Origin of the sequence: Hubeiibacter jixunmingi (genome assembly GCF_041928215.1) — a bacterium.
Classification (GTDB): Bacteria; Pseudomonadota; Gammaproteobacteria; order Pseudomonadales; family Moraxellaceae; genus Acinetobacter.
The window spans coordinates 1-57,671 of record NZ_JBHFHK010000008.1; the positions used below are offsets into that span (position 1 = coordinate 1).

The window sequence follows — 57,671 nt, forward strand, 5'->3', positions numbered from 1 at the left end:
AAAATGTTGAAAATGTTGAAAATGTTGAAAATGTTGAAAATGTTGAAAATGTTGAAAATGTTGAAAATGTTGAAAATAAGCATTTTACCGCAGAACACACAGCGTCAATTGATAACAGTAGCGAGCTAAACCAAAACTATATTGATGATCTAACGGAAAACCATTTAGCAGCGCCGATTATTGAAAATGATCACATCGATATCCCAAGTATGGATTTTGATGACCCACGACAAATTTTAGTTTTGGCTGAGCAAGATCTGACAGGGCAGTGGACGGTAGAAAAATGGGCGTACTGGCTTAAAAATAGTTCTCTGTCCAATGCAACCAAAGAAGTCTTGCAAAATGTTGCCATGACTGGCGATATTGCAGGCGAGAGCCAAGCTTGGGTTGCACCGCAATATCAGCGTTTGTTTGAACGTTGGCAAGACGATATCGTGAAGGCTTTGCAACAATTAAATAGTCATAACACGCTGAGTGTAAATTATAGCGTTTCCAAATTGCCAACGCCTTATCTATTGCAACAACATAAACAGCAACAAGCATTGCAAGCAGCACAGCAAAAGGTCTTGCAGCACCCAAGTGTGCAAGGTTTGAAGCAGCGATTTGAGCTTCAGATAGATGACATCCAACTTAAAGCTTTTGAAGATAAGGTAGAGTAGTTTTTGGAAATTCAATCTTCTAGCAGTTAATTATGACAGTTTGATGACATTTTTATGAATAAATGATGAATTTAGCTTAAAATATCATCAATTAGTGCGTTTTTATGAATTATTTTGCAATATTTACTTGTGAAATGCTAAAAAAACGTGCAATATGCAAAAACCTAGTTATTAGGTTGGTTTAAACAAGATTTGAGTTGCAACAAACCTATTTAAATTGACCATTTAACCTTTCTGTAATCTTGGACATGGAGGTAGTGATGATGAAACATCAACAGCACCAAGCACAACAGACCGTTGGCGAAAAAGCAAAAGTCGGTTTTTACATGTTTTGTTCGATTGCCACAGTTGCTGTGTACCATACGGCGGTAAGTACCCTATTTTCTTAAGTGCTATCTAGCTTAAGTCTATTGCGTATCAAAAACTGCACGAAATAAAAGCACCAACTTGTTCTCACCAAGTGGTGCTTTTATTCATTATGCGATGTGGATTTTGAATAAGTTCTAATAATGATTATTTAAGGCATACATTTCTATAAAAAATAGTCATCATTATACGAAATGCTAATATGCATAGTTACTTTTTTATCATAAATTTAGTAAAATCGAATGGATTGTCAAACGTTCATCGTGAACCTTTGGTCATGTTATAAATTCACCTATAATGAGGAACACTATCGTGCTACAAGCTTACCGCCAACACGTGCAAGAACGTGCCGCACTCGGAGTCCCACCGAAACCACTTGACGAAACACAAACTGCTGCTTTGGTTGAGTTATTAAAAAATCCACCTCAAGGCGAAGAAAGCTTTTTGGTTGATTTGTTAGAAAACCGTGTTCCAGCTGGCGTTGACCAAGCTGCTTATGTAAAAGCTGCTTTCTTGGCTGCTGTAGCAAAAGGTCAAGCGACTTCTCCATTAGTAAGCAAACAACGTGCTGTAGAATTATTGGGTACAATGCTTGGTGGTTATAACGTTGCACCATTGGTTGAGTTGTTGGAAGATGCAGAATTGGGTGCAATCGCTGCTGACGCTTTGAAAAAGACTTTACTTGTATTTGACGCGTTCCATGATGTTGTGGACAAATCTAAAGCAGGCAACAAAAATGCTGAAGCTGTATTGAAATCTTGGGCAGAAGCAGAATGGTTTACTAGCCGTCCAGAAGTGCCAGAAGAAATCAAAATCGTGGTATTTAAAGTCACTGGCGAAACCAACACGGATGACTTATCACCTGCACAAGATGCGTGGAGTCGTCCAGATATTCCATTACACGCCAATGCTATGTTGAAAAACGAGCGTGACGGTATTCGCCCAGAGAAAAATGGCGAAGTCGGTCCATTAAGCCAAATCAAAGAACTTGTTGCTAAAGGTACACAAGTAGCTTATGTGGGTGACGTTGTGGGTACAGGTTCAAGCCGTAAATCTGCAACCAACTCTGTATTATGGTTCTTCGGTGAAGACATTCCACACATTCCAAACAAAAAAGATGGTGGTGTGTGTTTAGGTGGGAAAATCGCACCGATTTTCTTCAATACTATGGAAGATGCGGGTGCATTACCAATCGAGATTGACGTTGAAAACATGAACATGGGTGACGAAGTTACCCTAAAAATTGATCATGCAACAGCACAAGTGACTGCATTCAAAAATGGCGAACAAATCGCTGCATCTGAATTGAAAACACCAGTGATTTTGGATGAAGTACGTGCAGGTGGTCGTATTAACTTGATCATCGGTCGTGACTTAACATCAAAAGCACGTGATGCATTAGGTTTGGGTCGTTCTGAACTGTTCCGTTTACCACAACAACCAGCTGACAGCGGTAAAGGCTTTACTTTGGCACAAAAAATGGTTGGTCGTGCGTGTGGCTTAGCAGAAGGTCAAGGTATCCGTCCAGGTACTTATTGTGAACCAAAAATGACGACTGTAGGTTCGCAAGATACTACGGGTCCAATGACACGTGATGAATTGAAAGATTTGGCTTGCTTAGGCTTCTCAGCTGACTTAGTGATGCAATCTTTCTGTCACACTGCTGCCTATCCAAAGCCAGTTGATGTGGAAATGCAACATACGCTACCAGACTTCATCATGACACGTGGTGGTGTGAGTTTACGTCCAGGTGATGGTATTATCCACTCTTGGTTAAACCGTATGTTGTTGCCTGATACCGTAGGTACTGGTGGTGACTCGCATACACGTTTCCCAATTGGTATTTCTTTCCCTGCAGGTTCTGGTTTGGTGGCGTTCGCTGCTGCAACAGGTGTAATGCCATTGGATATGCCAGAATCAGTATTGGTGAAATTCAAAGGTAAAATGCAACCGGGTATCACTTTACGTGACCTAGTGCATGCGATCCCTTACTATGCAATTAAAGCAGGCGATTTGACTGTAGAGAAACAAGGCAAGAAAAACATTTTCTCTGGTCGTATCTTAGAGATTGACTTGAGTGAAATGGAAAATGACTTGACTGTAGAGCAAGCATTTGAATTGTCTGATGCCTCTGCTGAGCGTTCTGCTGCGGGCTGTGCAATCACTTTATCTGAAGAAAAAGTGGCTGAATACTTGCGTTCAAATATCACTATGTTGAAATGGATGATTTCTGAAGGTTATGGCGATGCACGTACTATGGCACGCCGTATCGAAAACATGGAAAAATGGTTGGCAAATCCAAGCTTGATGAAAGCCGATGCAGATGCTGAATATACCAAAGTCTATGAAATCGACCTAAGCGAAATCAAAGAACCAATCCTTTGCTGTCCAAATGACCCAGATGATGCAAAATTATTGTCTGACGTCCAAGGCGACAAGATTGACGAAGTATTTATCGGTTCATGTATGACTAACATTGGTCATTTCCGTGCAGCAGGTAAATTGTTGGATAAAATCCCAGGTGGTTCTTTATCTACACAACTTTGGATTGCACCGCCTACACGTATGGACGAGCAACAATTGATGGATGAAGGTTTCTACAACATCTATGGTCGTTCTGGCGCACGTACAGAGATGCCAGGCTGCTCATTGTGTATGGGTAACCAAGCACGTGTGAAACCAAATACTACTGTCGTATCAACATCTACACGTAACTTCCCGAACCGTTTAGGTCAAGGCTCAAATGTGTATTTAGCTTCTGCTGAACTTGCATCAGTAGCAGCAGTGATGGGTAAATTACCAACTGTAGAAGAATATCAACAATATGCGTCACAAATCGATAGCATGGCGAGCGATATTTATAAATACATGAACTTCGACCAAATGGCAGCTTATAGCAAAGCAGCTGAAGGCGTAGATATTAAAGATATCAAAGTTGTACAATTGACTTAATTGTTAATCGTACAATTTAAAAATAAAGACCACTTCGGTGGTCTTTATTTTTTTGTAAATTTTAATTATATTTATTAGGTAAATTTTAAATCCTAATAGGCATTAATTAAATAGCTGATTTTTTTTGAATATTTTTCTTAACCTATGCAAGTCATTGATATATTTAAATTATATAAATTAAGGTTGGCTCCAATATTAAAATTTTTTTTGTATTGGTACATAGTTTTTGCTAAGTTCAGAAGATAAATTTAAGCACTGATAAAAATTATGAATATATATAATTGTTCTATAAAACATGCGTTACATTAAATGAATATTCGCTGAATATAAGATATATTATGAGGCTATATTTGATATAACAATATTATTCTCCAAAACACATGAAAATTTACTCACCAAAAAAAATTCAGTACAATACAACAATCTAAATTGCTGAGTTATTTTATGACTGAACAAAAACAAGTGCTACTTGAACCACCAGTTCCCCCTGAAGACTGGGAATGTTGTGGCAGTGAATGTGGCGATTATTGCGTATATGAAGTGTACCAGCGTGAAAAATCTGCTTATGAACAGCAACAAAAACTATTGGCACAACAAGATCAAGAGTAATAAAAAAGCAGCACAATCTAAATATTGTGCTGCTTTTTTATGTGATCTGTTTAGCGTATAGGTGCATTGATGCCAGCAGTCGGATCTGCTACACGTGGCGGTAATGCCATACGCTCACCTTTATTGACTGGAGCATTAGGTGGTAACGCAACGGCTGGTAGATCTGATCGTGTTGGCTCGGCAGCAGGTGTAGTTGTGATACTCTCAGGCGTTGCTGTAGTGTTGTTTTCAGGTGCAGGTGTGGCGACAGAAGGTCGGTAATTTGTACCACTCGGCGTATCATTGATTGTATTCACCACGCCCTGTTTTCTTGCATTTTTTGGTGGTGGTGTAGTTGTATAGTGTGTTGAACCACTTGCATCAACCCATTTGTAAAAGCTTTGTGCTTGGATTGAAGTGCTTGCCAAGGTAAATATCACCATAGAACAGCTTAATAGATGTTTTTTAGGCGTCCAATTTTTCATGAATAAATACTCAACTGATTAGTCAGTAAAAAGGTATGTGTACTGGTAGCTATTTTAAACTGTATAGCGATGCACGTCAAAAATTAAAAGTGCAAAAAAAATGAGCAAAACATAAATTTTTTTTATAAAAAAACGTTAAAAGCAGAAAATAAGCTTGACTTTATATGCTATCAAGATTAAAAATAAACTTAATCGATTAAGCCATTGCAAGTGCTGAAATTTGCTTCAAGCGTATTCTTTTTTGCTGAGGTATTGAGCTATTTGATGAATAGATAAACCATTCAAATAGATAAGTAATTCCTTATCATTTCTTAGCAAAATATTGGCAATATTATTGTATTTCGATAATGTTGTGCTAAGCTGATAAATGAAGCAATTTTAAGTATTTTTTGCATAGCCATTCAAAGCAAATGCAAAAATGGAAATTGATGATCTAATTTAAATAAGCAATGATTATTATATCGTTGTGCATAGACAGGGTGAGTACAGTGGAACTTTTATCTGGCGGAGAAATGTTAATCCGTGCTTTAGCTGATGAAGGCGTAGAGCAGGTTTTTGGTTATCCAGGTGGAGCGGTGCTACATATTTATGATGCACTTTACCAGCAGGACAAAGTCAAACATTATCTTGTTCGTCACGAACAAGCAGCAGGACACATGGCAGATGCCTATTCACGTGTCACAGGTAAAGTCGGCGTAGTACTGGTTACTTCAGGCCCTGGTGCGACCAATACAGTAACACCAATCGCAACTGCTTATATGGATTCTATTCCGATGGTGATTATCTCGGGACAGGTTGCATCGCATTTGATTGGTGAAGACGCATTCCAAGAAACAGATATGGTTGGTGTATCGCGTCCAATCGTAAAACATAGTTTCCAAGTGCGTCATGCCAGTGAAATTCCAACAATTATCAAAAAAGCATTTTATATCGCATCATCAGGTCGTCCCGGTCCTGTAGTCATTGACGTGCCAAAAGATGCCACCAATCCAGCTGAAAAGTTTGCTTATAGCTATCCTGAGTCAGTCAAGATTCGCTCTTATCAGCCATCTTATCGTGGACATAGCGGTCAAATCCGTAAAGCAGTAGATGAGCTTTTAACTGCAAAACGTCCTGTGATTTATACTGGTGGTGGTGTAGTACAAGGTAATGCGTCAGCACAATTAACCGAATTGGCACATTTACTTGGTTTCCCAGTAACCAGTACCTTGATGGGCTTGGGTGCATTCCCAGGTGAAGACCCACAATTCGTAGGTATGCTTGGCATGCACGGCTTTTATGAAGCCAATATGGCGATGCACAATGCTGATGTGATTTTTGCGGTTGGTGCACGTTTTGATGACCGTGTGACCAATAGCCCTGCACGTTTTTGTCCAAATGCACGCGTGATCCATATCGATATTGATCCTGCGACGATTTCAAAAACCATTAATGCACACATTCCAATTGTAGGTGCGGTATTGCCTGTACTAGAAGAAATGTTGGCATTGATGCATAAAATGAATGTTTCTAAACCAAACGCCGATGCTTTGGCTGCGTGGTGGAAACAAATCGATGGCTGGCGTGAGCGTCAATGCTTGACATATGTGCCTGCAAACAATAATGAAATGAAGCCACAACAAGTGGTACAAGCGTTATATAAAGTCACCAATGGCGATGCAATCATTACTTCAGATGTGGGGCAGCATCAAATGTTTGCTGCGTTGTATTATAAATACAAAGAACCACGTCAATGGATTAACTCAGGTGGTTTAGGCACGATGGGCGTGGGCTTGCCGTATGCCATGGCGGCAAAATTGGCTTGCCCTGAGCGTGAAGTGGTATGTATTACTGGTGAAGCATCAATCCAAATGTGTATCCAAGAACTATCAACTTGTAAACAGTATGGTTTGAATGTCAAAATCTTATGTTTAAATAACCGTCAATTGGGTATGGTAAAACAGTGGCAAGACATGAACTATGAAGGTCGTCATTCAAATTCTTATATTGATTCATTGCCAGATTTTACCAAATTGATGGAAGCTTATGGTCATGCTGGTATTACCATTGACCGTGCTGATGAGCTTGAATCGAAGCTCGCTGAAGCCATGGCAATAGACAAATGCGTATTTATCAATGTGATGGTCGATCGCAGTGAACACGTTTATCCAATGCAAATCGCAGGGCAGGCAATGTGTGATATGTGGTTGGCAAAAGGGGAGCGTACCTGATGCGACATATTATTTCTGTTTTAATTGAAAATGAATCAGGTTCATTATCTCGTTTGATTGGTTTATTTAGTCAGCGTGGCTATAACATCGAAACGCTTAACGTTGCACCGACTGAAGATGGCACTATTTCTCGTATTACCATCAGCACTTATGGCGATGATCAGAAAATTGAACAGATTACCAAGCAGTTGAATAAACTGATCGAAGTGATCAAAGTGGTGAATTTATCCGAAAGTGCCCATATCGAACGTGAATTAATGTTGATTAAGGTTAAAGCACCGAGTGAAGCACGTGATGAAATTAAACGTACAGCAGATATTTTCCGTGCACAAATCGTGGATGTGACTGCGACCAGTTATGTGATTCAGATTGCAGGAACGACTGAAAAGTTGGATGCATTTATTGATGCACTTGCTGAAACCAAGATTTTGGAAGTGGTGCGTTCGGGTATCTCGGGCATTTCTCGTGGTGAAAAAGTTTTAAGTCTGTAATTGATGCAGATAGGTTATTTTAAACAAATATTGAGTTCGGACAAATTTTAAGCTTAATATTTCATATCAATCGCTTGTTGGGAGTAAAACAACGTGCAAATTTTTTATGACAAAGACTGTGATTTATCAATTATCCAAGGTAAAAAAGTCGCAATTATTGGTTATGGTTCACAAGGTCATGCACATGCATTGAACCTAAAAGACAGCGGTGTAGATGTGACAGTTGGTTTGCGTGCTGATTCTGCATCATGGAAAAAAGCAGAAAATGCAGGTCTAAAAGTTGCTGAAGTACCAGCTGCTGTTGCTCAAGCAGACTTAGTGATGATCTTGACCCCTGATGAGTTCCAATCTCAGCTTTATCGTGATGTGATTGAACCGAATATCAAGCAAGGTGCAACATTGGCATTTGCTCACGGTTTTTCTGTATTGTATAACCAAGTTGTTCCACGTAAAGACCTTGACGTGATCATGGTTGCACCAAAAGCACCAGGTCACACTGTACGTTCAGAATTTCAACGTGGTTCTGGTGTACCAGACTTAATTGCGATTCATCAAGATGCGTCTGGTAATGCACGTAACGTGGCATTGTCTTATGCGTCTGGCGTAGGCGGTGGTCGTACAGGTATCATCGAAACATCATTCCGCGAAGAAACTGAAACTGACTTGTTCGGTGAGCAAGCGGTACTTTGTGGTGGTGCGGTAGAGTTGGTGAAAATGGGTTATGAAACTTTGGTTGAAGCAGGTTATTCACCAGAGATGGCTTATTTTGAATGTTTGCACGAATTGAAACTCATCGTTGATTTGATGTTTGAAGGCGGTATCGCAGACATGAACTATTCAGTATCGAACAATGCTGAATATGGTGAATATGTGACAGGTCCTGAAGTCATCAATGAGCAATCTCGTGAAGCAATGCGTAATGCATTAAAACGTATCCAATCTGGTGAATATGCAAAAATGTTTATCAATGAAGGTGCGTTGAACTACCCATCAATGACTGCACGTCGTCGTCAAAATGCTGCACACGGTATTGAAGTGACTGGTGCGAAGTTGCGTGCAATGATGCCATGGATCAAAGCAAACAAGATCATCGATAAAGACAAGAACTAATCTTTTTATTGATTTAAAAATGGGTTATCTGTAAAGATAGCCTATTTTTTTGATTTCAAGAAAAATAAATTTTCACAGCACTTGCATCTTAAATTTATTTTTGCTAATTTAAAGCTTGTGAAATGTTCAGGCATTTTGCTTATCGTGGGTTTAATCCTTGGTTGTAATAAATCATTTTACAATCACACTCAACTTCCAGCACGATATAAAACTAACTGGTAAAGCGAAATTCTTGATGGCTCTCAGAGAAATTTGCATTTTTAGAGAAAAGTAAGAGCCACAGGAAATAAACATGTCTTCTCTTTCTATTACACACCTTACTCGACCACTTGGTCTAACGCCAATCGTTGCCAATCCTCATTGCGATGTTGCACTTGGTTTTCAACCAAAATTAAATTGGGCAAAAGCACTGTTGGAATACATTCAACAAAATCAGATTGATATTTTAGACATTGTCCAAAAATTAGGTTATCAATCTAACCATTATTTGCATGCCAAAAAACGTTTTATTGCAGTGATGAACAGTGATAGTCTTGGGTTATACGATGCACCTTATGATTTAAAATACAATCGAGCAGAGTATCTAAATTGCTTATTACGCGCTTTAAATTTACAAAATACAGCTTTTCAAAATCAATTAGATGAAATCATTTCTCGCGCGAATCAGCAACGTTCAAAACAACATTATCAGCTTAAAGCAAAATTAACTTTAAGGCATCAGCCATCAATCATGACTCGCTTTGCGATTGCCAAGCAATTTGAATATATTGATCTACCTAGTTATTTTGACCAACTCAATAAATTCGAACAACAACATTATATTTATTTCCATATCGAGCAGCACTATCAGCAATATAGAGATGCAATACCTTACCAAGGCACAATCGATTGCTATGAGTTTTTGCGAGAAGGGCGTTTGTTAGAAAATATTGATTGTCCAATTCTATAAATCATCAATGACTAATATTCGTGGTGTTTCTCTATAACAACTGATATTCACTATAATAAAGTGAATATCAGTAGTAACAAATCGATATTGCTTAAATCGACTGATGTCGTAAAGGTTCAAGCCCTGTCAAACGTGCGAAATTGTCACTGGTTATTTGAGCAATGTCTTCGATAGACTGACCAAGCGTTTCTGCCAATGCTTTGGCAACAAAAGGCACATATTTGGGTTCATTGGCTTTGCCACGGTGAGGCATAGGAGCAAGATATGGGCTATCTGTTTCGATTAACAACCGATCCAAAGGGACTTGTTTTGCGACTTCACGTAAATCGCTGGCATTTTTGAAAGAAACAATACCTGCAAAAGAAATATAAAAACCCAAATCCAAGGCTTGTTTGGCTGTGTCCCAATCCTCAGTAAAGCAATGCATAATGCCATGCGTTGCTTGTTCAGCACGTAGTATGTCTATGGTATCTTTTTTGCTACTACGCGTATGAATGATCAGTGGTTTTTTTACACTTTGGCTGGCATGAATATGTCGAACAAAACATGCTTTTTGCTCTGTGACATTTTCTGTGGAATGATAATAATCTAAACCTGTTTCACCAATTGCCCAGACTTTTTCAGGTTGAGCCAATTCTACCAAATAATCCACTGTGGCACGTTGCATGACTTCAAAGCTTTCGCAAGGATGTACACCAATACTGTAGCCAACTTCTGCAAACTGATTGGCGATTTTTGATAGCACAATATGATCATCTAAACCTACAGAAATACTCATCATTCGCATCACACCAGCATCTTTTGCTTGTTGGATGACATCTGCTAGACCGTTTGGATGGGTGTTAGAATGAAGATCTAACATGCTTAAGTGACAGTGGCTATCAGTGAAAAACACAATATTTCCTTAGGTGATAAAAGCAATCGCTTATTTCAAAAAATTACATGGTAAAAGTTGGACGTTCAGAATTCAAGCTACCTGCCAAGGCACGTTCAGCTTCATTCTTAAAGGTAATACCTTGCTGATTTGGATTGATTTGAATCGCAAAACCTTGTGGTTTACCCATACTGGCTTTGGCTGAGATCCAGCATACTTTACCTTGGATAGGGAATTTTTGAGTAGAGCCTGGTAGCCCAACAATGACAAATAACTCTTGTCCCATCTGTACGGCTTGTTTTGATGCCAAAAATAGCCCACCACCATTGACATACTGCATATAAGACGCTTGTAAACTATCCTTATCAGGGAAGTTAATCTGGGTTACCCCACCTTTAGGCATCATAGCTGATACTCCAAGTGTTTGAATTTATGTAAATTAAATTATATTGTTTCAGACTGCACATTCATAAGGTACATCGCAAGCTGATCAATAATAAGTTGGCTTTGCACATTTTGTGCTACGAGTTGTGGTATTGTATTTAAATACTGCAAAATGTCAAATAATTCACTAAGTTGGTAATGTTGTGCCAATTCGCTCATCGGCATATCGCTTTGTTTATAGGGTTGTTGCAGTTTCAACGCAATACAATCTTGTATAGTATAGCACACCATTTGCACGATTGCCTGAAAATCCAATTGTTTCAGATTGTCTATGGCAAACCGCATTGGCTGATTTTTATATTGTACTAAATTGAGCCATTGTTGGATAAATTTACCTCGTGCCACAAACCAATCTTGCTCCAAAATATCTATCGCTTGTAAAGGCATATCCGCTGAAAATGCCAAAGCAATCTTAATTTCATCAATGCTATGATTTTGATTTGTGATGTTTTTTTGCAGATAATCCAAAGCTTGTGCTTGGCTAATTCTATCTAAAGCAAATTGCTGTACACGACTGCGAATGGTGGCAGGCAGTTTTAACAATTGAGCGGTATTCAGAATAAATAGAACCCGTTCACCTGGTTCTTCCAAAGTTTTAAGCAAGGCATTGGCGGAGGCGATATTCATTTTTTCCGCTTGTTCAATGACGATAATTCGCCAACCTTCTACCGTTTGTTGGGTAAATTCCACCAATTCTCGAATTTGTTCGATTTTGATACTGCTATAAACTTGGCGTTTTTCATCATAATCGGGGCGGATGATTTTTAATTGTGGATGCGTGCCGGCTTTGAGCCAGTGACAGCTTTGACATTCACCGCAAGCATGTTCGGATTGTTTATTTTGACACAAGACCCATGCCATAAAATGTTGTTGGAAAATAGATTTGCCACAGCCATTTTTGCCATAAAACAATAAAGCATGCCCCATATCGGGAAAACGTTGCGTGAGATTTTGCCATAGCGGTTGTTGCCAAGGCAAAGTCAAAGGCAAAAATGCCGATGCATTCGCCTGTGGTGCTTGCTCTAGGCTATCAACCGATGTTTTTGGCGTGGTTTTACTGCTTTTACTTTTGCTGGTTTGTGACATTTATTTCACTTTAAATTTTGCAAAATTACTGGAAAAATGACAAAGGCAAAGCATTTAAACGTTGCAAATCTTCAGGCGTATCTACGCCAGCAGGTAAGCTTTGGCGTGCGACACTAATAGCGATACGATAGCCATTTTCCAAGATGCGTAATTGTTCTAGGCTTTCCAAGCTTTCCAATTTGCCCACCGACCACGTGGCATAGGCGTGCAATAAATTCACCCGATAGCCGTACAAACCAAGATGGCGATAAGCGTAATCTACCGCTAAATCATGATTGTTGGCATGGCTTTGTTTGCGGTCATAAGGAATGGTGGCACGGCTAAAATATAGGGCTTCGCCTTGGTTCGACATCACTACTTTAACAATGCTATCTCTTTGAAATTCTTTCCAATCTTGAATCGGTTCGCACAAAGTCGCCAATGCACAATGCGGTTTATCTTGTAATAATTCCGCTACTTGCTGTACCAAACTTGCAGGCAATAAAGGCTCATCACCTTGAATATTCACCACAATATCATCATCATGCCAACCTTTGATACGTGCCACTTCAGCAAGGCGATCCGTACCTGATGGATGCTCGCTACTGGTCATCACCACGTCTAAGCTTTCGGCACGGCATAGCTCGGCAATACGCTCGTCATCGGTGGCAATACACACATCATCAAAGCCTTGCACTTTTTTGGCTTGGTCAGCGACACGCAAAATCATCGCACGACCGTGGATCAATGCCAAAGGTTTGGCAGGTAGGCGAGTGCTGGCATAACGGGCAGGGATGACGATGTGTTTTTTCATGGTGAATTCGGGCTTTAAAAAGGGTGAAAACAAGCTTTATTGTAAAGGATGGCGAAATAGAAAAGCAAAAATATTCTGTGAATGGGGTTAATTATTTTTGCAAATCGCCAAGTTGTGATATCGTGGATATTGGCAAGTTTGGGCATGCAAATCACTTTGATAGCCCTTGCTGTCCATACAAATACTGGCTTTTGCAATCTCATCTTGGCTCATTGTGCGTTGATTATAATTGATACTTTTAAAACCACATGCCAGCATATCACGTTGAATTTTACTTTTTAAAACATCATCAAAGGCAGGATTTTTATTGTTTAAACGATAACTTGCCCAGTCATAAGGATAGGTCAAAGCACATGCGGTGCTTGCCAATCCCATCGCCAACAATAAACCATTTTTAGAAAATTTAAACATATTGATTTCCTAATCCGCATTGCTCGCTGTGCTGTTTATAGCCAAATCGCTTAATTGCTTACTCAACAGTTGATAGCAATCATCCGATAATATCGCATCTACGGTGACAATCCAAATTTTTGTCAAAATTTCAGTTTGTCCTGCATAAAGTTCTAACAATTTTACCGCATCTTTACTGGTGGTAATTACATCACCTTTGGCAAAAATATCTTTCAAATCATGTGCTTGATAAGCATGATGATCGGCAAAAATATGCTCAGCATAATTTAAATTGAGTTGATTTAACGTATTAAAAAAACGTTGTGGATAGCCAATGCCAACCACAGCTTGATAATGCTGTGTTGCATCAAAAGATAAATTTTTATCGGCTAGATTTTGCACTTGACCGACTTGTAAATGCATATGATACGGGGTTTTCGACTGTGTACCATGTTCAATCACCGTGACATCATTCAGACGTTGTACAGGCTCACGCAAAAAACCTTCAGGCAATAGTTTTTGATTGCCCAAACCACGTTGAATATCCAATACTACCCATTCAATATCACGGGCAAGGGCATAATGCTGTAAGCCATCATCGGATAAAATCAATTCAATATCATGATTTTTCAACAATAATTCAATGGCTTCTTTGCGTTGTGGTGCAACCGCCATCGGGACATTGACCGATTGGGCAATCAGCACAGGTTCATCACCGACTTGGCTTGGCAAAGATTGGGGCGTAACCAGTAAAGGAAAACCACTGCCTTTGCCATCATTGCCTTTACCGCCATAACCACGGCTAATCACACCAACTTTGATGCCTTGGGCTTGTAAAAATTTTACCAAAGCAATAATTAAGGGCGTTTTACCGCTACCGCCAACCGTGATATTGCCAATAATCATCACAGGCACTTTGGCACGATAAGCATTTTTGAGTTGCTTATTTTTTTGCGAATTAAACACCGCTTGATATAGCCACGACAAGGGACGTAGCACAATCAGCCACGATGACTGCTTTTGCCAAGCGGATTGGATAAAATGACCTAGGCTCAAAGGAATACAACCTTGCTTTTATGTGTCATTAATGTGCCTCATCCCAGTTTTGCCCACGACCGACTTCAACAACTAACGGCACATCGAGCTGAATCACATTTTGCATGGTTTCTTGAATTAAAACTTTGGCTTCATCAGCATAATCTTCATCGACCTCAAATACCAATTCATCGTGTACTTGCAAGAGTAATAAAGCACGCTGTTTATCCAATTTTTGTTCAATGGCAATCATCGCAAGCTTGATAATATCGGCTGCACTGCCTTGCAATGGGGCATTGATGGCAGCACGTTCTGCGGCTTGGCGTACCATTTTATTGCTGGCATAAATATCAGGCGTGTACAAACGACGACCGAGTAAGGTTTCGACATAACCTTGTTCGTGAGCCAACTGTCGTGTGCGTTGCATATATTCATAAATGCCAGGATAGCGAGAAAAATACTGCTTGATATAGCTTTGTGATTCGGCACGGCTAAAACCCAATTGACGGGTTAAACCAAATTCCGACATACCGTATAACAAACCAAAATTCACCGCTTTCGCTTGGCGGCGTTGGTCAGCGGTCACATCTTCAATGGCAATGCCCAACACTTCGGCAGCCGTGGCTTGGTGAATGTCTTTACCTTGACGGAAGGCTTCGACCAAAGCTTCATCTTGACAAAAATGTGCCATCAAACGCAATTCAATTTGTGAATAGTCGGCAGCCAAAAGCACACGCTCTTTTGGTGCAACAAAAGCTTGGCGAATTTGGCGTCCAATTTCACCACGAATCGGGATATTTTGTAAGTTAGGATCAGTGGATGACAAACGCCCAGTCGTGGTGACCGCTTGATGATAACTGGTGTGTACACGTTGTGTATTGGTATCGGCTTGTTTGAGTAAACCATCGGTATAGGTGCCTTTCAGTTTTGCCAAACCACGATAATCTAAAATAATTTGTACAATCGGATGGTCAATTTTTTCCAAAATTGCTTCACTGGTACTGTATTGCCCAGATGCAGTTTTTTTACCGCCTGCAATGCCCATTTTTTCAAACAAAATTTCACCGACTTGTTTTGGTGAAGCGAGATTAAAGCTTTCACCTGCCAAATCTGTGGCTTGTTGTTCAAGGCGTTGCATTTCTTGTTCAAAAGTTTGACTTAAATGCTGTAAAAATTCAGGATTGAGCAAAATACCACGATTTTCCATGGCTTGTAACACTTGAGCCACAGGCAATTCTACATCCAGTAATAATTTATCAAGCAATCGATTTTCTTTTAATTTTTCTAATAAAACCTGATAAAGGCGATACGTCACAAAAGCATCTTCACAAGCATAGGGTGCGGCAATGCTTAAATCAATTTGATTAAAGGTCAGCTGTTTTGCCCCTTTGCCTGCAATATCTTCAAAACTGGTAGTAAGATGACCTAAATACACCCGTGCCACATCGTCCATATTATGACGTGTTGCAGTCGGATTCAGTACATAAGAGGCAAGCATGGTATCAAATGCCCAACCCTTTAAATAAATGCCATAACGTTGCAAAATATGCGCATCGTATTTGAGATGATGACCGATTTTACCGATATTGGTATTTTCTAAAATCGGTTTTAGCTGTGCCAAAACCGTATCACGATTGAGTTGTTGCGGTGCATGGTCATAATCATGGGCGAGAGGCACATAATAGGCATCTTTTTCATCCATCGCCACCGAAAACCCAACCAATTCTGCTTGACGATAATCGACACTGGTGGTTTCGGTGTCAAAAGCAAAATGGCTTGCTGTGCTTAATTTTGCCAATAATTTTTGCCAGTTGCTATCATCTAATACAGTGTGATATTGTGCCGCATCGACCTGTGCCGCTGGGGTAATGTCTTGGCTTTGACTGACCGCTGTAGTAAGGGCTTTAGCTTGATTCGCTGTTTTAATCGTACTATCCGTATTATCACCGCTATTACTTGGATGGTTTGGATGCTGTAAAGATTGTAATTGCGTACGGAATTCTAATTCGGTATATAAAGCCTTGAGTTTGTCATAATCAGGCTCACGCAATTTTAAATCATCCCATGCCAAGTTTAATGGCAAACCTGTGACGATGGTTGCCAGTTGATGGTCGATTTTGATGGTTTCTACGCTGTCTTTAAGACTTTGGGCAATTTTGCCTTTGAGCTGATCGACATTGGCAAGTAAGTTTTCGATATTGCCATAATCATTGAGTAGTTTGGCAGCGGTCTTTTGTCCAATTCCTGCCACGCCCATAATGCCGTCTGACGCATCGCCCATCAAAGTTAGATAATCTATGATTTGATGCGGATGCACGCCAAATTTTTCAAATACGCCTTGGCTGTCTAATACACGTTCTTTAAAGCTGTCTTCTAATGTAACTTTGTCATTAACCAGCTGTGCCATGTCTTTGTCGCCAGTAGAAATCAGCACATTATGCCCTTCAGCCACGGCTTGCTGTGTTAATGTACCGATAATATCGTCGGCTTCCACACCAGCTAAGCTATATAAAGGAATACCCAAAGCACGAATTAAATCATGTAGATAAGGGATTTGTTCTGCCAATTCAGGCGGCATACTTGGGCGATCGCCTTTGTAAATCGGTGATAATTCATGACGAAAAGTCGGCTCTGGGGTGTCAAAAATCACTGCCATATGCGTTGGATTGATACGACGCATCAGCTTTTGAATGGCGGCTGATGCACCACGCACCGCATGGGTGTGCAAGCCTTGTGAAGTGGTCAAAGGTGGTACAGCATGAAAGGCACGAAATAAAAAATAAGAACCATCAACCAAAACAAAAGGGGGCATGGGCATAAACCTAAAAGCAAAATTTGGTTTATTCTAGCGGAAATAGGCGTAGAGTGAAATGTTTAATTGGTTTTTATCCTGTTTAAGTATTTATTTTTATTTAAAAATCTGATATTTAGTTTAAATCTTTATATTGTTTAAACAAAAAATTAGCCTAGCATTGACTAGGCTAATTTTTTAACAGTTGGCATTGCCTGATGTTGGGTGTCGCTACGCTTCACACCAACCTACAAGAATTGAATGGCGTAATGGATATGAATTCCTATTAATGCCCAAATTGGTTCATGGTGTTTTTGCTTGCATCACCAGCTTTCAACGCATTTTCACCAGCGAAGATTTCTTTATGATCATCACCGATGTCCGAACCTGCCATGGCTTGGTGTTTCACGCAAGCAATACCGCCACGGATTTCTTTACGTTGTACGCCAGCTACATAAGCCAACATACCTTCTTCACCGAAGTAACCTTTTGCCAATTCATGGGTAGAAAGGGCAGCAGTATGGTAAGTCGGTAATGTGATCAAGTGATGGAATACACCTGCTTCACGTGCTGCATCAGCTTGGAAAGTACGGATTTTTTCGTCCGCATCACGAGCCAATTCGCTATCATCGTATTTTGCATCCATCAATTTATCACGCTCATAGCCTGATACATCTTTGCCTTCAGCAGACCAACGGTCGTAAGCTTGTTGACGGAAGTTGATCGTCCAGTTAAATGATGGTGAGTTGTTATAAACAAGTTTTGCATTTGGCACTTGTTTTTTGATGTCGTTTACAAAGCTTGCAATACCTTGCACATCTGGAGTCGGTGTTTCGATCCAGATCATGTCCGCACCATTTTGTAAGCTGGTTACACAGTCAAGTACAACGCGGTCGTGTTGCGTGCCTTCACGGAATTGATACAAACCAGAAGCCAAGCGAGTAGGGCGATGCAATTTACCATCACGTTTGATCAAGATTTCATCTTCTTGTGCATCAGCGATGTCGATTTCCTGAGTATCTAAGTAGCTGATGTATTGAGAAGCCAAATCACCTTTTTCTTTAGAAACTGGGATTTTTTGCGTCAAGTCAGCACCTTCAGAGTCGGTACGTGCCACAATAACACCATCATCAACGCCAAGCTCTAAGAATGCATAACGTACTGCATTGATTTTAGACAAGAAGTCTTCATGCGGAACAGTCACTTTACCTGCTTGGTGACCGCATTGTTTTGCATCAGATACTTGGTTTTCGATTTGAATCGCACACGCACCTGCTTCGATCATTTGTTTAGTCAGCAAATAAGTCGCTTCTTCGTTACCAAAACCAGCATCAATGTCAGCAATGATTGGTACAACGTGCGTTTCAAAGTTATCGATTTGAGATTCGATTTCTTTTACCTTAGCACTGTCGCCAGCCGCTTCCGCTTTTTGCAAAGCACGGAACAAATCATTCAATTCTTTGGCATCAGCTTGACGTAAGAAAGTATAGATTTCTGAAATCAATTTTGGCACAGATGTTTTTTCATGCATAGATTGGTCAGGAAGTGGACCAAACTCAGAACGCAGTGCAGCAACCATCCAACCAGAAAGGTAGATATAACGCTTGCTTGTAGTACCAAAATATTTTTTGTTGGCAATCATTTTTTGTTGAGCAATAAAACCATGCCAGCAACCGAGAGATTGTGTATATTTGCTAGAATCGGCATCATATTCAGCCATGTCTTTACGCATAATTGCTGCGGTATATTTAGCAATATCTAAACCAGTTTGGAAACGGTTTTGCACAATCATACGTGCTGCATCTTCAGGGCGAATGGCATTCCATGTACCGCCTAATTTTGCTTTCACTGCACGAACGTGTTGCAATGCACTTTGATAGGTCATGCTCATCATAAAAATCCTTACCTACATATTAGGTTGTTTTAAAAATCATTTAAGTGATGAGCAAGCGACGCTTTTCGAAAAAGAAGTAAAACAATCAGCGTGCTTGTCATCAACAACATCAGAATAATGTTTAAGCGCAATTTAATCCAATAGCCTAATCAAATTATGGATATTTAGTTGAAAAATATGTATTTATTAACCATGAATTTTTAAAATAATTAAATAAAATCATTATCTTAAAATTGAATTGGTCATTTTTTTGTACATAAATTTATTTGTAAAAAATGTGATATATAAAAATATATTGTTAAGATTTGATGCTTTTTATCGTAATGTATGGCATAATTTAGTCAATTTATAGTGACTATTTTGGTATTTTCTACATGAATTTAGAGCGGGTTGATTTAAATTTATTAATTTATTTGGATGTTTTATTACGAGAAAAAAACGTGACTCGTGCTGCGGAACAGCTTGGCGTCACTCAACCTGCTATGAGTAATATTCTACGTCGTTTACGTACTTTGTTTAACGATCCTTTGCTGATTCGTTCTTCAGAAGGTATGACGCCGACAGAACGTGCTTTAGAATTGCAACCACGCATTCGCGATGCATTGGCAAATCTATCTATGATCTTGGAACCACGCACCGAATTTCGCCCGTTTACCTCAAATCGTGTCTTTCGCATCATGATGTCCGATTATGCTGAGGCGACTTTGGTACCACGTTTGATCAAAGCATTGCGTTCAGAAGCACCAAATGTCGTGTTGGATTTCTTGACGCCAAGTGATGTGACTTATCGTGACATGGAGCAGGGTAAAGTTGATTTGGCAATTAACCGTTTTAATGAAATCCCACAAAGTTTTCACCAAGTTTTAGTATGGCGTGATAGTTTTAGCTGTTTGTTAAATACCAAACATCCTGCAGCACACCATTTAAATCTAAAAACTTATTTGGATGCACAGCACATTTGGGTATCCAAAACAGGTATGGGCATTGGTGTAGGCGTGAATCCTGATAAGCAAGGCGGATTGGGTTGGATTGATCAAGCCCTAGAACGTATTGGGCAAAAACGTCAAATTTCTGTTTTTACACGTCATTATCAAATGCCTGGTTTGTTGGCACAGAATGTTGATTTGATTGCGACCTTGCCGACACGTATCGCACGTTTACAAGCACAAAATAGCGAAAAACTGGTACTCAAAGAGCCACCATTCTATATCCCAGAGTTTGAGCTAACGATGGCATGGTGTCCTTTATTGCATCATCATCCTGCACACCGTTGGTTACGTCAGCTGATTTTATTTGTTGCTCGCCAGATGGTAGAGGAAGAGAAAAAAGAGCTAGGCATTATCGAACCCGCATATAAGCCACTTTAAGATAAAAACCTGCTTAGACTTTAAGCAGGTTTTTTTATTGTCTGAGTGACTGTCTTGTTTGCTTTATTTCCACTCAAGTTAGAGTTATGTTATATTAGCTTTTGTTATAGTTGAGCACAATCATAAAGCAAGGCGATGTTTTGTAGATCAAATCGACATGAGCCGAGCTACCAATTTTTATTGTAAGGTTTTATCTTAAGGTGTGGTATGGATTTATTAAAAGAACTGTTAATTATTACGGCGTTAATTTTAACGTCGAGCTTTTTTTCGATTTCAGAAATTGCACTTGCAGGTGCACGTAAAATCAAATTGAAACTATTGTCCGAGTCAGGCGATGACCGTGCGGACAAGATTTTGGCATTACAAGAAAATTCAGCCAATTTTTTTGCCACATCACAAATCGGTTTAAATGCGGTTGCCATTCTTGGCGGTATCGTGGGTGAGGGTGCATTACGCCCTTATTTTATTGACTGGATAGGTGGTTTTTATCAAGGGCAGTATTTAGAAAATCTAGGCTTTTTCTCATCATTCTTTGTGGTGACGCTATTATTTATCCTATTCGCTGACTTAATCCCAAAACGTATTGCGATGATTAATCCTGAAAAAGCAGCCTTGGCAGTGATTAATCCTGTGTTATTTGTGATCAGTGTCTTTAAGCCATTGGCATGGGTGATTAATGTTCTTGCCAATCTGATTTTCCGTATCTTTAAAATTGAAACCACACGTGAAGATAGCATGACTTTTGATGATATTTCTGCGGTAGTGGATGCAGGGGCACAGGCAGGCGTATTACAACAACAAGAGCATCATTTTATTGAAAATATTTTTGAGCTAGAAGAACGTACTGTTCCATCAAGTATGACAACGCGTGAAAACGTGGTTTTCTTTACTTTGAATGAGTCGGAACAAAGTATCCGTCAAAAAATCGCTGAATATCCATATTCTAAATTTTTGGTGTGTAGCGATCAAATTGACCAAGTCATTGGCTATGTCGATACCAAAGATATTTTGGTTAAGATTATGAATAATCAGTCATTTATACAACTCAATGAATCAACGATTCGTAATGTATTGATGATTCCTGATACACTGACACTATCTGAATTATTGGATCGTTTCCGTGCGAGTAAAGAAAAATTTGCAGTGGTCATCAATGAATATGCCTTGGTCGTGGGTATCATTACTTTGTCTGATATTATGATTACTGTAATGGGCGACTGGGTTGTACCGATAGAAGAAGATCAGCAAATTATCAAACGTGATGAGCATTCGTGGTTGATCGATGGCACAACGCCAATTGAAGATATTAAACACGCATTGTCAATCAACGACTTCCCAGATTGGGATAATTATGAAACGATTGCAGGATTTATGATGTTCAAGCTGAGAAAGATTCCACGCCCAGCCGATAGCGTGATCCATGAAGGCTATAAATTCGAAGTGGTCGATGTGGATCATTATAAAATTGACCAATTGCTTGTTACGAAAGTTATTGAAAATCAAGAGCCTAATGAAGAGTTGGTTTAATAGTAAAATAAATATGTGATATATGATGGCAAGGCAATCTTAAATTGTCTTGCTATTTTTTTGATTAAATATTATCCGTCTTAACAAGCCGATTTTATCATTGCAACAAATATCGATTCGTCATCTAATGTGCTATACTGCCAAGCCAAACATTGTTTTGCTTATAGGATATACGCATGATTCACTATCAAATCGAATTTGACGATTATCGTCAGCATTTAATTCATGTCACTGTTCGTTTTGTGGCAGAACCAGAACAACAACTATGGCTACCAACATGGATACCAGGTAGTTATTTGATCCGTGAATTTGCTCGTCATATCGAACAAGTACAAGCATTTGATGAGGCAGGTCGCCGTTTAGACATCCAAAAAAGAGATAAAAATACTTGGCAACTCTTTAACCAAGACCATGAATTAATCAGCATTGATTATCAAGTCTATGCTTATGACTTGTCGGTGCGTGGCAGTTATGTCGATCAAAACCGTCTATATGTCAATCCATCGGCAGTGTGTTTGGGTTTAAAAGGTCAAGAACATAAACCATATGAAGTAGAATTATTTTTACCAAACGAGCTTAAACATTTTACTTATGCAGGGGCGTTGGCTGCAAAATCCATTGTATCGGGACGTTTTAATTTTAAGGCAGAAAATTATCAGCAATTGATTGATAGCCCATTTGAATTGGCAGTGCAACAGCGTTTTGATTTTTTGGTCAATGATATTCCACATCAATGGGTGGTTTCAGGTAGTCAGCAAAGCGATTTAAATCGTTTAAAACAAGATTTAATTAAGATTTGCCAAGCGGAGATTGATTTATTTGGTTCTGCACCGTTCAATAATTATACGTTTATGACGATGGCAACTGCCAATGCTTATGGTGGTTTGGAACATTGCAACAGTACCAGTTTGATTTGCCCACGTGATGATTTACCACGTTTGGATGAAAAAGAACGTCCTAGAGAGGATTATCAGCGATATTTAGGTTTATGTAGTCATGAGTATTTTCATTCATGGTTAGTGAAATATATTAAACCGAGTAATTATGTGGATTTAAATCTCAATGGTGAGACATATACCAAATTATTATGGGTATTTGAAGGCTTTACATCGTATTATGATGATTTAATATTATTGCGTAGTGGTGTAGTTAATCGTGATGAATATCTAAAATTATTAACACAACAAATTAATCGCTATTTACAAACCCCAGGACGTAAAGTGCAATCGGTAGCAGAATCGAGTTTTGATACATGGATTAAATTTTATCGTGCCGATGAAAATACCAATAATGCTGGCATTAGTTATTATAATAAAGGGGCATTGGTGGCATTATGTTTGGATTTGAGTTTGCGTAGTCATGGGGCGAGTTTAGATCAAGTGATGCGTGAATTATATCAAAATGCACAGCAAGGTATTCAAGTTAATGACCGTACTATTGGCGAGATTTGTCAAAAGATTACAGGGCAAGATTGGCGTGAGCGTATTGATTATTTGGTGAATAGTACCGAAGAATTACCGATGTTTGAGTTATTGCAAGAGTTTGGTATCGATGTCAAACATGATAAAGAAAAATCTTTGGCTTTTGGTGCAAAAGTGCAACAGCGTCCTGAAGGTTTAGTTGTGCTATCAGTCTTGCGTGATTCGGCAGCGGCAAAAGCAGGTCTGTCAGCCAAAGATATGATAGTGGCGTTAAATCATTGTAAAGTCGATGAAAAAATATGGCAAGGCTATAGCAAGCGTGCAGATTTTCAGCAAGCTATTGCTTGTCATGTGTTCCGAGATGATGAGTTGTTGCAATTAGACTTGCTGCCTGAACATACAGCTTTGGCGGAAGTGAAATTAAGCATCGTTGATGAGCAAAAAGCACAAGCTTGGCTATAATTTTTAGTATATTCTTGTGGAATTGGGCAATGGTTAATCTTGAAAAATGTTCCATTGTCCAAGCATGGCTTTAGAAGTTAATCGTAAAATGGTAATTTAAAAATGATTAATCATGATATTGAACAACATCATGTATCAGAACAGAAAGATCAACATGATTTAAATGGTGACATTGATATTATAGAATATGTAGCAGTAAGTGAAAAATTTGATAAAAAAGATATTATTCACCATGATGATGAATTAAATAAAACCAACCCTCATGTGTTAGACGCTCAGCATACTGATACAGATGATGAAATATTTTATTTTAATCCAGAATTAATCAATAGCAAACAACAAGCTTATGATTTGCGATTATTGATACAACAATGGCTGTGTGGTGAAAAACAACAACAGCTGATCGCTTATCATCCGATTGAACGATCACGCCAAATCGTTGCATTAAGTGAATATTTAACTCATCATCAGATTACACAGCGTATTTTGATTTGTTCGCATTCTACCAATATGCTCAATGAGATTAAACAAAGTAGTCAATTACATAGCCAAGTGATGTTTAGTGATTTTATGCAAGTGCATCAAGATTTTGATTTAAATCAAAATGCACTATCCGAAATTGAATTTAAAGCAAAGCAGGTTTATGTCGGGCGTTATCAAGATTTTTTGGCATTATATGGTTATCAAAATTTAGAACCGATATTTAATCAATTCGATTTAATTATTGCGGATGAGATTGATTTGGTACAAAATCAATTATGGCAGGTCATCTGTCAAAAGTATTATCAAAAATGGTTACTAAACATACACTTGCGATTACCAAAAAGAATAATTGTAGCTTAATCGATAAATAGATTATATTGGTTGATAAAATCATTTTATGTTATTTTAGCGTGTCTATAAATGGTTGATTTAATAGATATTGCTCTAAAATTTTGAGTAAATAAATTTAGGGCGTGATTTTAATCGTTATGCTTTTGTTTTGGTGGATTTTAAATGTATAGTTTTTTAAATGATTATAGTGAGGGTGCATGTCCAGAGATTTTGCAGGCATTGCTAGAAACGAATCTCGAGCAACATTCGGGCTATGGTTTAGATCGTTTTAGTTTAGATGTACAAGACATTATGGCAAGCAAAACTGCCAATCCAAATAGCAAAACTTTTTTAATCACAGGTGGGACACAAGCCAATTTAGTCTGTTTAGATGCATTGTTACGTCCGATTGAAGCGGTAATGTGTGCTGATACGGGGCATATTTTTGTCAATGAAGCAGGTGCGATAGAAGCAACAGGACATAAAGTCGTAACGATGCCGAGCATAAATGGCAAAATTTCGGTAGAGCATTTGCAACAAACATGGGAAAAGCACCAGCACTTTCCACATTTGGTCAAGATAAAAGCAGTTTATATTACCAACAGCACAGAAGTGGGCACGATTTACACGCTGTCTGAGTTGCAGGCGATTAGTGATTTTTGTAAGCAGCACAATTTATATTTGATGCTAGATGGTGCGAGATTAGGCAGTGCTATGGCAAATCTGGATAATGACATTAGTTATGCTGATTTAGGACGTTTGGTCGATATTTTTTGGCTAGGCGGTACCAAAATGGGTGCGTTGTTTGGTGAAGCAATCGTGATTAATCGTGCGGAAATCGCTGAAGATTTTGCGGTGTATCTCAAACAGCATGGTGCATTATTAGCAAAAGGTCGTGTATTAGGCTTGCAATTTTTGGCATTATTAAAAAATGATCGTTATATTGATTATTGCAAACACGCAAATGCAATGGCAAAAAAATTGGCAGATGGTTTGGTTCAAAAAGGCTATCGTTTGGCATACCCTTTAGCAACTAACCAAGTATTTGCACAATTGCCGATTGCGGTTGCTGAGCAATTACGCCAAGATTTTACCTTTTATGATTGGCAAAAGTTGGATGATGAGCAAGTGGTGGTGCGGTTGGTCACGTCTTGGGCGACGGATGAACAGCAAGTGGATAAGTTTTTAAATCGTTTGGCTTAATGCTTAATTTTTTGAAATAAAATCATTGTTAAAAACATAAAAGGCAATGTTTGAATTGCCTTTTATTTTGGATAATTTATTGCAACTTTTGATAAGCATCACAAGCAACTTGAAAACCACCATCACAAGCTTTTTTATACCAGTATTTGGCTTGTGATAAATCGACTTTTACCCCATGACCATTAGCATATAATCGTCCTAAATTATATTGTGGAATAGGCATGTTTTGATTAGCTACTTTTTCAAAAAATGCTTTGGCTTTTTTATAATCTTGCTTTACTTCTAGACCTTGAACATATAATAATCCTAGATTGCCTTGTGCTTTGGCATCGCCTTGGTTAGCTGCTTTTTCATACCATTGTATTGCTCTAAAATAGTCTTGTTTTACCCCTACCTAGACCTTTAGCATATATTAAGCCTATATTAAATTGTGCTTCTGCATGACCTTGATTAGCTGCTTTTTCATACCAAATTTTGGCTTGTGGGTAGTTTTGCTGTTGATAATAATTTGAACCTAACTCAAATTGGGCTTGAGCATCGCCTTGCTCTGCCTTTTTGGTCAAATCGGCAATATCATTTGCCCATAGTGAACATGAAAATAAAATACTTGCGGTAAAAATAGAAAGTTTCTTAAATAAATACATCAATCAAACTCCACCCAACGATTTTTGCTTGGAATGTTAGGCATATCTAATTCTTCATCAAAATCAATATCTGATACATCTACACCATCATACGCCATCAAGACATCCAGTGCAGACACAAACTTTGGCTTTTCTTGCTTTTCGATAGGCACAAAAGTCACTTCAAAAGCTTGATTTTGCAATTCTTTTGGTACGCTAATTTGATTGACAGGTTGATGATAGATTTCTTTATATACGGTAATTTGTTGCATTATTCTCACTCCCAAAAATAAAGCGTATTTCACTATAACACGCTTTATTTTCTCTGTACAATATAGGTTGATTATTCATCAAAAAACTTAAATGTCTATGCCAGTAGCTTCAAGTTTCATTGATAAAAACCTTATACATCCAATAACGCATCAATTAAAATCTCAAAATGAATTTGAATATCTTCTGCCAACAGCTCAAAATTATTGTCCAGTTGCACCATTTCAAAACCGTGCTTCCAAAAATGAAATGCACCGTCCAGTGCTTCTGTCACCATACCATCTTCATGAATAATCGCTTGACGAATTAATGACAAGATTTCCGCCGTTTCATAGCCGTCTAAGCTGACATAATCAATGCCATGTTGCTTTAGGATTTTGATACGGTCTTTTTTAAATTTCAGCTTTTTGGCTTGTCCTGCGTGTAGATTAAATCGCAAAGTTAATGCTTCAATCACCGCATCATCAAAACGATTTGCCAAATTCACCAAGGCCTGTTGATAGCTTTCTTGGCGTTGGCTTTTATTGCTACGTTGCAATTGTTGGCGAATGTTTTCGCTTAAGTTTTGTTGCTTAAGTTGATGCAACTGTTCACGCATATGTACTGACATACTTTTTCACCTTTTAAAAAATTATTTCAATTTCTGTTGATAACTTATCATCAATCACGAAAAATCTTGTTGCATATAAGCAGGCTCTTGCAGTGGTATCTCACCGCTTGGCATATACTCGGCTTCATCATATTGTGGCGTATATTCCGCTTGCAAACGATAATCCGCTTCAATGATTTTGACCCGATGATTTTTGACTTTGTATTTCATATTGACATGTTGTTTGCCAAAGACATCACGCAACTTAATCATTAATGCATCACACAGTTGCACTCGCCAAGTTGTAGATGACAACTGACAATCCGCAAAAGCAAAAGACAAATTCAGTTTTAAATCAATACTGCTTTGCTCAGGTTGGACTGAAAATTCTTGCAAAACCGACTGCAATTCATGAGCAAAATCAGCATCTAATTCATCAATATCAAAATCTAAACACACCATTTCCGCACGTTTTTCACGGATTTCATCTAAGCCAAAAGCCTTGGTTAGGCGAGCAGAAGGGCGGTCAAAGCCTTCACGTTCATAGATTTCGCCTTCAATGATGACCAGTTTATCCAACAACAATACATCTTTATAACGCTCAAAACGTTCACGATTGGTAGAAATCTCCAAACGTGCTGAACCGTCATCAAGAGTCACCATGGTACGGTTCGGAAAGTGAGCGATATCAATAATAAATCCTGCAAAAATCTGTTGTATACCACGGCGTGTTGCAACCAATTTGGCTAATTTTTTTGGCACAAAATGTTTTAACTCAGGCAAATACACATCAATCGGGTGTCCTGTCAGATATAAGCCGAGAGTTTCTTTTTCACCTTGTAGGCGAACTTCATCACTCCATGCTTTGATTGGTTTTGCAGGTCGGCGTTGTACTTCTTCCACTTCACCAAACAAATCCATCATGCCTGATTCACGATTTTGTCTGGCTTGTTCGGCAGCTTGTACCGCTTCGGGCAATTGCTCCATCAAGGTCGAACGTTCTTCGTTTAAGCAATCCATCGCCCCTGCACGCACCAAGGCTTCAAGAGTACGTTTATTGATTTTTTTCAAATCAATACGGTGACAAAAATCGAATAGATCTTGATATTCACCATCACGTTGGCGAGATTCAATCACCGATTGCATGGCTTGTTCGCCCACACCTTTGATTGCCCCTAAGCCATACACAATCGTGCTTTCATCACTGGCTTTAAAACGATAATCCGAACTATTAATCGATGGCGGTTGCACGGTTAAACCATTCAAACGACAGTCATCAATCAAAAATACAATGGTATCCGTATCTTGCATTTCCGATGACAACACTGCCGCCATAAATTCGGCTGGATAATGGGCTTTGAGCCATGCCGTGTGGTAGGCGACTAGGGCATAAGCAGCAGCGTGCGATTTGTTAAAACCATAACCTGCAAATTTTTCCATATAGTCAAAAATATGGTTTGCAGTTTGTTCATCAATGTCTTTTTCGGCTGCCCCTGCCAAGAAAATTTGACGCTGTTTGATCATCTCTTCGGGTTTTTTCTTACCCATGGCACGACGTAACAAATCCGCACCACCCAAGCTATAGCCTGCACAGAGCTGAGCAGTTTGCATCACCTGTTCTTGATAAACCATGATGCCGTAAGTTGGGGCGAGCATATCGGCAAGCAATGGATGCAAATATTCAAAACTACCACCATGCATACGCTGAATAAAGTCAGGAATCAAGTCCATTGGACCAGGGCGATACAAAGATACAAAAGCAATAATTTCTTCAAACTTACTCGGACGAGCGTCTTTTAACATCCGTTTCATACCGACGGATTCAAACTGGAATACCGCTGTGGTATTGGCTTCAGCAAAGACTTGGTAGGCAGCGACATCATCCAAAGGCACATAAGAAATGTCGATTTTTTCGCTATCGGGCAAGCGTTTATTGATATGGGTAAGTGCTTCTTCAATCACTGTTAAGTTACGCAAACCCAAAAAGTCGAATTTGACCAAACCGACTGCTTCAACATCATCTTTATCAAATTGGCTGACACGGTTTGTGCCATCGGCTTCACAAGTCACCGCAGAGAAATCGGTAATTTTACCTGGGGAAATCAGTACGCCCCCTGCGTGCTTACCTGTATTTCGAGTAATGCCTTCCAGTTTGACCGCCATTTCCCAAATTTCTGACGCATCATCATAATCAGGATTATTGGGATTACGAATCATGTCCACCAATTGTGGCTCTAGCTCTAAGGCATCTGCCAAACCAACACCCAACGGCTTGGTCGGAATTAGCTTGGATAAACGGTCTGCCAGACCATAAGATTTACCCAATACACGTGCCACATCACGCAGTACGCCTTTTGCTGCCATCGTACCGAATGTGGCAATCTGTGCCACCGCTTCACGACCATAACGCTGTGCCACATAGTCGATGACACGGTCACGCCCTGCAATACAGAAGTCAATATCAAAGTCGGGCATCGATACACGTTCTGGATTTAAGAAACGTTCGAATAGCAAATCATAACGTAATGGATCTAAGTCAGTGATTTTTAGGCTATAAGCCACCAATGAACCTGCACCCGAACCACGCCCCGGCCCGACAGGCACGCCATTTTGCTTCGCCCAACCGATAAAGTCCATTACGATCAGGAAGTAACCAGGGAAGCCCATTTTTAAAATCACGTCGATTTCAAATTGCAAACGTTCATCGTAGACTTTACGCTGCTCAGTCCAAGTGTCATCACGCTGTTCAACAGGGTACAGATGGCTTAAACGTTCTTCCAAACCTTGTTTTGAAACATAATCAAAATAAGTGGCAATGGTAAAGCCGTCTGGAATCGGATAATCAGGCAAATAGTTTTTACCCAAGCTCAGATTTACCGTACAACGCTGTGCAATATAAAAGCTATTATTCAATGCATCGGGAATATCGGCAAATAGTTCTGCCATTTGTTCGGCAGTTTTAAAATATTGTTGTGGGCTATAGGTTTTTGGACGGCGGTCATCACCCAATACATAACCTTCGGCAATACATACTCGGGCTTCGTGGGCTTCAAAGTCTTGTTCTTGTAAAAAACGAATATCATTATGTGCCACCAAGGCGATATCATATTTGGCAGCCAAACGTATCGCAGCTTGATTAAATTGTTCTTCTTGTTCTCGTTCGGTACGTGTCAATGCCAAATAAACACGGTCACCAAAATGCTCAAGCCATTCTTCAATCAGTGGTTCAGCTTTTTGTGGATTGCTCGAGCAAAGTGCATCACCCACATCACTATGACGTCCCAACAGGACAATCAAGCCTTGTTGTTTATCCAAAATCCAAGATTTATCAACAACCGGCACATCCAGTTTTAAACCATCGGTAAAACCCAACGACACCACTTCCATCAAATGATGCCAACCTGTGTCATTCATCGCCAACAACTGTACACGGTGATGTTCATCGCCCAAACGTAAGTCACTACCAAAAATTGGCTTAATCCCTTTGCTCATACAGGCATAGAAAAACTTTACTGCACCATGTAAATTGGACAAATCAGTCAAGGCGAGGGCAGGCATATCTTGTTTGGCAGCCATATCCACCAAGTTATCCAAACGCACGATTGAATCAGTAATCGAATATTCAGAATGAAGACCAAGATGAACAAATGGTTGCATAACACATGTCCTAAAGCAGGATAAAACGTCACTTTTTTCGAGAAAGATGCGTCAATCTCAAACAATATACAACGTTAAAATAGAAATAATATCGTGGACAAGAAGTATAGCAGTTTTATGAATTGTTACCAAACGAACTGGGTTAAATTTATGACCGTCAGAAACAAAAAAAAGCGTATATGCAATGATATACGCTTTATTTATTTCTTGGCACTTACGACATATTGATGCTGATTTGTGCTGCAATGTCTTTGTTAGAATAACCACGAGAACGCAGTAACTTTTTGAGTGCTTGTGATACATCACTATCATTGGTATCACGCAAGACTCTAAATAGTTCTGCACAAGGTTTACACGAATAGTCATTTTCAATACAACATACATGATTGCGATGGCTATTATTGATTTGATCTGCAGTGCTGTTTAACAAACGGCTGAAAATACTCATATAAAAAGATTAGTGACCTAACATAGACGCCACTATACCTAAAAAAATGAAAAAAACAATATGCATTTATTTGTGTAATAAATTTACAACATGTTGATTTATTTGTATTTTTTTTAAAATTGTATTTGTTTGATATATTGATTGTTTTTAAGTTTTTTTTTCTTTAATCGATTTATTCAATCATTTATAGTCAAAAACTTAAGATTTATTTTGAGATTTGTATCACATTTTTTGGCAAATCTTTGCTTATTATAAAAATACTTAAAAAAATTAAATATAATTTTTTATAGATCATAAGTAATTGATATTTTTTAGATTTTACAAAAATTCACACTTATGAAATTTTCATCCATAAAAAAATCAAAATGTAAAGTCCAACGTAGTCAAGGATAGTTTTTTACAAATTGCTAAGAAAGGTCAAAAATAGCGTGTTGATTTTATTTTTAAGCAAAATGAATTGCTAAAAAATGGTTAGACAATTGAGATAAACAAGTGTTGTGATTCGGCATAATTTATGCAGTCGTTACGAGTTTTTACATGAAGTGAGTGAAATTCACTTGACCGTACTGCCAAAGACAATGCAAGATAGAGCAATTCTTTTTTATCCCCGAGTCATTTACACTTTTTGGACTCACTTAACATTGTAGAGGAAGAATATGAAAGCACTAGTCGCTGTAAAGCGTGTGGTTGATGCGAACGTCAAAGTACGTGTCAAAGCAGATAATACAGGCGTTGACCTAACGAACGTAAAAATGTCGATTAACCCATTCTGTGAAATCGCAGTTGAAGAAGCTGTACGCTTAAAAGAGAAAGGCGTTGTTTCTGAGATTGTTGTTGTCTCAATTGGTCCTAAAGAAGCACAAGAACAAATTCGTTCATCTATGGCGTTGGGTGCTGACCGTGGTATCTTGGTTGAAACCAATGATGAAATCGGTGCCTTAGAAGTTGCTAAAATCCTAAAAGGTGTGGTGGATCAAGAACAACCACAATTGATTTTACTCGGTAAACAAGCGATTGATGACGATTCAAACCAAGTTGGTCAAATGCTCGGTGCATTGATGGGTGCTGGTCAAGGTACTTTTGCATCAGAAGTCAAAGTTGATGGCGATAAAGTACAAGTGACACGTGAAATCGATGGTGGTTTACAAACTGTTGAATTAAACTTGCCTGCGATCATCACTACAGATTTACGTTTGAATGAGCCACGTTATGCGGCATTGCCAAATATCATGAAGGCACGTAAAAAGCCATTAGACACCAAAGCACCTGCCGATTATGGCGTTGCAACAGGTACCAAGCTCAAAACTGTAAAAGTTGAAGCACCTGCTGAGCGTAAAGCTGGTGTACAGGTGAAATCAGTTGATGAACTGGTTGAAAAGTTAAAGAACGAAGCTAAAGTCATTTAAGGAAGTAGTTATGAGTATTTTAATTGTTGCAGAACACGACAACCAAACTTTAAATGCAGCGACTTTAAATGCTGTGACTGCTGCACAACAAATCGGTGGTGACATCACTGTATTGGTTGCAGGAAGCAATGCACATGCAGTTGCTGAGCAAGCGAAAAGTGTTGCAGGTGTGAGCAAAGTTTTACTTGCTGACAACGCAGCCTATGCAAACCAATTGGCTGAAAATGTAGCAGCTTTGGTTGCTGATGTAGCAAAATCTGGTTATAAGCACGTTTTGGCTGCATCAACTACTACAGGTAAAAATATTCTGCCACGCGTTGCAGCGTTATTAGATGTCAGCATGGTATCTGATGTGATTGCAGTGGTAAATGCCAATACATTCAAACGTCCAATCTATGCAGGCAATGCGATTGCGACTGTAGAATCTAGCGAAGCAGTTATCGTTGCCACTGTACGTGGTACAGCGTTTGACGCTGCTGCAACTCAAGGTGGTTCAGCTTCGGTTGAAAATGTCGCTGAAGCGAAAGATGCAGGTATTTCTAAGTTTGTCAGCGAAGAAATCGTCAAATCCGAGCGTCCAGAATTAACAGTTGCACGTATCGTGGTATCTGGTGGTCGTGGTGTAGGTTCTGGTGAGAACTATTACAACGTCCTCAATCCATTGGCTGATAAGCTTGGTGCGGCGTTGGGTGCATCTCGTGCGGCGGTGGATGCTGGTTTTGTACCAAACGATATGCAAGTGGGTCAAACAGGTAAAATTGTTGCACCTGATTTGTATCTTGCGGTGGGTATTTCTGGTGCGATTCAACACTTGGCAGGGATGAAAGATTCTAAAGTCATCGTTGCGATTAACAAAGATGAAGAAGCACCAATCAATGCGGTTGCAGACTACTGGTTAGTTGGTGATTTGAATGCGGTTGTACCAGAGCTTGTGTCTAAGCTATAAGCGTCAACATACATTTTAAAAGTTTAATTTTAAATGTAATTAGTCCCTCAAAATCATCATGGTTTTGGGGGATTTTTATTTAGGCTGACCATTAATACGCCGATGATATTTAGAATACAACCAAGCCATTGAATCATATTCAACTGTTCACCCAAAAATAAAACAGCTAAAATAATAGTAAAAATAGGGCCACCTGAGCTAATCATGGCCGTTTTTGCCGCCCCCAAGCGTTCAATACCAATCATCATGAGTACAGTTGGCAATAACGTTGCAAATAATCCTAAAGCAAAACCATAATAATAGACAGTATGTGGTAGATTGAATAAATGATGCAGACCCGTCGGAACGACCAAACTATAGTGGGTAATAAAGCCAGCTGTTGCCGCAAGTGTAGCCAACGTTGTAAATCGCATTGCCCCAAATTTAGGCAGTACTTTTTGACTCATCAGCATATAGCTTGCATAAGTCATGGCACTGGCAAATACTAACCCGACACCAAGCCATAAATGTTGGCTATGTTTTACAGGTTCATAAAGCATCACTAAAATTGTCCCAAGATAACTTAACGCTATCGCCAAGCCCACTTTCAATGAGATACCTTGCTTATAAAGCATTGCAGATACAATTACTGTAATGGTTGGGTACAAAAAGAAAATGATTCGTTCTAAAGATGCACTGATATAGAGCAGCCCCATGAAATCTAGCAAACTTGATGCATAAAAACCCATAAAGCCTGCCGCTAACAGCCAAAGATAATCTTTTTTATATAAAGGAATAGTATTTTTTTTGAAGACAAACAAAATCAAGATATAAAAAGGTAAAGCACTAAGTAAGCGTAACGCTAACAAATCCATAGCAGTAACTTGATCAGATACTTCATAAGCATATTTGACAAATATCGCTTTGGTTGAAAAAGAAAATGCCGAGATAAGTACAAAGATTACTCCCCAGCTTTGTCGATCTAGCATTTTATTTGTCCTAAACGTATTATGATTCAGCGAATTGGTCTAAATTTTTATCATTTGAAAGGACTTTGATTTTTGGTGTAGGCATATCAATATGATGTTTGATAAAGCTATTATGCACATATTCCTGCATCTCATCCTGTGCTTTGATATAGTGTTTTTGCAATGTCCATACTGTAAATAACAACTCAATTGTTGATTCTCTAAAAGCAGTCACTGCGACATTTGGACGTGGTTCATCCAGCACTAATGAATAACTATCCGCAGTTTCGATCAATACTTTACGGACTTTTTCGATATTTTCATCATGGTTGATAAATAGCTGAATTGAAATGCGTCTGACAGGAAAACGTGTCAAGTTAAATACTGGAGCTTTGATCAGTTGCTCATTTGGTACACGAATATAGATGTTATCCAAAGTAATTAACTTGACTGATAATAAATCAATAGAGACCACTTCGCCTTCAATCACATGACCACGAATCAACGTAAGACGAATAGTATCACCCACTGCAAATGAGCCTTCGCCAATCAAGAATAGACCACTGATTAAGTTTGATGCAGATGTCTGCGAGGCAAAACCTAAGGCAACTGTCAATATCCCTGCTGCACCCAAAAATACACTGAGTTTAAAACCTGCTTCTCGTAAGCTTGCAACCAAAAATAAAATAAAAATAAAGTAGAAAATACCACGTCGCCAAATCAAGCGTTGATGCTGATTAAGTCTAGCACCAATGGTTGCAGAGAATGTATTGCTGACCACTCTGGCAATAAAAAAGCCCGCTACAGCAAATAAAATTGCAAAGATAATATCTTGAAATCGGTCTGCACTGATACTTTGAATAACATTAGAGAAAATTTCATTCAGTTGTTTTTTTACATCTAAATCAGCCATAGCAGTATCTCAACCTGATCAAAAATTATAATAAAGAATCAAACATATTATAAATAAAGCCTGCTGAATCATTGCGTGCAGGCTGTACAAAGCTGACTTCACCAGCCATCGGTGGAGTACGACTTTCTATACGAATACGAGGTGGCTTATCAATTGCACCTTGATATACTTTGATTTCGGATGTCCAAAGGCGTTGAGTACTTTCACTATAAAATAAAGGCAAAGACGGTACAGGCACGTTGATACGCTCCAATCGCATCTGCTGGTTACTGCCATTATAAAAATGAATCGCAGTCACCGCACGAAATGCACGGGGTGGCAATAAGTCTAAATCTACACTACCATTGACTAACGTGGCATAACATAGTTGTCCCATGGTTGGATTGCCAAACCATGTGTCCTTAGGTCGAATAATAGGAATATCAAACAAAGCATCACGTTGCTGTTCAACCAATCCGCAGATCCACAGCGGTGTACTGATAAATAGAGTAGCCTGTTGTGATTCGGGAATATAAATGGGTTGTACAGGCTTAATCACGACCGAACGATCTGCAAGACGAGGCATGAGCATCAGATTTTCTTGTGTCGTCTTAAACATATAACGTTCAAATTGTACAGGCTCAGGAAAAGCCATATCTTGAGGTAAGTTTTGCCAGTCTTGCTGACTTTCATGTTGAAACTTCGGGCGATGATATTCAATACGCCATTCTTTAGAATTACGAATAATACGACAATATAAAGAACCAAAATGCCAAGCATAACTTTGGTTGAGCAAAAACTGTTTTTGCCCCCACCATTTTGCCAAATTGGTTTGTTCGTTAAATACGCTATGCTTGTCCATGATAATTAGGCTAATCGATAAAGTAGAAGAAAAGATAAATTGGCAGTGTTTAAGACACAAATATAAATTTGTCGTGCTTGATTATCACGCAACTATAATAAAGTATTGTGATAAGTTTGTCATATTAGTTTTGCGAATCGTATCAAGTTTTTTATCGCATCTTGATATGACGCAAAAAGTATTGACTTAAGAAATCCAAAAAGATATGTCGTTTTGCAAACATTGTGTGTTAGGTTGCTTTAGAAATGCGTTATTATGGTGCAGATAGCATTGACCTTGATATAAAAAGATGCGTCAAATATCGTGATGTATATGAAACTATGATGAAAATTGTGCACATCGTCTCTACACACTATCTCTTTGACTTGAACATATGAGGACTATATATTTTTAAAATTAATTTAAAATCAATATATTATGATAATTAACACTAAGTTGGCACACAGTTTGCATTGTTAGACATTATTATCAGGGCGCTTGTGTTACAAGCAGTAGCATGCTTGGTCTAAAGCTCAATGTATCAATCAACGCATTTTTATTTACAAGTCGTTGCAATGGTAGATTGGCTAGTAGGATTTTCTATCAAGTTGTGCTATGGTAATGACACAAGAGATGCCAAAAGTTCGGTCAGTATGGACACGGTCATCGCAGTAAAATCTAGTAGTTGGAGCAGACAGCATGTCAAACAAAATGCTTAATTTAATTCAAGAACATGGTGCAAAGTGGGTTGATTTCCGCTTTACAGATACCAAAGGTAAAGAAAAACACGTTACTTTCCCTGCGGACAGTATCGACGAAGATATCTTTGAAGATGGTAAAATGTTCGATGGTTCATCTATCGACGGTTGGAAAGGTATCGAAGCATCAGATATGATTTTGCGTCCAGACGCAGATACAGCATTCCTTGACCCATTCTTTGCTGAGCCAACTGTTGTAGTGACTTGTGACGTCATTGAGCCAACAACTGGCCAAGGCTATGAGCGTGACCCACGTTCTATCGCACGTCGTGCAGAAGAATATTTAAAATCTACAGGTATTGGTGATACTGCATTCTTCGGTCCAGAGCCTGAATTCTTCGTATTTGACGAAGTAAAATGGGATGTGGACATGTCAGGTGCACGTCATACTTTGATCGCTGAAGGTGCATCTTGGTCAACTGGTAAAGACTACGACGCAGGTAACTCTGGTCATCGTCCAGGTGTGAAAGGCAACTATTTTGCATTGCCACCGATCGACGCAACCCAAGATATGCGTGCAGAAATGTGCAACCGTATCGAAGACATTATGGGTCCTGGTCGTGTAGAAGTACATCACGGTGAAGTGGCATCTTGCCAATTAGAAATCGGTGTATCTTTCAATACCATGGTACGTAAAGCAGACGAAGTACAACAGTTTAAATATGTGGTTTGGAACGTTGCACATCAATTTGCAAAAACAGCTACCTTTATGCCAAAACCAATGGTAGGCGATAACGGTTCTGGTATGCATGTCCATATGTCTATTTCTAAAGATGGCAAAAACTTGTTCGCAGGTGATGAATATGCTGGTCTTTCAGAAATGGCGTTATTCTTCATTGGTGGTATCATCAAGCACGGTCGTGCATTGAATGCGATTACTAACCCTTCTACAAACTCGTACAAGCGTTTAGTACCACACTATGAAGCACCGATTATGTTGGCTTATTCAGCACGTAACCGTTCTGCATCGATTCGTATTCCATACGTGTCAAATCCAAAAGGTAAACGTATCGAAGCACGTTTCCCAGACCCAATGATGAACCCATACTTAGGTTTTGCGGCATTATTGATGGCGGGTCTTGACGGTATCCAAAACAAGATTCACCCAGGTGAAGCAGCAGACAAGAACTTGTATGATTTGCCACCAGAAGAAGAAGGTAGCATCCCAACTGTGGCACACAGCCTAGAAATGGCACTTGAAGCATTGCAAAATGACCAAGAGTTCTTGTTGAAAGGTGGTGTATTCACTAAAGATATGCTTGATGCTTATATCGCATTGAAAACTGAAGAAGTACGTCGTTTGAATACCACGACTCACCCAGTTGAGATGGAAATGTACTACGGTTTGTAATTGATTGATTAAAATCATTCAAACTCAAAAAGACTTGCTACGGCAGGTCTTTTTTATCATGTGATAAAGAATTTAATAAGTTTAAGTTTTTAAATATTCATGGATAATTTTTTTGCGCCAACAAATATAAGCTATAACAAGATACTCAATTGAATAAAATATTTGCTGATAATTACTATTCTTTACAGGAAAACATTTTTAAATTGCGACAAAGCGATTATAGTAGTTTGTACATTGTAATCAACAATATTTGAGGTAAGAGTATGAGTCTAGAGAAAACAGTATATACAGCCAAAGCCAAAGCTACAGGTGGTCGTGACGGTCGTGCGGTATCAGACAACGGTGTTTTAGATGTTAAACTTGGTGTACCAAAAGAGATGGGTGGTGCTGGCGGCGAAGTGACCAATCCAGAGCAATTATTTGCAGCAGGCTATTCTGCGTGCTTCTTGGGTGCGATGAAATTTGTTGCCAATCGTGACGGTTTTCATATGCCAAAAGATGCTTATGTCGAAGGTGAAGTTGGCATTGGTCCTATTCCAAATGGTTTTGGTATCGAAGTAACTTTAAATGTACACTTAGAAGGTATGCCAGAAGACGAAGCGAAAAAGTTAGTCGATGCTGCACATATCGTATGTCCATATTCTAATGCAACGCGTAATAATGTTGACGTGACGTTGAATGTAATTGCTTAATCTGAGCTATTCTAACAATGTGTACATTAAAATATAAAAATCTGCTCTAGTAGCAGATTTTTATTTGTGCGATATATAAAATACCAAACTGTTAACAAATATCCGTACGACAATCCAATAACTCTTTTTCAATATTTAGCCAATCCAAATCCTGATCGCTGATTATCTCAATACGATTATCCACACCCATACGCTGTGCAAACTCAATATATTGTTGTTTGGGTAGATTATTAATATTAATCCAACCATCATTGGTGTTTAGATGTGCTTTTACACGCTGATAATGTTGTAGATGTTGTAAGAAAAATGTCAATTTATCTAAATCAAATTGCCATACTTTCGGCAGACGCCATCCCGCTACAAAATAGCCTTGCTTAGCTTGATGATAATGGTAGGGAAGAGTTTTGATTTCATCTTGCACCATCAAAGTTGGTGTAAGATTTCTGGTAGACAATAGATTTTGGTTTAGACTTAATAAATTTTGCTTAATTGGCTGTTCTTGTGTTAATACAATGTCTAGAATACTTAAATCAATATGACCATGGTCAATAAAATGATATTGTTTATCTGGATAGCTTTGCTGTAATTCAGCCAGTGCTTGTCGATCATTATCCTGCATCTCTGATGTATGCGAGATCAGCACAATACTAGATACATCCATCTGCTGTAGATAGATATCATGTTGTTGCCATAATTTTTCATGCAAACGTTGTCCATCAATTAAGACAATCACTTGACGTAACGACAAACTCGATTGCCAATGTGGCTGTTGTAATTGTTTGAGTAATTCTGCGGCATGCCCTAAGCCTGTCGGTTCAATAAATAAACGTTGTGGTCGATATTCACTAAGCAGACGTGATATGGCAACTTGCATAGATAATTGTGAAGTACAGCATAGACATCCACCTAATACTTCTTTTATAGCAATATCTGATTGCTTATCGAGCAACACTTGGTCTATGCCGATCTCACCAAACTCATTCATCAGCACTGCCCAGATCTCTTGTTCAGGCTTTTGCTTTAGCAATGCTTTTAATAAGGTAGTTTTACCAGCCCCCAAAAAGCCAGTAATAATATGAGTAGGTACAGCTTGGATAGGGAGTTGGGTTGAATTAAATTTTATCATATTAACAATAAGCGATGGCGTGTAAGCTGTAAATACAATTATTTTTTGCCCAAATACGCCATGATAGCACCCCAAGCTGCAACGATTCCACCAAGTCCAAGCCCGAGTAACAAGCAGCCCAAAATGTCAGTAAAATTATTTTGCAAACGCATCACACCACCCGTCAGTAAAGCAGCAACAATAATGAGCAGTAAGACAATCATGATCAATGACGGCTTTGCCACTTCATCTGCGATGGGCTGTTGATTTGCTTGCTTATGATCTGAAAGAGAGGTTTTTTTCTTGGTCATTTGGTTGGGATGTCCAATAGGAATATCGGTACATTGTTATTGAGAATGGTGTGCCTAGCAGGACTCGAACCTGCGCCACAGGCTTCGGAAACCTGTACTCTATCCAGTTGAGCTATAGACACGTATAAACGGAGCTATATCATAGCAAAAATATAGCTAAAATAAAACAAACTTTTAGGTTGGTTTTACAACTGTTGCATATCTCGACAACAGAGCGTATTTAAAAAGCGGTTACTTCAAGGTAATGATTTTTTTTGAATGTGCAATCAAGTTTGCCCATTGCTCATGTGTGATAGGATGGATTTGATTTAAATGCGGTAATGAGCTGATATCAAAATGCAAATCCTCTTCCAAGACGTAGATTGTTTTAAAATTTTGCATGATGTCTAAATCTAAAACATAAATGCTGTCTTCCATCAGTAAGATGGCATCATCAGGTTGATATAATGTTGCAACACGCTCAAGTATCGCTTGAGTAGCGTTAAATTCACTTTGAATGATGTAAAAGTTTTCAATGGAGTTGTTCGACATTTAAGATTTCCAATAATCGCAATGAAAATAAGTAGTTAAAAGCAAATAATGTGATCATATTCTGAAATAAACTGCTGATTAAAATCAATAGCTTGAATATGATATGGTGATGATTTGATTAAGTGATTGTGCTGGTCTTGGCTAAGCACATATAAGTTTTCGATATCGTAAAATTCAAAGCCAGCAACCATTTTCACCGCTGATTTTAAAAAATCACGATCAGGCGAAACGTTTCGCTGAACGGGCTGTGCGAGCAAGCTCAACGCCACATCTTGAAACAATACACTGACTTGCAAGTCATAGCTTGCCATCAACAACAATGCATTGATGCTCTCATTGACATTAAGATGGCTACGTTCGCTTTTTGTTAAAATAAATAGGATTTTTTTCATATTTTTAGCCGTAAGTTACAATATTTAAATCACCGTTGATGTTGTACATCATGATTGGATTAAAATTGTATAACATGTTTACTCTCATTTATTGCCATTGCCAATTGTCCTAAACCCACTAAGCTAAAGCCTTTGGCAAGGTTAGTATGCCATGGTGATTCCGCTCGTTCTAGGTCAGATAGCTTCTGATGACGCTGAATATTTTCTTGATCCATGACGCCACGTTGAATGGCTGCGCTTACACAAACAGGCAAATCTATCGCTAAATTTTGCCATTGTTGTGTTATATTAAGTTCATCATCGGCATACCAAAGCTGATTGTCAGCAACTGTTGTAGCATCTTGGTAAAAAAATACTTGAAACGGCTTTTGTTGGTTTTTTAAGCTTTGAGCTAAACGCAAAGCATGGTAAGCTAAGCGTGAGCGAGGTGGCGAAAGTACTAGGATGAGGGTTGAATTCATTGAAAAGTCTCATTTTAAATCATTGTATTGTCGTCATACAACAGTGCGTACAATAGCTGAAATACAAGAGGATAACTAGACATGATTTTGATTACTGGTGGTTTGGGCTACATTGGCAGCCACATGGCATTATATCTAATGTCCAAAGGACACGAAGTGGTACTTGCTGATAACTTATCGCAATCATCCATGGCAGTATTAGAACGCCTAGAATATATTACCAAAATGTACATTCCGTTCGTACGCCTAGATGTACGCAACACACCTGTATTACAAAAAGTCTTTGAACAATATACGATTGATTATGTCATACATGCAGCAGGCTTTAAAAGCCTAGAAGAAGCCAAATCACGTCCGATGGAATATTATAACAACAATGTCGGTTGTATGATGAGCCTTTTACGTGCATTACAACGTAGCAATGTAAAGCGACTTGTTAATTTATCATCTATTTCGGTATATGGTGCATCAGGTCATGACTGGCGAGAAGACAGCGAGTTACAAAATAAGCTGTCCAATCCATATATAAACGGTCAGAAAATGATTGAGCAAATGCTACAAGATACTTACCAAGCTGACCCGATGTGGCAAATTATCAATGTACGCTTGTCTAATGTGATTGGTGCTTATGGCAGTAATCCTGAGCAAGATTCACCACTAGGTGAGTGGACACCTTTGGCGCCGAAGTCAGTTCTACCAAATATGCTTCAGGTTGCAGCTGGGCAAAAAGATGCTTTTGATATCCACCAACACGGTCTAGATACCAAAGATGGCACGGCTGAACGTAACTATATTCACGTGATGGATGCAATTGAAGCAGTTTATCAATTGATGCTGTGGTCGAATACACAGGCAAATCTATTTGAAAGCTTTAACGTTGTATCTGATGATATTGTGAGCCTCAAGCAGTTATTGCAAAGTGTCGAACGTGTTACTGGTCAAACGCTTGCAACGCTGAATAGCGAAGAACAACGTCTATCTTTTGATAAGATAAGTGCCAATAATCAAAAGCTTAAATCAACAACACCATGGCAAAGTAAACGTACACTAGATGATGCGGTACGTTCGCAATGGCAATACTATCAAAGTATTTTAGGTATAGCGTCTTAATACGTTCCCTTTCACAAATAATTACTGTAAGCTTTAATTTGGGCTTACAGTATTTTTTATTTAATCGATCACAAATCTATATCTAAAAGCTCGATAAACTATGCCGTGATGATGACTGTCAATCAACAAATGCTAAAATCATATTGAAAAAAAACCGAATTTCGCTAAAATAACAGCCTAAAAAACGTTTAAATCAAAATACTAGGTGATCCATTTGCATTCCCAAGACGATAATTTATCTTCAAACCTATCACAAGATGAAGTCTCACCATCTCCACTAAACATGAATCACTGGCGTAAACCGAACATTTCCGAGCAACAGCTAGGCGAGATGGTGATGGTGCGTGACCGTCATCTGCTGTGGCGTATGCAACAAGAATTAAAAAAATTGGGCAATGACAATCTGGAACTGTTGGCTGAAAAGCAACTGCAGTATGATGAACGCTTGCAACAATCCAAGCAAAAAGTGCAAGCACGTTTTCAACGCCTACCCAAAATTAAACTCAATAGCGACCTACCTGTCAGCCAATATGCTGATAAATTAATCCAAGCCATTCAACAGCATCAAGTGATTATTGTCGCAGGGGAAACAGGTTCAGGTAAAACCACACAGCTACCGCAAATTGCTATGCTGGCAGGACGTGGCTTAACGGGGCTAATCGGTCATACCCAACCAAGACGTTTGGCGGCACGCAGTGTATCAGAACGTATCGCCGAAGAATTGGGTGAAAAACTCGGCAATACCGTTGGTTTTAAAGTGCGTTTTAATGAACAAGGTAATCAAGATGCTATCGTGCGTTTGATGACTGATGGTATTTTATTGGCAGAATTGACTCACGACCCATATTTGAATAAATATGATACTATTATTATCGATGAAGCCCACGAACGTTCGCTAAATATTGATTTTCTATTAGGCTATTTAAAACGAATTCTAAAAAAACGTCCTGATTTAAAAGTGATTATTACCTCTGCAACCTTAGATGTAGAACGTTTTAGCAATTATTTTCATCAAGCGCCAATTTTCCAAGTCGAAGGGCGAAGCTATCCGGTCGAAGTGCGTTATCGTCCTGTGTCGGAATTGTCGATTCATGGCAGTGATGACGATGATTTTGATGACTTTGAAGAAAATTTACCGCGTGCAGTGGTGGAAGCGGTCAAAGAATGTTTTGCCGATGCTGATGGTAAAAAACAAGCTCAACATGCTGATATTTTGATTTTCGCCAGTACCGAACAAGAAATCCGCGAATTACAAGAAGTTTTATCTAAGCAACATTTCCGTCATGTAGAAATCTTACCGCTCTATGCCCGTTTAGCTTTGGCTGATCAGCAAAAGATTTTCCATCCGACAGGGCAAGGACGACGCATTATTATTGCCACAAACGTCGCAGAAACCGCACTGACTGTGCCAAATATTCGCTATGTGATTGATAGCGGTTTTGCTCGTATTTCTCGTTATAATTATCGCTCTCGTGTGCAACGTTTACCGATTGAAGCCATTTCCCAAGCGGCTGCCAATCAGCGTAAAGGGCGTTGCGGACGTATTGCGGCTGGCGTGTGTATCCGCCTGTATTCTGAAGAAGATTTTCTCAGTCGTCCTGAATTTACCGAGCCTGAAATCAAACGTACCAATTTGGCATCGGTGATTTTACAAATGCAAAATTTAGGCCTGGGTGAAGTCGATGATTTTGATTTTATCGAGCCGCCTGATTATCGTTTGGTCAATGATGGGCGTAAATTATTGATTGAATTGGGTGCATTGCCGAGTGAAACACAAACCCAAGCACGCAAAAATAAAAAACACGGTAAATTTGCCAGCCTAACCAAAATCGGGCAAACCATGGCAAAAATGCCGATTGACCCACGTCTAGCAAGAATGTTGGTGGCAGGGCAACACTTTGGTGTATTGCAAGAAATTTTGATTATTGTCAGTGCCTTGGCGGTGCAAGATCCGAGAGAACGCCCTGCCGATAAGCAAATGCAAGCCGACCAAAAACATGCTCTTTTTAAAGCCGAAGATTCTGATTTTTTATTTTATCTTAATCTATGGCAACAGCTTGAGCAAATGAAACAGCAAAGTGTCAGCGAAAATAAACGCCGTCAATTTGCCAAACAGCATTATTTAAGTTGGTTGCGTCTGCGTGAATGGCGACAAACTTATCAGCAATTGCTTGAAATGACCACACAATTGGGCATGCGACTGAATGAAAAAGCCGCCAGTTATGAAAATTTACATCGTGCGTTGTTAGCCGGTTTGCTGTCTTTTATCGCCAATAAAACCGAAGAACGTAACGTCTTTATGGCGGTGCGGCAGCAAAAAGCTCGGGTATTTCCTGCCAGTACCTTGCACAAAACCAATACGCCTTGGGTGATGGCATTTGAAATGGTGGAAACATCGCAAGTATATTTGCGTACCATCGCCAAAGTTGAGCCAGAGTGGATTGTGGCAGCGGCAGGCGATTTATTAAAATATCATTATTTTGAGCCACATTGGTCGAAAAAATCGGGCTTGGTGCATGCCTATGCACAGATTTCTTTGTTCGGTTTGATTTTGGAAGAAAAACGTAAAATCCAATATGAAAAAGTGGATTTATTGGCAGCCCATGAAATTTTTGTGCGTGATGCTTTGGTGATGAATCAGCTTGGTGTCAATGTGCCTTTTTTACAGCACAACCAAGAAAAAATCAAACAAGTACAACGTATTGAAGATAAATTGCGTCGTCGTGATTTGATTGTCGATGAAGAGCAAATTTATCAATTTTATGCCGATAAAATTCCAAAAGATATTGCTTCTCGTCATGCTTTCCAAGATTGGTTGGGCAAATTGCAAGGTAAAAATGCCGAATTTTTATACTTTGATGAACAAGATATTTGGCAAAATCAAGTACCACAAACCGATCAATTCCCCGATGAATTGCAAAATGGGGCATTAAAATTATCCGTCAAATATCATTTTGATCCAAGCCATCAACGTGATGGGGCAGTCGTGACTGTGCCTGTGCAAGCCTTATCGCAAATGAGTGTAGCGGAATGGTCGTGGGGGATTGTTGGTTGGCGATTGGCATTGATTGAAAATTTACTGAAAAATCTCAGCAAAGACAAACGCCGTCTGGTCGTGCCAATTCCCGATACCGCACAACGGTTGTGGCAAAAATTGCAATCGCATCCACGCAATCAACATCTGTTTGATGCCTTAGCTTTTGAGTTGCGTGGTGAAGGCATTATTGCCGATGATTTTAGCTTTGAAAAAGTCGATGAATATCTTAAGCCTTATATCCAAGTGATTGATGGTAAATCAAAAATTATTGAAGAAGGGCGAGATTTAGATATTTTACAATCTCGATTGCGAGAGCATCATCAGCCGATTGTGGTAGATAGTGAGCAAATTTATCAGCAATTCCCTGAGCAGTTTAAATTTGAGCATCAACAAAAAGTCAATGGTGTAGTGGTCAAACAATATCAAATCTTGGCAGCCAAGCATGCTTTTGCCGAATTAACGGTACAGAATCAAGCTGAACAAGGGGTGATTTTACAATTACTCAATGATGAAAGTTTGGCATTAAAATATTATCGCCAAGGGATTATTCAGCTGATTTATTTACAATTGGGCGATTTAATTCGTCAATTAAAAAAGCAACTCAGTAAAGGCGTGGTATTATCTTATTCTGCCTTGGGTGAAAAAGCTAAACTCGAGCAAATGTTGATTTATGCGACATTGGATATGTCGATTCATGATTTACCGATGAATCATGCTGAATATCAGCAGTTATTATCACAAGTCAAACAGCAGTTTTTAAGCAATGGTCAAAAGGTATTAGCGATTTTTAATGATGTATTTACCCTTTGGCAAAACTGTCGCCGACAAATATATAATCTTAATCAAGAGATATTTGCCGCATCGATTGATGATATTGAAGACCAATTGGCATTAATGAATCTGAATCAATTTGTTTATGTGCATCCGATAATGATTTGGCAGGAATTTCCACGTTATTTAAAAGCCTTGGATTTACGTTTACAGCGTTTGCCGAATAATTTAAATCGTGATGTGCAAGCCATTGATCAAATTGATCCATGGATGGATAAAATCTTTGATATTAAAAGTGATTTGGCGAAAAAACCACAATTACTCGATGCCTATTATCAATTTTATCAGTTATTGCAAGAATATCGTATTTCGTTATTCTCACAGCCAATGAAGACCAAAATGCCTGTATCAGTTAAAAAATTGCAAGCGGCGTGGGATGGGATTAAATAATGGTAGAACAAGATTTCTTTTCTGCGATTGCAATTGTAGATACAGCCAAAATCAATGATATTGAGCAGTTAAAACAGCAACTTGCTGAGTTACGTCCACTGACTGCAACAGAAGTGAAACGCTTAAGAGAAGAATTTATTATCGAGACCACTTATAATTCTAATGCGATTGAAGGCAATACGTTGACTTTGCGTGAAACAGCATTGATTTTAAATGAAGGCATTACCATTGGTGGCAAGTCAGTGCGTGAACATTTGGAAGTGATTGGTTTTAAAGATGCTTTGCATTATATGTTTGAGTTGATTGAGTATCCACAAGATTTAGATGAAAATACTATTAAGCAATTGCATAGTTTAGTATTAATGAATGATGCGGAGCATCGTGGGATTTATCGCAAATTGCCTGTCAGAATATTGGGGTCAAGCCATGAAACTACACCGCCATATTTAATTGCAGAACAAATGCAAAAATTAATCAGCACTTATCAGCAATATCTAAAACAATATCATCCTTTGCAAGCGATTGCATGGTTGCATTTGGCTTTTGAGAGTATTCATCCATTTATTGATGGCAATGGGCGAGTAGGGCGTTTATTGTTGAATTTAGAACTATTAAAACAGCATTATCTACCGATTGATATTAAATTCAGTGATAGATTAGAATATTATGCCTGTTTTGATGACTATCATAATCATCATACACCACAACGCTTGTTAGATTTGGTACTGAATTATCAAAAGCAGAATTTGATGCAATATATTGCAATATTGTCTTAATTGGTGTAATGGATATTTTAAGAATTTAAGGAATTAGGTTAAATAATATTTTTTGTTCTACTTTAAATAAAAAATATTATTTAATATGGAGATTGAAATGGATCATGATCTTAAAACAAAAATATTGCATAATGCATTGTATTATGCGGTTATTTTTATTTTTTCTTTATTGTTTTTTGATTTTATAGGCTTGGTGTATAAGGATTTGATTTTGCCTTTTTACGCTAAAAGTAAAATAAAAAAATTAGATAAGCATCTGCATGGTTGTATTTACTATGATCACAGTAAAGAGAAAACCATTAGTAAAAGAAATACATTTCTAATGAAAAGTTATTCGAAAAGAAAAGTAACCATTGATTATTATAAGCTGAATGGTAAAAAAGTATTTATAGAAGAATCGAGTCATATACCACGTGAAAAATATTTAAAATTATTATTAAATTTGGAATCGTTGCCAAGCCAATGCCAAAATATTGAATACGTGATGGTGACTTATTTTAATGGAACGGGCATAGAGAGAGCTGTTTATGTGTATGATTATCCAGATAAAAATTAAAATTTATCAATAGTGAACAGGTTTGATTTTTGAAAAAATCATCACAAAAATTAATTTTCTCCATACATTTTTAGCTAATTTCGAGTAGAATAAATTAATTAACTTTTGATAAAAGAGGCTAACATGAGCATTCGAATTACAGGTACAGGCGTTTATCACCCAACGGCAAGCATCAGCAATGAAGAATTGGTTGCCAGTTTGAATGCTTATGTAGAACGTTATAATCAGCAATATGCAACAGAGATTGAAGAAGGTACTAAAGAAGCATTGTTACCATCAACAGCCGAATTTATCGAAAAAGCATCAGGTGTAAAATCTCGCTATGTGGTTGAGAAATCAGGTGTTTTGGATATTGATCGTATGTATCCAAATTTGCCAGAGCGTAGCAATGAAGAGCTATCATTACAAGCAGAAATGGGTGTTGCAGCTGCCAAAATCGCCATGCACAATGCAGGCGTAACCGCAGCCGATATTGATGTAGTGATTTTATCTTGTTCAAATTTACAGCGTGCTTATCCTGCGGTAGCGATTGAAATCCAATCCGCTTTGGGTATTCAAGGCTATGCTTATGATATGAATGTGGCGTGTTCGGCGGCGACTTTTGGTTTAAAACAAGCCCATGATGCCATCAAGTGTGGTGCAAGACGTGTGCTGTTGGTGAATGCGGAAATTACATCGGCACATTTGGACTTTACCCAACGTGACAGCCATTTTATTTTTGGTGATGTGGCTACAGCGTCAATCATCGAAGAAACTGACAGCAAATCAGGTTTTGAAATCGTGGATTGTGTATTGCACACGCAATTTTCGAATAACATCCGCAATAACTTTGGTTTCTTAAATAGTGTGGAAAATGCCGAAAAGGGTTTGTTGTTCCGTCAAGATGGTCGCAAAGTGTTTAAAGAAGTATCACCTTTGGTGGCTAGTACCATTAAAGCACAGTTAGAACGTCTTAATATTGATGTCAATACGCCAAAACGTTTTTGGTTACACCAAGCCAATGCTAATATGAATGCCTTGATTTTAAAAATGATTTTGGGTAGTAAAGACGAAGAAGTTGCGGAAAAAGCACCGATTATTTTGGATGAATTTGCAAATACCTCATCAGCAGGGGTAATTATTGTAATGAACAAAACAGCTGAGCAAGTGGAAAAAGGTGAGTATGCAGTACTGTGTTCATTCGGGGCAGGCTATTCTTTAGGGTCAATCGTATTGAAAAAAGTTTAAGACAATGGTGTGATCTTTTTATATTGCATGAAAAAAGCCACGAATAAAAACATTCGTGGCTTTTTAGTTATTGAGTAAACTTCATTGAAATAAACTCAATATCTTTAATTAGTGACTGTGAACGCCAGCACCATGAACATGACCATGCTCAACTTCTTCAGCAGTAGCGTCACGGATTTCAACGATTTCAACATCAAAGTTCAAATCTTTACCAGCAAGTGGATGGTTTGCATCAACAATCACGGTGTCTTCAGTCACGTCTTTAACTGTAACGATTTGGATACCGTCTTCAGCTTGGGCTTGGAATTGCATACCAGGTTGAATATTATCAACACCTTGGAACATTTCACGTGGTACTTCTTGAACCATTTCAGCAAAATATTCGCCATATGCTTCAGCTGCAGGAACGTTTACAGTAAGCTTGTCACCAACAGTTTTGCCAGTCAAAGCATTTTCTAGACCAGGAATGATGTTACCTGCACCGTGAAGGTATGCAAGTGGCTCGTTGTTAGATTGATCGATAATTTGACCATTTTCGTCAGTCAAAGTGTAGTTAAATTTTACAACAACATCATCTTTAATTGCAGTCATGTGTACATCTCTAAAAAGTTACATTAAGGCACTATATTAAAGCATTGGCAGTAAAATTGCTGTAAAATTTACAACAATATTACGTTTTTCTTGTACAAAATCTCTACTTTCCGACCAGTTTATGTATTGATTGGATAAATTGTCGCAGTCGTGTTTTTTTCACCTTGGAAAAAAGCACTAAGCTTACGCACGATAGATTGCCACCATGTTTCGGGTTGCAATTGTATAGTTTGAGAAATATGATTTTCCAAAATAATTTGATCAAATTGTTTTACTTGTAACGTCAATAAAGGCATATTTTGTTGCTGCATTGGTGCGTTAAGTTGCTGTTGTTGGAGTTTTACATCAAACTGCAACCCTTCAGGCTTAGTAGTCGGCTCAATCGTAACCAAAGGTTTTTCATTTAATACAAACCGTTGTTTGTTTACATCATATTTTTTTAAATCAAGCACTTGTGCTGTCGGTAGTAGGCTCAATGTTTGAATGTTTTGTTGCGGCTGTAGATAGACAGGGTAGTAATTATATTGTCCGTTAACAATCGGGATGCGTGCCAACTTTTGACTATTGGCAAGAATAGGTTGATTCTGCGTATAAGTATAGGCAATGTTTAACAGGTGCTGAGCAATGTCCGCACGTTGTTGTTTAGATTTGGTTCCCAAAATCACCACAATAATACGACGGTTTTGTTTGGTATTTGGATCAATACGGTTTGCAGTGACGGCAAAGTTATAGCCCGCAGCCTCAGTGTAGCCTGTTTTCAATCCATCGATAGTGTTATCACGTTTGAGCAGTAGGTTAGTTGCTTCATGTGTCGAATTCTTAAATTGGAATTGCTGCAACTTAGCGAAGTTAAGATACTCAGGCGTAGTATTAATAATCGCATCTGATAAGATTGCCATGTCATGTGCAGTGCTATAGTGACCATCCATCGTGATGCCAGATGCATTTGCAAAGTGAGTGTTTTTCATACCAAGCTTGACGGCACTTTGGTTCATCAATTCAATAAATTTTTGACTGTCCTTGTTACCCAAATTATCTGCGATAGTTAATGCAGCATCATTTGCGGACATAACGATTAAGCCAGTCAATAAATCATGAATACTAACCTGTTCACCTGCTTTTAAATCCATTTTTGATTCTAACACGTCTATACTTTTGACACTTTCAGGAACAGTCAACTTTTGTTCCAGGCTATAACGACCTTCTCGTATCGCTTCTAACATTAAATAAGCGACCATAATCTTGGTTAAAGAAGCTGGTGCACGCTGTACATCTTGTTGGTCAGATGCAATAATTTGTTTAGACTGTGCATCATAAATTACCCATGCTTGTGCATCGACACTATTTTTATCAATATCAATAACTTGAGAATAAGATACAGAAAATGGGAATAGCATTGTTGCAAATGCTAAAAAAGTACGAGGGTAGAACATAGCGTTGCCAAAACAAGGGTGTAAAAATGCTTGCAATCCTATGCTTTTTTATATGGTCTCGCTAGTATTTTTTGCAAAAAATATTCAAATATTTGTAAATTTTTATGCTTGTAATGATTTTCAGGTCAATTTTCTAATCGATTGTAAGCAATGTATTCTGTTTAATAATAAAGCCTATCTGGATAAGATAGGCTTTATTCGATCATTGTGACGTAAACAAATTACTTCGCTTCTGCAGCTTTAGCTTTTTCAGCAACGATCGGTGTCCATTTTTGCTCTAATCTGTCGATCGTACCATCTGCTTTTAATTCATCTAAAGCTTTATCGATCTTCGCTTTTAATTCATCATTGCCTTTTTTCAGTACAACTACTTGATGTGCCTCAGGATTGTTCACATCTTCATAAGGCGTAACTTCCATTTTTACATCGGGATTATTCTTAAGCAAATCATATAGTGTTGCCGCCTTGAAAGTCACTGCATCATATTTTTTCTGAATCAGACCTTCATATAGCAGGTAAGCGGTATCGACTTGTTCAAAGTCTGTTTTGCCTATTTTTTTCAAATCATTGACTTGTTTTACGCCTTTTACCGTTGCAACTTTAAGGTCTTTTAGATCTGCCAAACCAGTAAGTTTTGTATCAGGTAGATGCATAATTGCAGCTGGAGAGTAATTATAAGGCTTAGATAAAGTAAATCTATTGTTGCGTTCATCGGTATATACAAAACCACCGATAGCCATATCAAATTTACCTTTTTCAAGATCATCAAAGGTATCTTGCATTGTGCCACTAAAGATATCGGTTTTAAAACCAGCTCTTTCGCCAACTTCATGGATAAGATCAATGTCATAGCCTTGAAGATTGCCATATTCATCTGCAAATGAATACGGTGAAAAGACACCTGTCGTACCTACTTTTAATGTCGGTGCATCTGCAGGTAACTTACTTACAAATTTGCTATCGGCAGCGGCTGATGCATTGCTCGCTTCTGTAGAAGCACTTGTTACACCAGGTGAATTGTCAGAACAGGCAGTCAAAGAAGCCATGATGACTGGTAATACGTATTTAAATTGAGAGTTCATGCGAGAGATATCCTAAGTGTGTTACTAAAAACATACACAACGATTAACTTGGTTAACAAAAGATTAGCATGAAAAAATAGTTGCGGTTATTGTTTAAACTGATTTATTTATCGATATTACAGATTGCAATTAGACCAAAGTATTAGATTGAAATATTTTTGTTGATGAACTTCACATAATAATCTTAATTTTGATTAAAGTTAGACATTAAGGCTCACCAGTAACGATGAGCCTTAATCGATTTAATCGTTTAAAGATTTATCTTATTTTGCGAATTGACGAAGTTCAGAAGTTTATTTTTACTCCAATTTAGTCACCCTAGCACGTGCTTTCTATTTGCCATTTCTTAGCTGAGCTCAGGAACCCATTTCTTTTCTAGCTTTCTAATTGTACCGTCCGCTTTCAATTGTGTAAGAGCTTTATCAATTTTGTTTTTCAGTTTGATATCGCCTTTTTGCATCAAAAATACTTGATATGCTTCTGCATTAGAAGTGGATTCATAAGATCTAATATTCATTTTTATTTTCTTCTGATTTTTCATGATTTCATGGAATGTTGCAGAGCTAAACAATGCCACATCATATTTTTTCTTCAACAACCCATCGTATAAAAGATAGGGTGTATCAACGACAATATAATCTGTCTTGCCAATTGCTTTGAGGTCGTGTATTTGAGTTGAGGCATTGAGTACGCCTACTTTAAGATGTTTAACATCAGATAAGCCATTAATGTTGATATTGGGATCAAATAACATTGCTGAAGGAGAATAGGTATAAGGCTTGGAAAGTGCATAAGCATTTTCTCGTTCTTTAGAATAGGTATGACCTCCGATACCGATAGGATATTTGCCTTTTGCAACTGAGGCTAGGACTTCATTTGGCGTTGCACTGATCAACTCCACCTTAAATCCAGCTTTTTCACCAACTGCATGAATTAAATCAATATCAAAACCTTGCTGATTCCCATACGCATCAGAAAAAGAATATGGTGCTGTACTTCGACTGGTCACCACTTGCAATGTTGGTGCGTTCGCAGGCAATTTACTTACAAAATCATTGGCTTTAGCATTGACTTCATTATTCGCTGTTGACGGGCTATTTGACGGGTTATTTTGGCTATTGGTTGCTGCTTGATCAGAACAAGCCGATAAAAATAGCATAGCCATTGGTAAAAAATATTTATGCATCGAAAATTGTGTCATGATAAAGCCTCCTAGCCTTTTTTAAAAATAGGATTATTTTTTGTACTATACGCTCATTTTGTATTTTATGTATTATACTTTAAGCGAACTTAACCTATGATTTACAACATTTTTTTTGATAATTTTTAAAATATCATCTTAAAATTCAATATAGAATGTGAGACGATTTGCATTTTTTTTGGAAAATAGGGTGTGCAACACATGATAGCTGTTGCTATCGTAAATGGTTTTATCAACAAATAGCCTCACAAAAATATATCAGATAAGAGGATGCTTTTTTGATGTTCCACGCTTATAATAGTCCATCAATTTTATTACCCAGCTCGCTGATTATGCACGCATTTTATACCAAGCTAGAACAAGGCTGCCAAAAACTAAATTTAAATCTATCCCCACAAGTTTTACAACAGTTATTGGCGTATCAAGACGCTTTGAAGTTGTGGAACAAAGCCTATAATCTAACAGCAATTCGTGACCCGCAAGAGATGCTGATCAAGCATTTGTTAGACAGTCTGTCGATCTTGCCACATTTACCGCAAGGTCGATTACTAGATGTAGGCACAGGCGGTGGTATGCCAGGTATCATGGTGGCACTGAGTCAGCCTGAGCGAGCTTGCGTACTTTTGGACTCAAATGGTAAAAAGATTCGTTTTTTAAAACAATTGATTGCAGATATGAAGCTCAGTAACGTCATCGCTGTACAAAGCCGTGTAGAAGATACACAAATGATTGCAGACCTAGGACAATTTGATGTGATTACTAGTCGTGCTTTTGCGTCACTATTGGACTTTGTTGCTGCTGCTGAACCATATATGCATGAAAAAAGTATTATTGCTGCCATGAAAGGCGTGATACCACAAGATGAAATGGCACAACTTTCCCAATTTCAACAAAAAGTAATTGAGTTAAAAGTGCCTCATTTAGATGAACAACGTCACTTGATTCTACTTTCTCAGTAATCGCAAACATCAAAAACATGATGACAAAATTGAAAAAAGGTTAATTTTTTATGGCAAAAATCATTGCAATAGCAAACCAAAAAGGCGGTGTTGCCAAAACCACCACCGCTGTGAATTTGGCTGCATCTTTGGCAATTTTAAAAAAACGTGTTTTGTTGGTAGATTTGGACTCACAAGGCAATGCGACCATGGGTTCAGGTATCCAAAAAAATCAATTGAATTTTACAGTAGTTGATGTATTGCTTGATGAAGCACCAATTGAAGCAGCAATTGTTAAAACCGAAGCACTATACAAGGTACTTGGTTCGAATCGTGAGCTGGCAGGTGTTGAATTAAACATTGCTGATGTAGAAGGGCGTGAGTTTTTATTAAAAAATCATTTGCAAAAAGTCGCATCTGCTTATGATTTTATTATTATTGACTGTGCACCAAGTCTAAGCTTAATTACGGTCAATGCTCTGTGTGCAGCAGACAGTGTTTTGATTCCGATGCAATGTGAATATTATGCCTTAGAAGGCTTGGCGGATTTGTGTCAAACTATTGAGCGAATCAATCAAAGTCTTAATCCTAATTTAGAAATTTTGGGTGTGTTGCGTACCATGTTTGATGGGCGTAACGCTTTGGCAAAAGATGTATCACAAGAACTTGCTAATTATTTTGGTGATAAATTATTCCAAACCGTGATTCCACGCAATGTACGTCTTGCCGAAGCCCCAGCACATGGTATGCCTGTGATATATTTTGAAAAAAGCTCTAAAGGTGCAGTTGCCTATTTAAGCTTTGCCGCTGAATTAATGAAAAAATTAAAAGGAGTAAAAAAATGACCAAAAAACGTGGCTTAGCCAAAGGGCGTGGACTGGATGCTTTGTTGGGTGGTTTACAACGAGAACAAGCAACTATTGCAGAAATTCAAAATGATTTTTCTGAACAAAAAACTGACCACGCTGATAGCTCACCTGAAAAAGGCGAGTTGGGCAAAGGCGTTAAGCGTCAAAAATCTGCACAGCTACAACAAATCTCAGTAAAACTATTGCAACGTGGTGAATATCAGCCTCGTCAATACTTGGGTGAGAGTGAACTGGCAGAATTGGCAGAATCCATCAAAAAGCACGGCATTATGCAACCTTTGGTGGTGCGTCCAATCGATCATGAACGTTTTGAAATTATTGCGGGTGAACGTCGTTGGCGTGCAGCACAATTGGCAGGTTTGACTGATGTACCTGCTATTGTGCGTGATATTCCTAATCAAGTGGCAATTGCTTTGGCACTGATTGAAAATATTCAACGCGAAGACTTAAATCCGATTGAACAAGCTTTGGCATTACAGCGTTTCCAAGATGAGTTTGAGCTTAGCCACCAAGAAATTGCTGATACAGTAGGTAAAGCACGTGCGACGGTGAGTAATTTATTACGTCTATTGAGCCTGTCTCAGCCTGTAAAAAAATTATTGGCACAGCAACAGCTTGATATGGGACATGCTCGTGCGATTTTATCTTTGCCAGCCGTACAGCAAAATATGATTGCTCAAGACATTATCAAAAAAGGTTTGTCGGTACGTCAAACTGAACAATTGGTACGTCAATTACAGCAAAATGGTCAGGACGATAACAATACCAAGGCTAAATTTGCCGATGCTGATATTAAGGCACTGACTGAACGTTTGGCGGATTTTTTGGCAGCCGATGTACAAATCGACCATTTACGTCAGGGCAAAGGTAAAATTGTAATTAAATATCATTCACTTGATGAGTTGGATGGAATTTTAAATCAGATTGGCTCAAATAAAGCATAATTATGCTATGATATGTCGCTTTGTCAGTGTACAAATTTGTTGCTTATTGGTTTAAATACGATGACTGAACATCGTTTTGACCAATAAGTTAGATTAGATATCATCATTACGATGAAGGATACAACCATGTGGGAATTTATTAAGGCTGGCGGTTGGTTAATGCTACCGCTGATACTCTGTTCGATCCTTGCCTTATCAATTACGATTGAACGTTTTATTCGTTTGAAGCGTTCAAATATTATACCAAAAAATTTGATCAATGAAGTGCTATTGCGTAGTCAAAGTGGTAACTTAACAGTACAAGACGAACAAAGCCTATTTAAAAGTGCATTGGGTAAAGTGCTACAAAAAGGTTATACGCACCGAAACAAACATCCTGAATTTGTTAGCTTACAAATGCAAACTGAAGCCAGTGTACAAATTAGCCAATTAGAAAAAAATATCAATTTTATCGGTACGATCGGATCAATTGCACCATTATTAGGTTTGCTTGGTACGGTTTTAGGGATTATCCAAGCCTTCTTGGCTGTGAATACAGGTGGTATTACCGATCCTG

At 38.5% G+C, this 57,671-nt stretch carries 52 protein-coding genes, 1 tRNA gene and 3 pseudogenes (1 of these 56 running past the window's edge); 27 read left to right on the top strand and 29 right to left on the bottom strand.

The window, feature by feature from the left end; all coding sequences use genetic code 11:
- From ACEYX7_RS02135 to ACEYX7_RS02150, 4 genes and pseudogenes are all read left to right on the top strand, one after another.
- Window positions 1–659: pseudogene (locus ACEYX7_RS02135) on the top strand (hypothetical protein); the annotation flags it as partial.
- Window positions 660–919: 260 nt separating this feature from the next.
- The gene (locus ACEYX7_RS02140; RefSeq protein ID WP_374900164.1) at window positions 920–1,048 is read left to right on the top strand and encodes a hypothetical protein; all 129 of its coding nucleotides are present in this window, start codon (window positions 920–922) and stop codon (window positions 1,046–1,048) included.
- 289 nt (window positions 1,049–1,337) lie between these two features.
- Window positions 1,338–3,977: a bifunctional aconitate hydratase 2/2-methylisocitrate dehydratase gene (locus ACEYX7_RS02145; protein WP_374802590.1), complete on the top strand. Its 2,640-nt coding sequence runs from the start codon at window positions 1,338–1,340 to the stop codon at window positions 3,975–3,977.
- Between the two features lie 444 nt (window positions 3,978–4,421).
- On the top strand, window positions 4,422–4,586 hold the full coding sequence (locus ACEYX7_RS02150) for an oxidoreductase-like domain-containing protein (protein WP_374802588.1): 165 nt from the start codon (window positions 4,422–4,424) through the stop codon (window positions 4,584–4,586).
- Window positions 4,587–4,636: 50 nt separating this feature from the next.
- Here the strand turns inward: ACEYX7_RS02150 and ACEYX7_RS02155 are convergent, their stop codons facing one another.
- Window positions 4,637–5,008: a DUF4124 domain-containing protein gene (locus ACEYX7_RS02155; protein WP_374806984.1), complete on the bottom strand. Its 372-nt coding sequence runs from the start codon at window positions 5,006–5,008 to the stop codon at window positions 4,637–4,639.
- A 530-nt stretch (window positions 5,009–5,538) separates the two neighbouring features.
- Here ACEYX7_RS02155 and ACEYX7_RS02160 point away from each other — a divergent pair.
- The 4 genes from ACEYX7_RS02160 (at window position 5,539) to ACEYX7_RS02175 (ending at window position 9,810) form a co-directional block, all read left to right on the top strand.
- Window positions 5,539–7,260, top strand: a complete 1,722-nt coding sequence (locus ACEYX7_RS02160) for an acetolactate synthase 3 large subunit (protein WP_374802586.1) — start codon at window positions 5,539–5,541, stop codon at window positions 7,258–7,260.
- On the top strand, window positions 7,260–7,751 hold the full coding sequence (gene ilvN, locus ACEYX7_RS02165) for an acetolactate synthase small subunit (RefSeq protein ID WP_374802585.1): 492 nt from the start codon (window positions 7,260–7,262) through the stop codon (window positions 7,749–7,751). The genes ACEYX7_RS02160 and ilvN overlap by 1 nt, the downstream gene beginning before the upstream one ends.
- Window positions 7,752–7,844: 93 nt before the next feature.
- Window positions 7,845–8,861 carry a ketol-acid reductoisomerase gene (gene ilvC / locus ACEYX7_RS02170; protein ID WP_374802583.1) on the top strand — a complete coding sequence of 339 codons (1,017 nt, stop codon included), beginning with the start codon at window positions 7,845–7,847 and terminating at the stop codon, window positions 8,859–8,861.
- 292 nt (window positions 8,862–9,153) lie between these two features.
- On the top strand, window positions 9,154–9,810 hold the full coding sequence (locus ACEYX7_RS02175; RefSeq protein ID WP_374802581.1) for a hypothetical protein: 657 nt from the start codon (window positions 9,154–9,156) through the stop codon (window positions 9,808–9,810).
- A 91-nt stretch (window positions 9,811–9,901) separates the two neighbouring features.
- Here ACEYX7_RS02175 and ACEYX7_RS02180 read toward each other — a convergent pair whose 3' ends face one another.
- The 8 genes from ACEYX7_RS02180 to ACEYX7_RS02215 form a co-directional block, all read right to left on the bottom strand.
- Complete coding sequence (locus ACEYX7_RS02180; protein WP_374802579.1) at window positions 9,902–10,705, bottom strand: TatD family hydrolase; 804 nt, start codon at window positions 10,703–10,705, stop codon at window positions 9,902–9,904.
- A gap of 43 nt (window positions 10,706–10,748) precedes the next feature.
- Window positions 10,749–11,090: a PilZ domain-containing protein gene (locus ACEYX7_RS02185; RefSeq protein ID WP_374802577.1), complete on the bottom strand. Its 342-nt coding sequence runs from the start codon at window positions 11,088–11,090 to the stop codon at window positions 10,749–10,751.
- Between the two features lie 38 nt (window positions 11,091–11,128).
- Window positions 11,129–12,214: a DNA polymerase III subunit delta' gene (holB, locus tag ACEYX7_RS02190; RefSeq protein WP_374802575.1), complete on the bottom strand. Its 1,086-nt coding sequence runs from the start codon at window positions 12,212–12,214 to the stop codon at window positions 11,129–11,131.
- Between the two features lie 25 nt (window positions 12,215–12,239).
- Window positions 12,240–13,007, bottom strand: coding sequence for a 3-deoxy-manno-octulosonate cytidylyltransferase (kdsB, locus tag ACEYX7_RS02195; RefSeq protein ID WP_374802573.1), 768 nt, complete (start codon window positions 13,005–13,007; stop codon window positions 12,240–12,242).
- Between the two features lie 87 nt (window positions 13,008–13,094).
- Window positions 13,095–13,418, bottom strand: a complete 324-nt coding sequence (locus ACEYX7_RS02200) for a hypothetical protein (RefSeq protein ID WP_374802571.1) — start codon at window positions 13,416–13,418, stop codon at window positions 13,095–13,097.
- Window positions 13,419–13,427: 9 nt separating this feature from the next.
- Window positions 13,428–14,453, bottom strand: coding sequence for a tetraacyldisaccharide 4'-kinase (lpxK, locus tag ACEYX7_RS02205; protein WP_374900165.1), 1,026 nt, complete (start codon window positions 14,451–14,453; stop codon window positions 13,428–13,430).
- Between the two features lie 28 nt (window positions 14,454–14,481).
- A complete protein-coding gene (polA, locus tag ACEYX7_RS02210) occupies window positions 14,482–17,250 on the bottom strand; it encodes a DNA polymerase I (protein ID WP_374802567.1) in 2,769 nt (922 codons plus the stop codon).
- A gap of 259 nt (window positions 17,251–17,509) precedes the next feature.
- Complete coding sequence (locus ACEYX7_RS02215) at window positions 17,510–19,108, bottom strand: isocitrate lyase (protein ID WP_374802598.1); 1,599 nt, start codon at window positions 19,106–19,108, stop codon at window positions 17,510–17,512.
- A 383-nt stretch (window positions 19,109–19,491) separates the two neighbouring features.
- Here ACEYX7_RS02215 and ACEYX7_RS02220 point away from each other — a divergent pair.
- From ACEYX7_RS02220 to ACEYX7_RS02240, 5 genes and pseudogenes are all read left to right on the top strand, one after another.
- Window positions 19,492–20,533: pseudogene (locus ACEYX7_RS02220) on the top strand (LysR family transcriptional regulator).
- A gap of 158 nt (window positions 20,534–20,691) precedes the next feature.
- Entirely contained in the window at window positions 20,692–22,011 is a 1,320-nt protein-coding gene (gene paeA, locus ACEYX7_RS02225) for a polyamine export protein PaeA (RefSeq protein WP_374802565.1), read from the top strand.
- A 176-nt stretch (window positions 22,012–22,187) separates the two neighbouring features.
- On the top strand, window positions 22,188–23,894 hold the full coding sequence (locus ACEYX7_RS02230) for a M61 family metallopeptidase (RefSeq protein WP_374802563.1): 1,707 nt from the start codon (window positions 22,188–22,190) through the stop codon (window positions 23,892–23,894).
- Between the two features lie 102 nt (window positions 23,895–23,996).
- Complete coding sequence (locus tag ACEYX7_RS02235) at window positions 23,997–24,737, top strand: hypothetical protein (RefSeq protein ID WP_374802561.1); 741 nt, start codon at window positions 23,997–23,999, stop codon at window positions 24,735–24,737.
- Between the two features lie 153 nt (window positions 24,738–24,890).
- Window positions 24,891–25,910 (top strand): threonine aldolase family protein, encoded by a 1,020-nt coding sequence (locus ACEYX7_RS02240; RefSeq protein WP_374802559.1) that lies wholly within the window; start codon window positions 24,891–24,893, stop codon window positions 25,908–25,910.
- Window positions 25,911–25,986: 76 nt separating this feature from the next.
- Here ACEYX7_RS02240 and ACEYX7_RS02245 read toward each other — a convergent pair whose 3' ends face one another.
- The 7 genes and pseudogenes from ACEYX7_RS02245 to ACEYX7_RS02275 all read right to left on the bottom strand — a co-directional run bounded on the left by ACEYX7_RS02245 (window position 25,987) and on the right by ACEYX7_RS02275 (window position 31,497).
- Window positions 25,987–26,133: a hypothetical protein gene (locus ACEYX7_RS02245; protein WP_374802557.1), complete on the bottom strand. Its 147-nt coding sequence runs from the start codon at window positions 26,131–26,133 to the stop codon at window positions 25,987–25,989.
- 48 nt (window positions 26,134–26,181) lie between these two features.
- Window positions 26,182–26,274, bottom strand: a pseudogene (locus ACEYX7_RS02250) (sel1 repeat family protein); the annotation flags it as partial.
- 4 nt (window positions 26,275–26,278) lie between these two features.
- Window positions 26,279–26,554 carry a tetratricopeptide repeat protein gene (locus ACEYX7_RS02255; RefSeq protein WP_374802555.1) on the bottom strand — a complete coding sequence of 92 codons (276 nt, stop codon included), beginning with the start codon at window positions 26,552–26,554 and terminating at the stop codon, window positions 26,279–26,281.
- Window positions 26,554–26,805 carry a hypothetical protein gene (locus ACEYX7_RS02260; protein ID WP_374802553.1) on the bottom strand — a complete coding sequence of 84 codons (252 nt, stop codon included), beginning with the start codon at window positions 26,803–26,805 and terminating at the stop codon, window positions 26,554–26,556. Before ACEYX7_RS02260 ends, ACEYX7_RS02255 begins: the two co-directional genes overlap by 1 nt.
- A 131-nt stretch (window positions 26,806–26,936) precedes the next feature.
- The gene (locus ACEYX7_RS02265; protein WP_374802551.1) at window positions 26,937–27,413 is read right to left on the bottom strand and encodes a hypothetical protein; all 477 of its coding nucleotides are present in this window, start codon (window positions 27,411–27,413) and stop codon (window positions 26,937–26,939) included.
- A 54-nt stretch (window positions 27,414–27,467) separates the two neighbouring features.
- Entirely contained in the window at window positions 27,468–31,049 is a 3,582-nt protein-coding gene (gene dnaE, locus ACEYX7_RS02270) for a DNA polymerase III subunit alpha (protein WP_374900166.1), read from the bottom strand.
- A gap of 214 nt (window positions 31,050–31,263) precedes the next feature.
- Window positions 31,264–31,497 carry a hypothetical protein gene (locus ACEYX7_RS02275; RefSeq protein ID WP_374802547.1) on the bottom strand — a complete coding sequence of 78 codons (234 nt, stop codon included), beginning with the start codon at window positions 31,495–31,497 and terminating at the stop codon, window positions 31,264–31,266.
- Between the two features lie 656 nt (window positions 31,498–32,153).
- On the opposite strand from ACEYX7_RS02275, the gene ACEYX7_RS02280 reads away from it, so the two are divergent.
- Window positions 32,154–32,903, top strand: coding sequence for an electron transfer flavoprotein subunit beta/FixA family protein (locus ACEYX7_RS02280; RefSeq protein WP_374806670.1), 750 nt, complete (start codon window positions 32,154–32,156; stop codon window positions 32,901–32,903).
- Window positions 32,904–32,913: 10 nt separating this feature from the next.
- A complete protein-coding gene (locus ACEYX7_RS02285; protein WP_374900167.1) occupies window positions 32,914–33,849 on the top strand; it encodes an electron transfer flavoprotein subunit alpha/FixB family protein in 936 nt (311 codons plus the stop codon).
- Window positions 33,850–33,905: 56 nt separating this feature from the next.
- On the opposite strand, the gene ACEYX7_RS02290 is transcribed toward ACEYX7_RS02285, so the two are convergent.
- The 3 genes from ACEYX7_RS02290 to ACEYX7_RS02300 are packed head-to-tail and all read right to left on the bottom strand — an operon-like array spanning window position 33,906 to window position 36,550.
- On the bottom strand, window positions 33,906–34,817 hold the full coding sequence (locus ACEYX7_RS02290) for a DMT family transporter (RefSeq protein WP_374900168.1): 912 nt from the start codon (window positions 34,815–34,817) through the stop codon (window positions 33,906–33,908).
- A gap of 19 nt (window positions 34,818–34,836) precedes the next feature.
- Window positions 34,837–35,709, bottom strand: a complete 873-nt coding sequence (locus ACEYX7_RS02295; RefSeq protein ID WP_374802539.1) for a mechanosensitive ion channel family protein — start codon at window positions 35,707–35,709, stop codon at window positions 34,837–34,839.
- Between the two features lie 25 nt (window positions 35,710–35,734).
- On the bottom strand, window positions 35,735–36,550 hold the full coding sequence (locus ACEYX7_RS02300) for a hypothetical protein (protein WP_374802537.1): 816 nt from the start codon (window positions 36,548–36,550) through the stop codon (window positions 35,735–35,737).
- Between the two features lie 515 nt (window positions 36,551–37,065).
- Here ACEYX7_RS02300 and ACEYX7_RS02305 point away from each other — a divergent pair.
- From ACEYX7_RS02305 to ACEYX7_RS02315, 3 genes are all read left to right on the top strand, one after another.
- Window positions 37,066–37,248, top strand: a complete 183-nt coding sequence (locus ACEYX7_RS02305; protein ID WP_374802535.1) for a hypothetical protein — start codon at window positions 37,066–37,068, stop codon at window positions 37,246–37,248.
- Window positions 37,229–38,638: a type I glutamate--ammonia ligase gene (gene glnA, locus ACEYX7_RS02310; protein WP_374900169.1), complete on the top strand. Its 1,410-nt coding sequence runs from the start codon at window positions 37,229–37,231 to the stop codon at window positions 38,636–38,638. Before ACEYX7_RS02305 ends, glnA begins: the two co-directional genes overlap by 20 nt.
- A 263-nt stretch (window positions 38,639–38,901) precedes the next feature.
- Entirely contained in the window at window positions 38,902–39,330 is a 429-nt protein-coding gene (locus tag ACEYX7_RS02315; RefSeq protein ID WP_374802531.1) for an organic hydroperoxide resistance protein, read from the top strand.
- Between the two features lie 91 nt (window positions 39,331–39,421).
- Here ACEYX7_RS02315 and ACEYX7_RS02320 read toward each other — a convergent pair whose 3' ends face one another.
- From ACEYX7_RS02320 to tusD, 6 genes are all read right to left on the bottom strand, one after another.
- On the bottom strand, window positions 39,422–40,456 hold the full coding sequence (locus tag ACEYX7_RS02320; RefSeq protein WP_374900170.1) for a CobW family GTP-binding protein: 1,035 nt from the start codon (window positions 40,454–40,456) through the stop codon (window positions 39,422–39,424).
- A gap of 38 nt (window positions 40,457–40,494) precedes the next feature.
- Window positions 40,495–40,746, bottom strand: coding sequence for a hypothetical protein (locus ACEYX7_RS02325; RefSeq protein ID WP_374802527.1), 252 nt, complete (start codon window positions 40,744–40,746; stop codon window positions 40,495–40,497).
- Between the two features lie 46 nt (window positions 40,747–40,792).
- Window positions 40,793–40,868, bottom strand: a tRNA-Arg gene (locus ACEYX7_RS02330).
- A 109-nt stretch (window positions 40,869–40,977) separates the two neighbouring features.
- Window positions 40,978–41,277, bottom strand: a complete 300-nt coding sequence (locus ACEYX7_RS02335) for a DsrH/TusB family sulfur metabolism protein (RefSeq protein WP_374802525.1) — start codon at window positions 41,275–41,277, stop codon at window positions 40,978–40,980.
- 35 nt (window positions 41,278–41,312) lie between these two features.
- Window positions 41,313–41,669 carry a hypothetical protein gene (locus tag ACEYX7_RS02340; RefSeq protein WP_374900171.1) on the bottom strand — a complete coding sequence of 119 codons (357 nt, stop codon included), beginning with the start codon at window positions 41,667–41,669 and terminating at the stop codon, window positions 41,313–41,315.
- Window positions 41,670–41,728: 59 nt separating this feature from the next.
- Window positions 41,729–42,130, bottom strand: a complete 402-nt coding sequence (gene tusD / locus ACEYX7_RS02345) for a sulfurtransferase complex subunit TusD (protein WP_374802521.1) — start codon at window positions 42,128–42,130, stop codon at window positions 41,729–41,731.
- Window positions 42,131–42,211: 81 nt separating this feature from the next.
- On the opposite strand from tusD, the gene ACEYX7_RS02350 reads away from it, so the two are divergent.
- The 5 genes from ACEYX7_RS02350 to ACEYX7_RS02370 all read left to right on the top strand — a co-directional run bounded on the left by ACEYX7_RS02350 (window position 42,212) and on the right by ACEYX7_RS02370 (window position 50,057).
- Window positions 42,212–43,240, top strand: a complete 1,029-nt coding sequence (locus tag ACEYX7_RS02350; RefSeq protein ID WP_374802519.1) for an SDR family NAD(P)-dependent oxidoreductase — start codon at window positions 42,212–42,214, stop codon at window positions 43,238–43,240.
- Window positions 43,241–43,523: 283 nt separating this feature from the next.
- On the top strand, window positions 43,524–47,498 hold the full coding sequence (hrpA, locus tag ACEYX7_RS02355; RefSeq protein ID WP_374802596.1) for an ATP-dependent RNA helicase HrpA: 3,975 nt from the start codon (window positions 43,524–43,526) through the stop codon (window positions 47,496–47,498).
- On the top strand, window positions 47,498–48,274 hold the full coding sequence (locus tag ACEYX7_RS02360) for a Fic family protein (RefSeq protein ID WP_374802517.1): 777 nt from the start codon (window positions 47,498–47,500) through the stop codon (window positions 48,272–48,274). The genes hrpA and ACEYX7_RS02360 overlap by 1 nt, the downstream gene beginning before the upstream one ends.
- Before the next feature lie 97 nt (window positions 48,275–48,371).
- On the top strand, window positions 48,372–48,830 hold the full coding sequence (locus ACEYX7_RS02365; RefSeq protein WP_374900172.1) for a hypothetical protein: 459 nt from the start codon (window positions 48,372–48,374) through the stop codon (window positions 48,828–48,830).
- A gap of 123 nt (window positions 48,831–48,953) precedes the next feature.
- Complete coding sequence (locus ACEYX7_RS02370; RefSeq protein WP_374900173.1) at window positions 48,954–50,057, top strand: beta-ketoacyl-ACP synthase III; 1,104 nt, start codon at window positions 48,954–48,956, stop codon at window positions 50,055–50,057.
- A 108-nt stretch (window positions 50,058–50,165) separates the two neighbouring features.
- Here the strand turns inward: ACEYX7_RS02370 and ACEYX7_RS02375 are convergent, their stop codons facing one another.
- The 4 genes from ACEYX7_RS02375 to ACEYX7_RS02390 form a co-directional block, all read right to left on the bottom strand.
- A complete protein-coding gene (locus ACEYX7_RS02375; RefSeq protein WP_374802511.1) occupies window positions 50,166–50,648 on the bottom strand; it encodes an FKBP-type peptidyl-prolyl cis-trans isomerase in 483 nt (160 codons plus the stop codon).
- 119 nt (window positions 50,649–50,767) lie between these two features.
- Window positions 50,768–52,081, bottom strand: coding sequence for a D-alanyl-D-alanine carboxypeptidase family protein (locus ACEYX7_RS02380; RefSeq protein ID WP_374900174.1), 1,314 nt, complete (start codon window positions 52,079–52,081; stop codon window positions 50,768–50,770).
- A gap of 221 nt (window positions 52,082–52,302) precedes the next feature.
- A complete protein-coding gene (locus ACEYX7_RS02385; protein WP_374806661.1) occupies window positions 52,303–53,163 on the bottom strand; it encodes a substrate-binding periplasmic protein in 861 nt (286 codons plus the stop codon).
- A gap of 346 nt (window positions 53,164–53,509) precedes the next feature.
- Complete coding sequence (locus ACEYX7_RS02390; RefSeq protein ID WP_374806659.1) at window positions 53,510–54,364, bottom strand: substrate-binding periplasmic protein; 855 nt, start codon at window positions 54,362–54,364, stop codon at window positions 53,510–53,512.
- Between the two features lie 332 nt (window positions 54,365–54,696).
- Here ACEYX7_RS02390 and rsmG point away from each other — a divergent pair, with 332 nt between their 5' ends.
- From rsmG to ACEYX7_RS02410, 4 genes are all read left to right on the top strand, one after another.
- A complete protein-coding gene (gene rsmG, locus ACEYX7_RS02395; protein WP_374802594.1) occupies window positions 54,697–55,323 on the top strand; it encodes a 16S rRNA (guanine(527)-N(7))-methyltransferase RsmG in 627 nt (208 codons plus the stop codon).
- Window positions 55,324–55,373: 50 nt separating this feature from the next.
- Window positions 55,374–56,147 (top strand): ParA family protein, encoded by a 774-nt coding sequence (locus ACEYX7_RS02400; protein ID WP_374802503.1) that lies wholly within the window; start codon window positions 55,374–55,376, stop codon window positions 56,145–56,147.
- Entirely contained in the window at window positions 56,144–57,115 is a 972-nt protein-coding gene (locus ACEYX7_RS02405) for a ParB/RepB/Spo0J family partition protein (RefSeq protein ID WP_374802501.1), read from the top strand. Before ACEYX7_RS02400 ends, ACEYX7_RS02405 begins: the two co-directional genes overlap by 4 nt.
- Window positions 57,116–57,241: 126 nt before the next feature.
- Window positions 57,242–57,671: the 5' portion of a MotA/TolQ/ExbB proton channel family protein gene (locus ACEYX7_RS02410; RefSeq protein ID WP_374802499.1), read on the top strand. Its footprint extends 245 nt past the window's final position; the window shows 430 of its 675 coding nt (coding positions 1–430); its start codon is at window positions 57,242–57,244; the stop codon falls past the right edge of the window.

Coding starts and splice junctions, on each gene's coding strand:
- ACEYX7_RS02260 (WP_374802553.1), bottom strand. CDS start 26,805: ATGCAACAAATTACCGTATATAAAGAAATCTATCATCAACCTGTCAAT.
- ACEYX7_RS02400 (WP_374802503.1), top strand. CDS start 55,374: ATGGCAAAAATCATTGCAATAGCAAACCAAAAAGGCGGTGTTGCCAAA.
- ACEYX7_RS02370 (WP_374900173.1), top strand. CDS start 48,954: ATGAGCATTCGAATTACAGGTACAGGCGTTTATCACCCAACGGCAAGC.
- ACEYX7_RS02150 (WP_374802588.1), top strand. CDS start 4,422: ATGACTGAACAAAAACAAGTGCTACTTGAACCACCAGTTCCCCCTGAA.
- ACEYX7_RS02230 (WP_374802563.1), top strand. CDS start 22,188: ATGATTCACTATCAAATCGAATTTGACGATTATCGTCAGCATTTAATT.
- holB (WP_374802575.1), bottom strand. CDS start 12,214: ATGTCACAAACCAGCAAAAGTAAAAGCAGTAAAACCACGCCAAAAACA.
- kdsB (WP_374802573.1), bottom strand. CDS start 13,007: ATGAAAAAACACATCGTCATCCCTGCCCGTTATGCCAGCACTCGCCTA.
- ACEYX7_RS02275 (WP_374802547.1), bottom strand. CDS start 31,497: ATGAGTATTTTCAGCCGTTTGTTAAACAGCACTGCAGATCAAATCAAT.
- ACEYX7_RS02385 (WP_374806661.1), bottom strand. CDS start 53,163: ATGAACTCTCAATTTAAATACGTATTACCAGTCATCATGGCTTCTTTG.
- glnA (WP_374900169.1), top strand. CDS start 37,229: ATGTCAAACAAAATGCTTAATTTAATTCAAGAACATGGTGCAAAGTGG.
- ACEYX7_RS02405 (WP_374802501.1), top strand. CDS start 56,144: ATGACCAAAAAACGTGGCTTAGCCAAAGGGCGTGGACTGGATGCTTTG.
- ACEYX7_RS02155 (WP_374806984.1), bottom strand. CDS start 5,008: ATGGTGATATTTACCTTGGCAAGCACTTCAATCCAAGCACAAAGCTTT.
- rsmG (WP_374802594.1), top strand. CDS start 54,697: ATGCACGCATTTTATACCAAGCTAGAACAAGGCTGCCAAAAACTAAAT.
- ACEYX7_RS02365 (WP_374900172.1), top strand. CDS start 48,372: ATGGATCATGATCTTAAAACAAAAATATTGCATAATGCATTGTATTAT.
- ACEYX7_RS02235 (WP_374802561.1), top strand. CDS start 23,997: ATGATTAATCATGATATTGAACAACATCATGTATCAGAACAGAAAGAT.
- ACEYX7_RS02200 (WP_374802571.1), bottom strand. CDS start 13,418: ATGTTTAAATTTTCTAAAAATGGTTTATTGTTGGCGATGGGATTGGCA.
- ACEYX7_RS02255 (WP_374802555.1), bottom strand. CDS start 26,554: ATGTATTTATTTAAGAAACTTTCTATTTTTACCGCAAGTATTTTATTT.
- ACEYX7_RS02285 (WP_374900167.1), top strand. CDS start 32,914: ATGAGTATTTTAATTGTTGCAGAACACGACAACCAAACTTTAAATGCA.
- ACEYX7_RS02320 (WP_374900170.1), bottom strand. CDS start 40,456: ATGATAAAATTTAATTCAACCCAACTCCCTATCCAAGCTGTACCTACT.
- polA (WP_374802567.1), bottom strand. CDS start 17,250: ATGCCCATGCCCCCTTTTGTTTTGGTTGATGGTTCTTATTTTTTATTT.
- ACEYX7_RS02350 (WP_374802519.1), top strand. CDS start 42,212: ATGATTTTGATTACTGGTGGTTTGGGCTACATTGGCAGCCACATGGCA.
- dnaE (WP_374900166.1), bottom strand. CDS start 31,049: ATGCAACCATTTGTTCATCTTGGTCTTCATTCTGAATATTCGATTACT.
- ACEYX7_RS02300 (WP_374802537.1), bottom strand. CDS start 36,550: ATGGACAAGCATAGCGTATTTAACGAACAAACCAATTTGGCAAAATGG.
- ACEYX7_RS02240 (WP_374802559.1), top strand. CDS start 24,891: ATGTATAGTTTTTTAAATGATTATAGTGAGGGTGCATGTCCAGAGATT.
- ACEYX7_RS02280 (WP_374806670.1), top strand. CDS start 32,154: ATGAAAGCACTAGTCGCTGTAAAGCGTGTGGTTGATGCGAACGTCAAA.
- ACEYX7_RS02390 (WP_374806659.1), bottom strand. CDS start 54,364: ATGACACAATTTTCGATGCATAAATATTTTTTACCAATGGCTATGCTA.
- ACEYX7_RS02290 (WP_374900168.1), bottom strand. CDS start 34,817: ATGCTAGATCGACAAAGCTGGGGAGTAATCTTTGTACTTATCTCGGCA.
- ACEYX7_RS02215 (WP_374802598.1), bottom strand. CDS start 19,108: ATGACCTATCAAAGTGCATTGCAACACGTTCGTGCAGTGAAAGCAAAA.
- ACEYX7_RS02265 (WP_374802551.1), bottom strand. CDS start 27,413: ATGTCAGTACATATGCGTGAACAGTTGCATCAACTTAAGCAACAAAAC.
- ACEYX7_RS02325 (WP_374802527.1), bottom strand. CDS start 40,746: ATGACCAAGAAAAAAACCTCTCTTTCAGATCATAAGCAAGCAAATCAA.
- ACEYX7_RS02245 (WP_374802557.1), bottom strand. CDS start 26,133: ATGCCTATTCCACAATATAATTTAGGACGATTATATGCTAATGGTCAT.
- ACEYX7_RS02295 (WP_374802539.1), bottom strand. CDS start 35,709: ATGGCTGATTTAGATGTAAAAAAACAACTGAATGAAATTTTCTCTAAT.
- ACEYX7_RS02185 (WP_374802577.1), bottom strand. CDS start 11,090: ATGATGCCTAAAGGTGGGGTAACCCAGATTAACTTCCCTGATAAGGAT.
- ACEYX7_RS02305 (WP_374802535.1), top strand. CDS start 37,066: ATGTATCAATCAACGCATTTTTATTTACAAGTCGTTGCAATGGTAGAT.
- ACEYX7_RS02140 (WP_374900164.1), top strand. CDS start 920: ATGATGAAACATCAACAGCACCAAGCACAACAGACCGTTGGCGAAAAA.
- ACEYX7_RS02360 (WP_374802517.1), top strand. CDS start 47,498: ATGGTAGAACAAGATTTCTTTTCTGCGATTGCAATTGTAGATACAGCC.
- ACEYX7_RS02335 (WP_374802525.1), bottom strand. CDS start 41,277: ATGTCGAACAACTCCATTGAAAACTTTTACATCATTCAAAGTGAATTT.
- ACEYX7_RS02340 (WP_374900171.1), bottom strand. CDS start 41,669: ATGAAAAAAATCCTATTTATTTTAACAAAAAGCGAACGTAGCCATCTT.
- ACEYX7_RS02175 (WP_374802581.1), top strand. CDS start 9,154: ATGTCTTCTCTTTCTATTACACACCTTACTCGACCACTTGGTCTAACG.
- hrpA (WP_374802596.1), top strand. CDS start 43,524: ATGAATCACTGGCGTAAACCGAACATTTCCGAGCAACAGCTAGGCGAG.
- tusD (WP_374802521.1), bottom strand. CDS start 42,130: ATGAATTCAACCCTCATCCTAGTACTTTCGCCACCTCGCTCACGCTTA.
- ACEYX7_RS02375 (WP_374802511.1), bottom strand. CDS start 50,648: ATGACTGCAATTAAAGATGATGTTGTTGTAAAATTTAACTACACTTTG.
- ACEYX7_RS02315 (WP_374802531.1), top strand. CDS start 38,902: ATGAGTCTAGAGAAAACAGTATATACAGCCAAAGCCAAAGCTACAGGT.
- ilvN (WP_374802585.1), top strand. CDS start 7,260: ATGCGACATATTATTTCTGTTTTAATTGAAAATGAATCAGGTTCATTA.
- ACEYX7_RS02380 (WP_374900174.1), bottom strand. CDS start 52,081: ATGTTCTACCCTCGTACTTTTTTAGCATTTGCAACAATGCTATTCCCA.
- paeA (WP_374802565.1), top strand. CDS start 20,692: ATGGATTTATTAAAAGAACTGTTAATTATTACGGCGTTAATTTTAACG.